This is a genomic window from Kitasatospora misakiensis (genome assembly GCF_042656005.1).
GTDB classification, from domain to species: Bacteria; Actinomycetota; Actinomycetes; order Streptomycetales; family Streptomycetaceae; genus Kitasatospora; species Kitasatospora misakiensis.
The window spans coordinates 1-47,640 of the sequence record NZ_JBHSOF010000058.1 but is presented as its reverse complement, the minus strand read 5'-3'; the positions used below and the strand labels follow the sequence as shown (position 1 = coordinate 47,640).

General features: G+C 73.1%; 46 protein-coding genes and 1 tRNA gene. 28 read left to right on the top strand and 19 right to left on the bottom strand.

What is annotated here, in order from left to right:
- The first annotated feature begins 121 nt into the window (after positions 1-121).
- The 17 genes from ACFP3U_RS31615 (at position 122) to ACFP3U_RS31535 (ending at position 12,787) form a co-directional block, all read left to right on the top strand.
- Positions 122-1,087 (top strand): DUF2637 domain-containing protein, encoded by a 966-nt coding sequence (locus ACFP3U_RS31615; protein ID WP_380229169.1) that lies wholly within the window; start codon positions 122-124, stop codon positions 1,085-1,087.
- A complete protein-coding gene (locus tag ACFP3U_RS31610) occupies positions 1,084-1,419 on the top strand; it encodes a hypothetical protein (protein ID WP_380229168.1) in 336 nt (111 codons plus the stop codon). Before ACFP3U_RS31615 ends, ACFP3U_RS31610 begins: the two co-directional genes overlap by 4 nt.
- Positions 1,416-1,739 carry a hypothetical protein gene (locus ACFP3U_RS31605; RefSeq protein WP_380229167.1) on the top strand — a complete coding sequence of 108 codons (324 nt, stop codon included), beginning with the start codon at positions 1,416-1,418 and terminating at the stop codon, positions 1,737-1,739. Before ACFP3U_RS31610 ends, ACFP3U_RS31605 begins: the two co-directional genes overlap by 4 nt.
- 51 nt (positions 1,740-1,790) lie before the next feature.
- Positions 1,791-2,120, top strand: a complete 330-nt coding sequence (locus ACFP3U_RS31600) for an RRQRL motif-containing zinc-binding protein (protein WP_380229172.1) — start codon at positions 1,791-1,793, stop codon at positions 2,118-2,120.
- A gap of 42 nt (positions 2,121-2,162) precedes the next feature.
- Positions 2,163-2,888 carry an NUDIX domain-containing protein gene (locus tag ACFP3U_RS31595; protein ID WP_380229166.1) on the top strand — a complete coding sequence of 242 codons (726 nt, stop codon included), beginning with the start codon at positions 2,163-2,165 and terminating at the stop codon, positions 2,886-2,888.
- 11 nt (positions 2,889-2,899) lie between these two features.
- A complete protein-coding gene (locus ACFP3U_RS31590) occupies positions 2,900-3,298 on the top strand; it encodes a hypothetical protein (RefSeq protein WP_380229165.1) in 399 nt (132 codons plus the stop codon).
- Positions 3,299-3,472: 174 nt separating this feature from the next.
- The gene (locus ACFP3U_RS31585) at positions 3,473-5,626 is read left to right on the top strand and encodes a cell division protein FtsK (RefSeq protein ID WP_380229171.1); all 2,154 of its coding nucleotides are present in this window, start codon (positions 3,473-3,475) and stop codon (positions 5,624-5,626) included.
- Between the two features lie 138 nt (positions 5,627-5,764).
- On the top strand, positions 5,765-6,019 hold the full coding sequence (locus tag ACFP3U_RS31580; protein ID WP_380229164.1) for a hypothetical protein: 255 nt from the start codon (positions 5,765-5,767) through the stop codon (positions 6,017-6,019).
- Positions 6,020-6,060: 41 nt separating this feature from the next.
- Complete coding sequence (locus tag ACFP3U_RS31575; RefSeq protein WP_380229163.1) at positions 6,061-6,249, top strand: hypothetical protein; 189 nt, start codon at positions 6,061-6,063, stop codon at positions 6,247-6,249.
- A 6-nt stretch (positions 6,250-6,255) separates the two neighbouring features.
- Positions 6,256-6,501, top strand: coding sequence for a hypothetical protein (locus ACFP3U_RS31570; RefSeq protein ID WP_380229162.1), 246 nt, complete (start codon positions 6,256-6,258; stop codon positions 6,499-6,501).
- Positions 6,491-7,486: a DNA cytosine methyltransferase gene (locus ACFP3U_RS31565; protein ID WP_380229161.1), complete on the top strand. Its 996-nt coding sequence runs from the start codon at positions 6,491-6,493 to the stop codon at positions 7,484-7,486. Before ACFP3U_RS31570 ends, ACFP3U_RS31565 begins: the two co-directional genes overlap by 11 nt.
- A 15-nt stretch (positions 7,487-7,501) precedes the next feature.
- Positions 7,502-7,705: a hypothetical protein gene (locus ACFP3U_RS31560; RefSeq protein WP_380229160.1), complete on the top strand. Its 204-nt coding sequence runs from the start codon at positions 7,502-7,504 to the stop codon at positions 7,703-7,705.
- Positions 7,706-7,803: 98 nt separating this feature from the next.
- Complete coding sequence (locus ACFP3U_RS31555) at positions 7,804-8,442, top strand: GGDEF domain-containing protein (protein WP_380229159.1); 639 nt, start codon at positions 7,804-7,806, stop codon at positions 8,440-8,442.
- A 102-nt stretch (positions 8,443-8,544) separates the two neighbouring features.
- Positions 8,545-9,399, top strand: a complete 855-nt coding sequence (locus tag ACFP3U_RS31550; RefSeq protein ID WP_380229158.1) for a bifunctional DNA primase/polymerase — start codon at positions 8,545-8,547, stop codon at positions 9,397-9,399.
- Positions 9,400-9,401: 2 nt separating this feature from the next.
- A complete protein-coding gene (locus ACFP3U_RS31545) occupies positions 9,402-10,877 on the top strand; it encodes an ATP-binding protein (RefSeq protein ID WP_380229170.1) in 1,476 nt (491 codons plus the stop codon).
- Positions 10,878-11,366: 489 nt separating this feature from the next.
- Positions 11,367-11,609 carry an excisionase family DNA-binding protein gene (locus ACFP3U_RS31540; protein ID WP_380229157.1) on the top strand — a complete coding sequence of 81 codons (243 nt, stop codon included), beginning with the start codon at positions 11,367-11,369 and terminating at the stop codon, positions 11,607-11,609.
- Positions 11,609-12,787: a tyrosine-type recombinase/integrase gene (locus tag ACFP3U_RS31535; RefSeq protein ID WP_380229156.1), complete on the top strand. Its 1,179-nt coding sequence runs from the start codon at positions 11,609-11,611 to the stop codon at positions 12,785-12,787. The genes ACFP3U_RS31540 and ACFP3U_RS31535 overlap by 1 nt, the downstream gene beginning before the upstream one ends.
- 64 nt (positions 12,788-12,851) lie before the next feature.
- Here the strand turns inward: ACFP3U_RS31535 and ACFP3U_RS31530 are convergent.
- Positions 12,852-12,924: transfer RNA gene (locus tag ACFP3U_RS31530), tRNA-Arg, on the bottom strand.
- Positions 12,925-13,117: 193 nt separating this feature from the next.
- Here ACFP3U_RS31530 and ACFP3U_RS31525 point away from each other — a divergent pair.
- Positions 13,118-14,680: a glycosyltransferase family 39 protein gene (locus ACFP3U_RS31525; protein WP_380229155.1), complete on the top strand. Its 1,563-nt coding sequence runs from the start codon at positions 13,118-13,120 to the stop codon at positions 14,678-14,680.
- Between the two features lie 161 nt (positions 14,681-14,841).
- Positions 14,842-15,768: a YhjD/YihY/BrkB family envelope integrity protein gene (locus ACFP3U_RS31520; RefSeq protein WP_380229154.1), complete on the top strand. Its 927-nt coding sequence runs from the start codon at positions 14,842-14,844 to the stop codon at positions 15,766-15,768.
- A 112-nt stretch (positions 15,769-15,880) separates the two neighbouring features.
- Here ACFP3U_RS31520 and ACFP3U_RS31515 read toward each other — a convergent pair whose 3' ends face one another.
- The gene (locus tag ACFP3U_RS31515; RefSeq protein ID WP_380229153.1) at positions 15,881-18,298 is read right to left on the bottom strand and encodes a hypothetical protein; all 2,418 of its coding nucleotides are present in this window, start codon (positions 18,296-18,298) and stop codon (positions 15,881-15,883) included.
- Between the two features lie 299 nt (positions 18,299-18,597).
- Here ACFP3U_RS31515 and ACFP3U_RS31510 point away from each other — a divergent pair, with 299 nt between their 5' ends.
- From ACFP3U_RS31510 to ACFP3U_RS31500, 3 genes are all read left to right on the top strand, one after another.
- Positions 18,598-19,359, top strand: a complete 762-nt coding sequence (locus tag ACFP3U_RS31510; protein ID WP_380229152.1) for a GOLPH3/VPS74 family protein — start codon at positions 18,598-18,600, stop codon at positions 19,357-19,359.
- A gap of 641 nt (positions 19,360-20,000) precedes the next feature.
- The gene (locus ACFP3U_RS31505; RefSeq protein WP_380229151.1) at positions 20,001-20,864 is read left to right on the top strand and encodes a helix-turn-helix domain-containing protein; all 864 of its coding nucleotides are present in this window, start codon (positions 20,001-20,003) and stop codon (positions 20,862-20,864) included.
- Positions 20,861-21,070: a DUF397 domain-containing protein gene (locus ACFP3U_RS31500; RefSeq protein ID WP_380229150.1), complete on the top strand. Its 210-nt coding sequence runs from the start codon at positions 20,861-20,863 to the stop codon at positions 21,068-21,070. Before ACFP3U_RS31505 ends, ACFP3U_RS31500 begins: the two co-directional genes overlap by 4 nt.
- A 166-nt stretch (positions 21,071-21,236) precedes the next feature.
- Here ACFP3U_RS31500 and ACFP3U_RS31495 read toward each other — a convergent pair whose 3' ends face one another.
- Together ACFP3U_RS31495 and ACFP3U_RS31490 are read right to left on the bottom strand one after the other, a co-directional pair.
- Positions 21,237-22,352 (bottom strand): ADP-ribosylglycohydrolase family protein, encoded by a 1,116-nt coding sequence (locus ACFP3U_RS31495; RefSeq protein WP_380229149.1) that lies wholly within the window; start codon positions 22,350-22,352, stop codon positions 21,237-21,239.
- A gap of 232 nt (positions 22,353-22,584) precedes the next feature.
- Complete coding sequence (locus tag ACFP3U_RS31490) at positions 22,585-25,173, bottom strand: bifunctional FO biosynthesis protein CofGH (RefSeq protein WP_380229148.1); 2,589 nt, start codon at positions 25,171-25,173, stop codon at positions 22,585-22,587.
- Positions 25,174-25,362: 189 nt separating this feature from the next.
- Between ACFP3U_RS31490 and ACFP3U_RS31485 the strand changes: the two genes are divergently transcribed.
- Genes ACFP3U_RS31485 through ACFP3U_RS31475 form a run of 3 tightly spaced genes read left to right on the top strand, consistent with a single transcriptional unit; the run spans position 25,363 to position 28,545 of the window.
- Positions 25,363-26,634, top strand: a complete 1,272-nt coding sequence (locus ACFP3U_RS31485; RefSeq protein WP_380229147.1) for a LolA family protein — start codon at positions 25,363-25,365, stop codon at positions 26,632-26,634.
- Entirely contained in the window at positions 26,634-27,674 is a 1,041-nt protein-coding gene (locus ACFP3U_RS31480; protein WP_380229146.1) for an ABC transporter ATP-binding protein, read from the top strand. The genes ACFP3U_RS31485 and ACFP3U_RS31480 overlap by 1 nt, the downstream gene beginning before the upstream one ends.
- A complete protein-coding gene (locus ACFP3U_RS31475) occupies positions 27,661-28,545 on the top strand; it encodes an ABC transporter permease (RefSeq protein WP_380229145.1) in 885 nt (294 codons plus the stop codon). The genes ACFP3U_RS31480 and ACFP3U_RS31475 overlap by 14 nt, the downstream gene beginning before the upstream one ends.
- Here the strand turns inward: ACFP3U_RS31475 and rarD are convergent.
- Both rarD and ACFP3U_RS31465 read right to left on the bottom strand, forming a co-directional pair.
- A complete protein-coding gene (gene rarD, locus ACFP3U_RS31470) occupies positions 28,535-29,530 on the bottom strand; it encodes an EamA family transporter RarD (RefSeq protein WP_380229144.1) in 996 nt (331 codons plus the stop codon). The two genes, ACFP3U_RS31475 and rarD, sit on opposite strands and share 11 nt — an antisense overlap.
- Positions 29,531-29,726: 196 nt before the next feature.
- Complete coding sequence (locus tag ACFP3U_RS31465) at positions 29,727-30,575, bottom strand: SDR family oxidoreductase (protein ID WP_380229143.1); 849 nt, start codon at positions 30,573-30,575, stop codon at positions 29,727-29,729.
- A 96-nt stretch (positions 30,576-30,671) separates the two neighbouring features.
- On the opposite strand from ACFP3U_RS31465, the gene ACFP3U_RS31460 reads away from it, so the two are divergent.
- Positions 30,672-31,073, top strand: coding sequence for a winged helix-turn-helix transcriptional regulator (locus tag ACFP3U_RS31460; RefSeq protein ID WP_380229142.1), 402 nt, complete (start codon positions 30,672-30,674; stop codon positions 31,071-31,073).
- On the opposite strand, the gene ACFP3U_RS31455 is transcribed toward ACFP3U_RS31460, so the two are convergent.
- A complete protein-coding gene (locus ACFP3U_RS31455; protein WP_380229141.1) occupies positions 31,060-31,827 on the bottom strand; it encodes a TetR/AcrR family transcriptional regulator in 768 nt (255 codons plus the stop codon). The two genes, ACFP3U_RS31460 and ACFP3U_RS31455, sit on opposite strands and share 14 nt — an antisense overlap.
- Before the next feature lie 88 nt (positions 31,828-31,915).
- On the opposite strand from ACFP3U_RS31455, the gene ACFP3U_RS31450 reads away from it, so the two are divergent.
- Together ACFP3U_RS31450 and ACFP3U_RS31445 are read left to right on the top strand one after the other, a co-directional pair.
- Positions 31,916-32,119: a DUF6011 domain-containing protein gene (locus ACFP3U_RS31450; RefSeq protein WP_380229140.1), complete on the top strand. Its 204-nt coding sequence runs from the start codon at positions 31,916-31,918 to the stop codon at positions 32,117-32,119.
- A gap of 117 nt (positions 32,120-32,236) precedes the next feature.
- Positions 32,237-32,620, top strand: coding sequence for a VOC family protein (locus ACFP3U_RS31445; RefSeq protein ID WP_380229139.1), 384 nt, complete (start codon positions 32,237-32,239; stop codon positions 32,618-32,620).
- A gap of 145 nt (positions 32,621-32,765) precedes the next feature.
- On the opposite strand, the gene ACFP3U_RS31440 is transcribed toward ACFP3U_RS31445, so the two are convergent.
- From ACFP3U_RS31440 to ACFP3U_RS31385, 12 genes are all read right to left on the bottom strand, one after another.
- Entirely contained in the window at positions 32,766-33,818 is a 1,053-nt protein-coding gene (locus ACFP3U_RS31440; protein WP_380229138.1) for a 2-oxoacid:ferredoxin oxidoreductase subunit beta, read from the bottom strand.
- Positions 33,815-35,794, bottom strand: coding sequence for a 2-oxoacid:acceptor oxidoreductase subunit alpha (locus tag ACFP3U_RS31435; protein ID WP_380229137.1), 1,980 nt, complete (start codon positions 35,792-35,794; stop codon positions 33,815-33,817). The genes ACFP3U_RS31440 and ACFP3U_RS31435 overlap by 4 nt, the downstream gene beginning before the upstream one ends.
- Before the next feature lie 234 nt (positions 35,795-36,028).
- Positions 36,029-36,691: a response regulator transcription factor gene (locus ACFP3U_RS31430; RefSeq protein WP_380229136.1), complete on the bottom strand. Its 663-nt coding sequence runs from the start codon at positions 36,689-36,691 to the stop codon at positions 36,029-36,031.
- A gap of 183 nt (positions 36,692-36,874) precedes the next feature.
- Positions 36,875-37,885, bottom strand: a complete 1,011-nt coding sequence (locus ACFP3U_RS31425) for a polyprenyl synthetase family protein (protein ID WP_380229135.1) — start codon at positions 37,883-37,885, stop codon at positions 36,875-36,877.
- A 281-nt stretch (positions 37,886-38,166) separates the two neighbouring features.
- Positions 38,167-39,804 carry an NADH-quinone oxidoreductase subunit NuoN gene (gene nuoN, locus ACFP3U_RS31420; RefSeq protein WP_380229134.1) on the bottom strand — a complete coding sequence of 546 codons (1,638 nt, stop codon included), beginning with the start codon at positions 39,802-39,804 and terminating at the stop codon, positions 38,167-38,169.
- Positions 39,801-41,474, bottom strand: a complete 1,674-nt coding sequence (locus ACFP3U_RS31415; RefSeq protein ID WP_380229133.1) for an NADH-quinone oxidoreductase subunit M — start codon at positions 41,472-41,474, stop codon at positions 39,801-39,803. The genes nuoN and ACFP3U_RS31415 overlap by 4 nt, the downstream gene beginning before the upstream one ends.
- A gap of 37 nt (positions 41,475-41,511) precedes the next feature.
- Positions 41,512-43,407 (bottom strand): NADH-quinone oxidoreductase subunit L, encoded by a 1,896-nt coding sequence (gene nuoL, locus ACFP3U_RS31410; protein ID WP_380229132.1) that lies wholly within the window; start codon positions 43,405-43,407, stop codon positions 41,512-41,514.
- Between the two features lie 13 nt (positions 43,408-43,420).
- Entirely contained in the window at positions 43,421-43,720 is a 300-nt protein-coding gene (gene nuoK / locus ACFP3U_RS31405) for an NADH-quinone oxidoreductase subunit NuoK (RefSeq protein WP_030300898.1), read from the bottom strand.
- A complete protein-coding gene (locus tag ACFP3U_RS31400; RefSeq protein ID WP_380229131.1) occupies positions 43,717-44,646 on the bottom strand; it encodes an NADH-quinone oxidoreductase subunit J in 930 nt (309 codons plus the stop codon). Before ACFP3U_RS31400 ends, nuoK begins: the two co-directional genes overlap by 4 nt.
- The gene (gene nuoI / locus ACFP3U_RS31395) at positions 44,643-45,254 is read right to left on the bottom strand and encodes an NADH-quinone oxidoreductase subunit NuoI (RefSeq protein WP_380229130.1); all 612 of its coding nucleotides are present in this window, start codon (positions 45,252-45,254) and stop codon (positions 44,643-44,645) included. Before nuoI ends, ACFP3U_RS31400 begins: the two co-directional genes overlap by 4 nt.
- 6 nt (positions 45,255-45,260) lie before the next feature.
- Entirely contained in the window at positions 45,261-46,628 is a 1,368-nt protein-coding gene (gene nuoH / locus ACFP3U_RS31390; RefSeq protein WP_380229129.1) for an NADH-quinone oxidoreductase subunit NuoH, read from the bottom strand.
- The coding region (locus ACFP3U_RS31385) for a molybdopterin-dependent oxidoreductase (RefSeq protein WP_380229128.1) at positions 46,625-47,640 on the bottom strand (1,016 nt) is incomplete at its 5' end. The genes ACFP3U_RS31385 and nuoH, both read right to left, overlap by 4 nt.

Here is a 47,640-nt window from a genome sequence, read left to right as displayed (position 1 = left end):
CGCGGGCGGCCGCCGCTGCCGAGGCCGCCCGGATCGCCGCCGCCGCTGCCGCCGACGCGGCCCGCATCACCCGCGAGGCCGCCCGTCCGCTGATCTCCGCTGCCCCGTTGGGTGGAGCGCGGTGAGCCGGGTCGGGAAGTTCTGGCTGATCGCCGGACTGCTCGCGGTGGCCACGCTCGCATTCCGCGTCTCCTGGAACGCGCTGCGCGACGTGGCGTCCGCGATCGGTGCCGACTACACCGCCGCTATCGTCTACCCGCTGGTGGTCGACGGTCTGATGGCGTTGGCGCTGGTCGTCGCGCTGGTACTGACCGACGCGGACCGTCGGTTCGCACTGCGGGTGCTGGCCGGGTACACGGCCGCGTCGCTGGTGCTCAACTACGTGCACGGACTCGTGCCGACCCTGCACGGCGGCGGTCGGGTCCGACTGGCCGAGTGGGCGCCCGCGCACTGGGCGTTGGTCCTGCTCGCGTCGTCGCTGCCGGTCGGGTCGATCTACTTCGGGTCGGACCTGGTGGCGAAGGTGCTGCACGCCAAGCCCAAGGCCGACAAGTCGGGCCAGACCATGACGAATCGGTCGGTGTCTGACCTGCACGAATCCGGCGCGGCCGATCCGGACCCGTCGGTGTACCGGTCGCCCGACCCCGCACCCGCCCCGGTGCCGACCACCGCGCCCGTTGGGCCGACCGCCCCGCCCGCCGCGGCGGAGCCGCCCGCACCGGCGTCCAAGCCGACCGCCCCGGCGGCGGCACGGCCCCGTCGGGCCACCGGCACGGTTCCGCAGTCGGCCCGCACGACCCGACCCAAGCGCACGGCGGACCAGCTGCTCGCCGAGGCACGGTCGGCCACCGCCGACTGGACCGACGCCGAACTGACCGCCGACCGGATCCGGGTGGAGCTGCGGACGTCGGCCACCAATGCGCGGACCCTGCGCGCCACCCTCAAGGCCGACCGCGCCGAGCAGCCCGCCCCGGTGGCCGCCGAGGCGGAACGGCCCGCGCTGCACGCCGTGCCCGACCCCGCGCCCACCGCCACGGGCGATACCCCTGCCGACAGCATCAACTCCCCTGAGGAGCAGGCATCATGAGCGCCATCGCGGCGACGCAGGTGAGCGCCGCCGGCGCCCTGCTGGCGATCCTGTCCGCCCACCGCACCTTGCCCACCCCGGCGGCCGAACTGGTGGAGACCCGCCTGTCCGGCGGCGACCTGGCGTGGGGCGTGCGCCTGTCCCTGCACAACGGTCTCGACCACTTCGAGCAGTGGCGGGCCACGCTCTGCCTGCCGGCGGCCGACGTCGACCACCGGCACAGCAGGAGCAGCACCCTGGCCTGGCTCATCGTCATCGGCACGGTCCACGGCGTCCCCGTCGAACTGGTCGGCTACTACGACCCCGCCCCCGGCGAGGAGGAGCTGTCGTGAGCACCGAGCCCGACCGCAGCGCCGCCGCCTACGCGCTGGTCATGATGCTGACCCGGCACGAGCGGCTGCCGCCGCCCGAGATCGACGTGTACGAGTACATGACCGGTTCGGGTGCCGAGGGCTGGGGCGTGCGGCTGGTCCTGCGCGACTCGATCGGGAAGTTCGAGCACTGGCGCGAAGCCCTCGACCTGGAGCCGGTCGTCGACTTCGAGCGTTGCCACCAGAGCGTGTGGCTCACCGCCTCCGGTGAGTACGAGGGTGTGCGGGTGCACCTCCTCTCGCTGGCCGAGGTCCCGCTGGTCGACGGCGCGGGCGAGTAGGCCGTGGCCGGTCCCCGGTTCTGGGACCCGGCGGGTGAGCGGCACGGCGGCATGCCCACCTACCCGTGGCGCATGGCCCCGCCCGACCTGCTCACCCGCCGCCAGCTCCGCGCCCTCGGCCTGCGGCCCGGCGGTCAGCCCGTCGCCGCACAGATCCTCTGGCGCTCCCGCCTCACCACGGACCCGCGCCCCGCGTACCTCTACCGCCTCGCCCTGGCCAAGCCGGTCCGGCCGATGACGCCGGGCCGCTGGCGGGCCCTGGCCGCCGCCAACCGCGCGCGCCGCACCTGCCCCGCCTGCGACACGGACGCCGGTTACGTCCTGCCCGCGCACCTCGGCATCTGCCTGCCCTGCGCCGACGGCCTTCCGCTCGCGGCCTGACATCCCACAACTCCCTTACACCACAGCGTCTTTGGAGTCACCATGACCGAGTTCACCGAGATCGTCCCCGCCGACCGGCGCGACTGGTCGGCGCCCTGGCCGCAGTACACGCCGCTGGACGTCACGCCGGAGGAGCTGCTGCCGGAGGCGCTCGGGCGGGAGGTCCCGTTCTGGGCCGAGGGAGCGGCCACCCCGGACGCCGTGCCCGACTGGGCCCAGCGCCAGGCCGCCGCCTTGGTCCCGTACCAGCTCGACGCCCGCGGCTGGCCGCTGCACCCCGCCGGCCGCACCGGCCGCACCGGCAGGAACCTCGGCAAGTGGGGCGAGAACGCCGCCGCCGACCCGATCGTGATCGCGGGCACCGGCACGGACCGGCGGATCCTGCTGATCACCCGCAGCGACATCGGCGTGGAGGCGATCCCCGGCGGGATGGTCGACCCCGGCGAGACCGCCCCGGCCGCGCTGGTGCGCGAGCTGCGCGAGGAGACCGGAGTCGACCTGAGCGACCACCGGCCGGTCATCCTCGGCACGGCGCTGGTGGACGACTGGCGCCAGTCGGACCACGCCTGGGTGGCGAGCACCTCCGCCCTGTACGTCCTGCCCGCCACCGTCACCGCGACGGCCGCGGACGACGCCCTCGACGCCACCTGGTACCCGGCGGACTCGATGGCCGCCCTGGAGAGCGCCATCGCCGCCGCCGGCCGCGCCCTGTACGCCGCTCACCGGCCCCTGATCACCCGCGCACTCGCCCACCTCGACCAGCAGTAAGGGGAAAACCCGTGTCCGACCAGTTGTTCATCGCCTACATGGTCGCGTTCCAGCTCTCCGTCAAGCACACCGCCGGCTGCGGGCCGTGCCTGACCATGCAGCCCTGCCCGGCCGGTGACCCGCTCCACGACGACTTCGCCGCCAAGCAGGATGCCTGGACCGCCGAGCAGCGCGTCCGGGCCGCCAACGAGCGCCGCCGGGCCAAGCGCCGGGCCGACAGCCGCGCCCGGATGGCCCGCCACGCCGCGCACGAGCTGGTCGCCCACGGCCAGTGGGTGAACGGGGCCCCGACCGCGACCCCGGCCTCCGTCGCCCGCCGCGCCAGCGCCATGTACAGCGGCCACCTCAAGGGCGAGCTGATCACCACCACGGAGGCCGCCGCCGCCCTCGCCGCCGCCCTCGGCAACTGACCTGTTCAGCACTGTCCCGGGACGGCCGTCCTGCTTGCCGGCGCGTCGACCGTCCCGGGTCCTTTCCCGCACCACATCGCAGTGAGGAAGGAACACCCAGTGAACCAGCACACCCCGGGCCCGGTGCCCGGTGACGACGCCGAGAACGAGATCTTCGAGCGGCTGTCGGCGGAGATGGCCGCCGAGGGGCTCGGCGTCGTCGACCTCGACAAGGCCCGTGCCGAACGCCGCCCCACCACCACCACTCTCGCCGACGACACCGACCCGGACACCGACGACGGCGACGACGAGCCGCCGGTGTTCGTGGACCGGCCGGCCCCGCCGCTGCCGCTGCCGGTGGGCACGCGCCGCCGGATCCTGCCCGCGTGGCTGCTGTCGAAGGCCGAGCTGAAGACCCAACTCACTTACGCCGCCCACCTCGCCGGACACACCACCGCCTACCACGCGGTCCGCACCCCGCTCTACGTCGGGAAGCTCGCCGCCCGCTCCCCCCGCGGCGCCGCCCGGACCATGACCTTCCTCGGCCGGTGGACCTCCGACGCCGAGGGGCAGCCGCTGCGGGCGGCCGCGGCCCGGCGGGAGGACGCCGAGCTGTACCTGAAGCTGTGCCGCCAGCGCGACAACCGCGTCCGCCTCCGCTCCCTGATCAGCCTCCTGGCCTCGGTGTTCGGCCTGGCCGCGGTCGTGGTCCTGTGGGTCATGACCAGCACCGCCACCCTGCTGGTGCTCGCCTCGGCGGTGGTGCTGGCGCTCGGTGTGGCCGGTGCCCCGGTGGACGAGCCGCTGATCACCCGCGCGGTGGTCAAGGCGAAGGCGCCCAAGCTCACCTCGGACATGGTGATCCGGGCGCTGGAGTCGCTGGGGATCGGCGGGATCACCTCCGCCAAGTCCAAGGGATCCGGGATCACGTTCCCGGCGCCGATCATGCGCGACGGCCCGGGCTGGCGCGCGGACGTGGAGCTGCCGCACGGGGTTGAGGTGGCGGACGTGATGGGCCGGCGCGGTCAGCTCGCCTCCGGTCTTCGGCGCCCGCTGGGCACGGTGTGGCCGGAGCAGGCGCCGGGCGAGCACCCCGGCCGGATGGTGCTGTGGGTCGGGGACCAGGACATGGCAACTGCCAAGCAGCCTGCCTGGCCGCTGGCCCGCAAGGGCACGGTCGACCTGTTCGACCCGGTGGGCTTCGCGACCGACCAGCGCGGCAACTGGGTGTCCGTCACCCTGATGTTCATCGCGGGGATCATCGGTGCGGTGCCGCGCATGGGCAAGACGTTCCTGCTCCGCCTGCTGCTGCTGATCGCCGCCCTCGACCCGCGGGCCGAGCTGCACACCTACGACCTGAAGGGCACCGGTGACCTCGACCCGGTCGGCGACAAGGTCAGCCACCGCCACCGGGCCGGGGACGACGAGGAGGACATCGAGTACGCGATCGCCGACCTGCGCGAACTGCGCGAGGAACTGCGCCGGCGCACCAAGGTGATCCGCTCGCTGCCCCGGGACATCTGCCCGGAGTCGAAGGTCACCAGCAAGCTCGCCGACACCAAGTCCCTGCGGCTGCACCCCATCGTCGTCGGGGTCGACGAGTGCCAGGTCTGGTTCGAGCACCCCAAGTACGGGGGCGAGTTCGAGGAGATCTGCACCGACCTCGTCAAGCGCGGCCCCGCCACCGGCATCGTGCTGCTGCTGGCCACCCAGCGCCCCGACGCCAAGTCCCTGCCCACAGGCATCTCCGCGAACGCGATCCTGCGGCTGTGCCTCAAGGTCATGGGGCAGGTCGAGAACGACATGGTCCTCGGCACCTCGGCCTACAAGCGGGGGGTGCGGGCGACGACGTTCACCCGCGCTGACCGGGGCATCGCCTACTACATCGGCGGCGAGGGCGCGGACGCGCAGATCATCCGCAGCGTGTTCGTTGACGCCCCCAACGCGGAGGCGATCGCGCAGCGCGGCCGGGAGGCCCGCGAGCAGGCGGGGTTGCTGTCCGGCCACGCCGCCGGCGGGCAGGACACCGCGCCCGCCTCGGCCGCCCCGGCCTACGACCTGCTCGCCGACATCCTCGCCGTCGTCGGCCCCGGCGAACCGAAGCTGTGGTCCGAGACCGTCGTCGCCCGCCTCGGCGAGCTGCGGCCCGACGCGTACGGCGCGTGGGGCGAGCTGGAGGGACGGGCGAAGGCCGACCAGTTGGTGACCGCGCTCAAGCCCTACGGCATCGCCACCGGGCAGGTGTGGGGCACCACCGAGGACGGCAAGGGCGCGAACCGGCGCGGCATCACGCGCGCCGACATCCTCAAGTCCGTCACCGAGCGCGACAAGAAGCGCGACGCCGGATAGGCCCGAACGGCCGCTAGGTCTAGCGGGACGCCCCGCTAGACCTAGCGGCCCTGCTAGCGGCCCCCATGCGCCCTGGCCAGCGCGCTAGCTCCTAGCGCGCCACCTGCGCGCACCCCGGAAACCGCCCCGGAGGCACCCATGACCCCCCTGATCCTCACCATGCTCGCCGCCGCCCTGCTCGCCGGACTCGGTTACGCAGCGTTGTGCGCCAGCAGTCCGTTCGGCGACTGCCGCAAGTGCGACGGCCTCGGCTTCCAGCTCGCCTACGACCGCCGCGGCAAGCCCAAGCGCGGCAAGCACTGCCGCCGCTGCCAGGGCGTCGGCAAGCGCATCCGCATCGGACGCCACCTCTACAACCTGGCCCACCGCACGTGGCGCGCCGGCACCAACTAGCCCATCCCACAGCCCGCCTTCACCGCCTCGGGAGAACGCTCATGACCGTCACCCTGTCCGTCGCCGTGATCACCGGCGTCATCACCGGCGTGCTCGTGTGGACCAAGCGCGTCGGCGCCGGCACCGCCCTCGTCGTCTGGCTGTCCGGCCTCACCGCCGCTTCCACCGGCCTGGCCGGGCCCGTCAACGGGTTCCTGGCCGCGGTCGTGACCGCCGTCAGCAACCACTGACCGGCCGTGACGACCGCCACCGCCCCGGCCGCGATCCGCCCGCTCGCCGCCGTCCACCTGCGCGAAGCCCTCACCGCCGCCGTCCGCACCGTGCTCGCCGAATCCGCCGCCGAACGGGCCACCCGCACCGCCGGCCCGGACACCGCCCCGCCCGACGGCGGCGAGGGCGCCCCCACCCCGGCCGACGCTCGGCCGGTCCCGCTCGCCATTGTCCTGGCGTTCCCCGAGGGGCGGGTGCGGCGTGCTGCCTGACACCACCACCAGCGCCCCGTGGCGGGGTGTGGACCTGTTCGCCGGTGTCGGCGGCCTCGACCTGCCCGCCCGCGCCCTCGGCGTGCACGTCACCGGGATCGAGAAGTCCCCGGACGCCTGCGTCACCCGCCGCGCCGCCGGCCTCGACACCATCGAGGCGGACGTCCGTGACCACGGCCCCGCCGACTTCCCGGCCGCCCAGCTGCTGTTGGGCGGCCCGCCCTGCCAGCCGTTCAGCGCCGCCGGGAGCGGGGCCGGGCGCCGGGCCCTGTCGGACATCGTGGCCCTCGCCCACCGACTGGCCCAGCGACGACACGTGGCCCGCCACGGCCACACTCCTGAGGCGGACCTGATCAGGTTGGTCCTGGAGCCCCTGCGTTGGGCCCTGGACGCCACGGACACCGGGCGCCCGTTCGAGGCCATCGTGCTGGAGCAGGTGCCGGCGGTGCTGCCCGTCTGGCAGACCTACGCGGACATCCTGCGTGCCGAGGGCTACGACACAGCGACCGGCACCGTGAAGGCCGAGCAGTACGGCGTCCCCCAGACCCGGCGCCGCGCGGTCCTCATCGCCCGCCGCACCGGCCCGGCCACCCTGCCCGCACCCACCCACCGGCCCTACACCAAGGGCACGCCCCGCACCGACGGCGACCCGGGGCTGAGCCCGTGGGTCACCATGGCCGACGTCCTGCCCGCCCGAGGGTCGTTCACGGTGGTCTCGAACTACGGCACCGGCGGCGACCCCGCCCGGCGCGGCCGCCGCACGTCCGCGGAGCCCTCGGCCACGGTCACCGGCAAGGTCTCCCGCGTCCGCGTGCTCGCCGACGACGACACCGAGTCCCGGTTCGACTGGTCGGAGGCCGGCCGTCTGCAGTCCTTCCCCGCCGACCACCCGTGGTCCGGCCGGGACATCGGCCAGCAGATCGGCAACGCCGTCCCGCCCCTGCTCGCCCACCACCTCATCACCGCCGCACTCGACGGCTCCTGACGAGAGGCCACGGACGTGTACGACTACGACTCCGACGACCACGGCTACGACGAGTACGACGGCGACACCGAGGATGCCGAGGACCGGCAGCCCGGGGAGTGCGACCACTGCACCGGCGGCGAGCCCATCGAAACCCCGATCGGGCTCCTGGGCTGTGCCTGCCTGATGGGGCAGGGCGCCGCCCCCATCGACTGCGCCTGCGGCCCCGAGCAGGACTGACCGAGCACCGAACCCCGGGGCGGCCGCATTTGCTGGCCAGCTCACCGGCCGCCCCGGGTCCCTGAAACCGGCACAACCCGATCTCAGGAGACACCAGCATGGACCTCAAGCCGTTCTCCCCGCAGCACTTTCCCGCCCTCGCCGCAGCCCTGCTCCCACTCGCCGGGTGGGGCACGCACGCCGCCGTCCTGCGCCGCCGGCTGGACCGGGCCCGCCGGGACCCGTTGACCGGCCTGCTCACCCGCGAGGGCTTCACCACCGCCGCCGCGCGCCTGCTCCACCGCCCGGACACCGGCGTTCTCGTCGTCGACCTCGACCGGTTCAAGCAGATCAACGACACCCACGGCCACGCCGCCGGGGACGCCGTCCTCGCCGACGCGGCCCGCATCCTCACCGAATGGGCCGGTGACCACGGCATCGCCGCCCGCCTCGGCGGTGACGAGTTCGCCGTCGTCCGCCCCCTCCCCGCCGCCTGGACCGCTGTGCGCATGGGTGGGCTCGTCGGCGAGTTCGCCCGCCCCGTCCACTGGCGCGGCCACGTCCTGCACTACGGCGCCTCGGTCGGTCTGGCCCGTGTCGCCAACCTGCCGGACCGGGCCCTCGACACCGCCCTCGGCGCCGCGGACGTGGCGATGTACCGGGCCAAGCGCGCCGGCGGCGGATGGCAGCAGCACACCCCCGACACCGACCTCGCCACGGCGGAGCGCCGTTGGCGCCGCACCCGCACCGCCGCCTGAACCCAGAGGCAATCGCGTTGCCCGGAGCGGCCGATACATCCCGCCAAGGCTTCCGGCCGCTCCGGTTCCCCCGCTCGAACCGAGATGAGGAGACCACCCAGCATGACCCATCCGACCGTGATCCGGGGAGAGCACCTGCTCGCCGCTCTCTCCCTCGCCGCCGCCGGCGTGCCCGTCCTGCCGCTGCGGGCCGGGAAGGTGCCCTTCGGCAACTGCCCGCGCTGCACCGACGGCGCGTGCGGCGGCCGGCCGAACATGAAGACCCCCGGCCCCTGCGTCTGCCCGGCGCCGTGCCACGGCTGGGCCGCCGCCACCACCGACCCCGACGTCCTCACCGGCCCCGGGTGGGCGCGGGCGTGGCGGGAGGCTGCGGCCGTGGCCTACCACCCCGGCGGCGCGGGCGTGACCGTCGTCGACCTCGACAACGCGGACGCGATCGCGTGGGCGCGCGAGGCTCTGCCCGCCACCCGGACCGTGCCCACCACCCGGGGCGAGCACTGGCTGTACCGGGGCGCGATGCCGTCCGCCAACGCGGTCCGGCCGGGCGTGGACGTGAAGTCGTCCATGTCCTACGCCCGTTGGCTCGGCCCCGGCACCGGCACCATGGCGGCCCTGCCGGACGTCGTGCGCGACCTGATCGTGCGGGAGGCCGCCCCGGTCCGGCCGGCGCCCGTCGTCGCGTCCGCGCCGGGCGGGGGTGGGAAGTGCCCGCACCGCACCCGCACGTTCCTGGAGCGGGGCATCGCCATGGCCGAGCAGCGCATCGCCGAAGCCACCGCCGCCGTGCACGCCACCGTCTTCGGGACGTTCCTGGCGGTGCTGTCCACGCACGGCCGGTGCGGCTGCCTCACCCAGGTCCACGCGGAGCGCCTGTTCGCCGTGGCGCAGGCCAAGGGCGAGTCGCCCCGGCACTGCGCCGACGCGTGGGCGAACGCCTTGATCCGGTTGGGGCTGTGACCGTGGCCGAGGACGAGAAGAACCCCGCGCGGGAGATCATCACCGCCTACGCGCAGGCCCACTTCCGGTACTTCCGCACCGCCGACGGCACCGTCTACGCCCAGCGCAACGACCACCCCGTGGCCCGGCCGATCCGCTCCCAGGGCACCACCGGCAGCCACCGCCAGGAGTTGATGGTCGGCCTGTACCGGGACGGAATCGGCGCCTTCAACGGCAGCGCCCTCAAGGAGGCACTGGACTTGATCGAAGCACTCGCCCTGTCCGAGGACGTGCAGCCCGTCCACATCCGCGTCGCCCCCGGATTCGACGGGGCCACCTGGCTCGACCTCGGACGCTCCGACGGCCTGTCCGTACGCATCCACCCCACCGGCTGGGACATCACCGTCCCCGACCCGCGCGAAGTCTGCTGGCGCCGCACCCAGCTCACCGGCGAGCTGCCGCTGCCGGTGAAGGACACCGACGGCAAGGGCATCGACCTGCTACTGCGGCTGTGCAACTTCGCGAACGCCCAGACCGAGTGCCTGGCGATCGCATGGCTGATCGGCTGCCTGGGACCGTCCGTGCCGGTGCCGGCGCCGTTCCTCACCGGGCCCCAGGGCGCCGGCAAGTCCACCGGCGGGCGGATGCTGGTGCGGATCATCGAAGGCATGAGCGGTGACCTGCGCCGGGCCCCGAAGGACGAGGAGAACCTCATCGCCGCCGTCGCGGCCGGGTGGGTCACCGCCCTGGACAACCTCTCCCACATGGGCCCTGACCTGTCCGACGCGATGTGCTGCATCGTGACCGGCGCCGAGAGCGTCAAGCGCGCCCTGTTCACCGACGGGGACGTCCACCGCTCCGCCTACCGCCGGCCCCTGCTCCTGACCGGCATCGACGTCGGCGTCATCCGCCCCGACCTCGCCGAACGCCTTCTGCCCCTGCGGCTGGAGCGGCCCCGCGTCCGGGTCACCGAGGCGGCCTTGTGGGCGGACTACGAAGAGGCTCTGCCCGTCGTCCTCGGGTCGCTGCTCGACCTCACGGTCAAGGTCCGCGCAGCCGAGGCGGAGACCCCGACCGATCTGCGGATGGCGGACTTCGCCCACCTGTGCGCCCAGCTCGACGCAGCGACCGGATTCGGGGCGCTGGCCGCATACCGGGCCAGCCTGGACGACCTGAACGACGACGTGATCGAAGGCGATCTGCTGGCGCAGACCGTCCTGCGGCACGCCGAGACCATCGAGCCCGGTACCGCGCAGCGCTGGACGTCCACCGAGTGGCTGCTTCGCCTCAGCCGTCTCTGCAGCGGCGACGACGTCCGGGCCCTGCCCAAGGGCTGGCCGACCACCGGCAAGGTGCTGTCCGACCGGCTCAAGCGCCTTCAGCCCACCCTCGCCGCCCGGGGCGTGCTCATCGACGCCGGCCGCACGAAGGAGGGCCGCTACCTCGAAATGGCCCGCCCCGCGCCCGCGCCGACGCACGAGCAGCCCGCGCTGCACTGACCCTGCCGCACGGACAAGCAAGAAGAGCACCGGGCCCCGGGTGCTCTTCTTGCTGTTCGGCGCAGCCGCCCAAGGGTCGTGCCGCGCAGCGGCTCCTCACTTCGCCCTGAGGGGACGCCCAAGTACTACAGGCAGCCCCACCTTTTTCCTAAATAGGAAGACGCTGCGTCACCTGCGTCACGCGGGCCGGAAAACGGCTCCTGACCTGCGCCGGGACGGGTGACGCAGACGGCGGGCCCTGCGTCATCCTGCGTCACCTACGTCACCCGATGACGCAGCCGATGACGCAGCGGTGACGCACACCCCGACCCTTGCGTCACCCAAAACCGCAGGTCAGAAGCCCGAATGACGCTGATGACGCGGTGACGCAGAAATCCCCACCTCGGACAACGCACGCGGCCGGGTGACGCACCCCGCCGTGCCCCGAGCCACACCCCGCAGTGCCCAGCGACAAGCCCCCGGCCCCGCCACCGCCCAGGGAGGGCAGCAATGACCACAACGCAGCTCACGGCCCGGCTTCTCACCGTCCGGGAAGTCGCGGAGATCCTCGGCACCTGGGAGAGCAGCGGCGAGCGCTTCCCTCGCCGGCTGATCGAGGAACGCCGGATCACCTTCGTCAAGGTCGGCCGTCACGTCCGCATCCCGGAGGCCGCCGTCGCCGAGTTCATCGCCGAGAACACCGTCCAGCCCATCCGCGCCCGCCGCTCCACCAGGAACAGGACCGCCGCCTGATGACCGCCAAGAAGAACAGTCGCCGCCGCTTCGGCTCCGTCCGCCAGCTCCCGTCCGGCCGCTGGCAGGTCCGCTACCGCGACCCGCTGACCGGAGAGCTTCGGCCGGACGAGAAGACCTACGCGACCAAGACCGACGCCGAGGTCCGGCTGAGCCAGCTCGAAGCCGACATCACCCGGGAGAAGTGGGTCGACCCGGACGCCGGGAAGGTGAATTTCGGGGAGTACGCGACCAAGTGGCTCAAGGAACGCAAGCTGGAGGAGACGACCCGGGAGCGGTACGAGACTGCGCTTCGGCTGCACATCATGCCGACCCTCGGCCCGAGGTTCCTCGTGGACATCACCCCGGCCCGGGTCCGCACGTGGCGGACCCACCTGCTGGAGTCCGGCGTCGGCGAGCCCACCGTGGTCAAGGCGTACCAGATGCTTCGGGCCATGCTGAACACCGCCGTGGACGACGATGAGCTGATCCGACGCAATCCGTGCCGGATCAAGGGCGCCGACACCTACGACGTGCCCGAGCGCCCGGTCCTGTCCGTCGCCGAGGTCTTCGCCGCGGCTGATGCCATCGCGCCCCGGTGGCGGGCGCTGGTCCTGGTGACCGCGTTCACCACGCTCCGGTTCGGCGAGCTGGCCGCGCTCCGTCGGCGGGACGTCGACCTGGGCGCCCGGCTTCTGCGGGTCCGCAGGAATCAGGCCGAGCTGTACAGCGGGAAGCTGTACGACAAGGCGCCGAAGAGCCGCGCGGGGTTCCGCCCGGTCGCGTTCCCGGACTCCATCGTGGATGCCCTTCAGCACCACATGGAGCACTTCGCGGGGGCAGAGTCGGACGGCCACATGTTCATCGGACCGCGAGGCGGCCGGCTGCGCCGGAGCAACTTCCGGGACGACTGGACCGCTGCGAAGGAACGTGCGGGCATCCCGATGGAGGTCCACTTCCATGACCTCCGCCACACCGGGAACACCATGGCGTCCCAGAGCGGCGCGAGCACCCGGGAGCTCATGATCCGCATGGGGCACAGCACCGCGCGGGCCGCGTTGATCTACCAGCACATGTCCAGCGACCGTGACCGGGCCGTCGCCGACCGGATGGACGAGATGGTGCAGCGGGAGCTGTCGAAGGGGGCTCCGCCGGAGCGTTCTGGCACGGACGTGGCACGGGGTGACCAGCAGGACTGAACAGCAAAGGCCCAGGTCGGAGGGATTCACCCTCTGGCCTGGGCCTTTTCTGCGTTTCGTGCTGTGCCCCAGGCAGGATTCGAACCTGCGACACCGGCTTTAGGAGAGCCGTGCTCTATCCCCTGAGCTACTGAGGCGGGGACGACCGCTGACAGCCTAGCGGATCGGTGGGGAGGGTTGGACGGGACGACCGGGGGCGGTCGGACCGACGGGGGGTCAGGTGGGCCGGGGCGGCGGGGTCACCGGTGCCGGGCCTCGTTAGCCTGGGTGGACGGACCTCGGGGGCGGCCCCGCAGCCGTCCGGCCGGAGAAGCAGGGCAGGGGTGGCAGATGGCGTCGGACGACCGGTGGTACCAGGGACCCGTCCGCCGGGCGTGGCAGGTGGCCGGGCCGGTGACCTGGATCGCCCCGGCGCTGGTCATGCTGGCGGTGGGCGGGTACCGGCTGGGGACGCCCACCCTGTGGCGGGACGAGGTGGCGAGTTGGACGGCGGCCACCCGGCCGCTCGGTGAACTGCTGCGGCTGCTGGGGCACATCGACGCCAGCAACGGCGTCTACTACGTCCTGCTGCACCTGTGGACGGCTCTGTTCGGCGACTCGGCGACCGCGCTGCGGCTGCCCTCGGTGCTGGCGATGGCGGCCGCGGCCGCGTTCACCGCGCTGACCGCCACCCGGCTGTTCGGCGGCCGGGTCGCGGGCGTCTGCGCCGGGCTGCTCTTCGCGACGGTGCCGCTGGTCTCCCGGTACGCGCAGGAGGCCCGCTCGTACGCGCTGGTGACCTGTGCCGTCGCGGCGGCGACCTGGTTCCTGCTGCGCGCGCTGGACGAGCCGACGCTGCGGCGGTGGGTGCCGTACGGCCTGGCGATGGCGGTGGCCGGTTCGGCGCACCTGGTCTCCCTGAGCAGCCTGGTCGGCCAGGCGGCGCTGGTCGCCCCGCACCTGTGGCGGACGGCCGGTCCGGAGCGGCGGCGGCTGCTCGGGCGCCTCGCGACGGTGGCCGCCGCCCTGGTGGCGGCGGTGCTGCCGGTCGCGTTCCTCGGCCACCGGCAGTCGGGGCGACAGCTGGGCTGGCTCGGCCGGCCGACCGTGGACCAGCTGTGGCACTTCGGCGAGCCGCTGTTCGGCTCCGCCCGGGTGTTCCACGTCTTCCTGGTCCTGGCGCTGCTGGCCCTGGCGCTGCCCGGGCGGCGCGGCCCGGCGCTGCGGCTGCTACTGCTCGCGGTGCTGCCGGTGCTGGCGGTCTGGCTGATCTCGCTCGGCCCCACCTCGTACTTCCTGGACCGGTACCTGCTCTTCACGGTGCCCGCCTGGGCGGCGCTGGCCGGTTGCGGGGTCGGTGCGGTGTACGCGGCGGTGACGGCGGCGGCCCGGCCGGGCCGGACCAGGCCGGAGGTGCGGGCGGCGGGGCTGCTGCTCGCCGTCGGGGTGGTGGCGGTGACCGGGGTGGCGGCGCTGCCCCGGCAGTCGCTGGTCCGCTACCCGGGGTCGCACGCGCAGTCCAAGGAGCCGTACCGGGAGGTGGCCCGGCTGATCGAGGCCGGCTACCGGCCCGGGGACGGGCTGGCCGTGCCGATCGGCGACCAGGCCTGGTCGATGGTGGGCCCGGGCGTCTCCTACTACCTGCCGGACCGGGTGCGGCCGTACCCGCTGTTCGTGGCGAGCGGGGCCGTCCGGGCCGGGGACCTCTTCCCGGTGCCGTGCCAGGACCCCGCCAGCTGCACCGGAGCGGGGGCCCGGACCTGGCTGGTCGTCCTGGGTGACACCGCCGATCCGCTGGCCGAGGTACCCGCCGACGAGGCGGCCGCCCTGCGGGCCCGGTTCGGCCCGCCGGAGCAGGTGACGCAGCTGGGCGGGATGACCCTCGCGCTGCTGAACGGCCGCGCCGGGCGCTGAACCCGCGGCCCGCCGTCTCCTGGTGCGGGCGACCCCGGCCCGTACGACCTGGACGCCCCGCGGTCCGGACGCCCCGCGGCCCGGACGTCCCGCGGCCCGGATGCGGCGGAGCGGGGCCCGGGCGACCATGGAGCACGGCGACCAGGTCGGGAGGACGGTCCGTGAGCGAGCAGCCGAGCGAGCAGCCGCCCGACCGGCGGGCCCGGCGGGCGGCCCGGCGGGCGGCCCGGTGGAAACAGCGGTCGGCGGCCCTGGCCGGGTCCGCGCGCGGGCTGCCCGAACAGGTCCCGCTGGTCGGCCGGGCGCTGCGCCAGTTGCTCCGGGTGAACCTGCTCGACTGCGCGACCCGACTGGCCGCGCAGGCCTTCCTGAGCGCCCTGCCCGCGCTGTTCGTGGTGGCGGTGGTCACCCCGGCGGCCGTCCGGGACGGTCTGGTGCACTCGCTGCGCAAGGAGCTGGGGCTGCAGGGCGAGGCGGCCCAGTCCGTCCAGCAGCTGCTCGGGACGGGGCACACGGACGACGCCGGTTTCGGGGCGATCGGCGCGCTGATGACCCTGCTGTCGGCGACGGCGCTGAGCCGGGCGATGCAGCGGGTCTGCGAGCGCTGCTGGGAGCTGCCCAAGTCGGGGACCAGGGTGGCGGCCTGGCGCTGGCTGGTCTGGCTGATGGTCTGGCTGGTCTGCCTGGTCTGCCAGACCCCGGTGCGGGACGGCTTCGGGCTGGGCGCCTGGCTCGGCGTCCCACTCACCTTCCTGATGGCGACGGCGCTCTGGTGGTGGACCCAGCACCTGTTGCTGGGCGGCCGGGTGCGCTGGCTGCCGCTGCTGCCGGGCGCGCTGCTCTGCGGGGTGGCGGTGGTCGGGATCGGGGTGGCCTCGCGGGTCTACCTGCCGAGCGCGATGAGCCGCAGCATCGGCCAGTTCGGGCCGTACGGCGTGGTGTTCACCGCGCTGTCCTGGCTGATCGTGGTGTTCAGCGGGGTGACGCTGGCGATCGCGCTGGGCCGGGTGGTGGCCGAGGAGGAGGCGGTCGCCGGGCTGCTGGGCTCGCGTACCGAGCCGGGCCGGTGGGGCGGCGCGCGCTTCTGAGCCCGGCCCCACGCGACGGGCACGGCCCCGCGCGACGGGGAGCGGACGGCGTGGAGCGGGGCACCGGACGGACCGGTGCCCCGCTCCACGGGCGGCGTGCGGGCGGCGGGCCTCAGAGGGCCCGGGTCAGCCGCGCGAGGATCGACGGCGGGGCGAGCTCGGACTTCAGCACGACCGGCACCTCGACCTTGGTGCTGCCCTCGCCCGACCGCAGCACGCCGATCCTGGTCCCGGCCGTCACCCGGTGGCCGACCTTCACCGGGTCCAGCACCAGGGTGCCCGTGACGCCGGGGAACCCGGCCACTGTGAGGTCCCCGGCGGCGACGACCGGGACGGAGCCGCCGAGACCGTCCTCGACCCGGCCCACCACGTCGCCCTGCTTGGCCAGGGTCTGCCCGGTGAGTCCGTTCTGGGCTGCCTGGATCTGCTTGGCGCTGACGCTCTGCACCACCTTGAGGATGCTGGGCTCGGCGGCGGTCGCCGGCTGGCCCAGGGTGACGCCGAGGATCAGCCGCCGCACACCGGCGATGTCCTTGTAGGCGGCCCACATCAGGCAGCCGCCGGCCGGGGTGCTGGAGCCGGTCTTGACGCCGATGACGCCGGTCTTGGGGTTGATCAGCGTGTTGGTGTTGGAGATCTTCTGGTTGTTGAAGGTGGTGTCCGGGGTCGACACGATCTGCCGGAAGATGTCGTCCTGCATCACCTGCCCGGCCAGCTTCAGCTGGTCCTTGGCGGTGCTCCTGGTCTCCTGGTTGTAGCCGGCCGGGTCGGTGTAGGTGGTGTTGGCCATGCCGAACCTGGCCGCGGTGTCGTTCATCTTCCTGACGAACGCCTCCTCCGACCCGGCGTCCCAGCGGGCCAGCAGCCGGGCGACGTTGTTGGCGGAGGGCAGCATCAGCAGCTCCAGCGCCTGGTACTGGCTGAGCTGCTGGCCCTCGGTGAGGGTGACCCGGGACTCGTCGACGTTGCCGGACTCCTGGGCGGCCTGCTTGTCGACGGTGATCTTCGGACCGCCCTCGCCCTTCTTGAGCGGATGCGCCTGCAGGATGAGGTAGGCGTTCATGACCTTGGTGACACTGGCGATCGAGGCCGGCGTCTCCGGGCCCGAGCTGCCCAGGCTGCCGATCCCGACCACCTCGGCGGCCGACTGGCCCTTGGCGGGCCAGGCCAGGTCGAGCGGGTCGCCGGCGAAGCCGAAGCCGTTCGCCGCGGTCATCCGCACCCTGGTGTCCGGCAGCGGGCGGAGCAGCTGGGCGGTGACCACCACGCCGAGCACCACGGCGAGGAAGAGCGTCCAGACGGTGATCCGCTTGAGCGCGCGGCGCAGCGGCGAGACCGGTCGGGAGTTGAGCGCGGCCAGGACGTCCATCGCCTCGGAGGTGGACTCCGGGAACGGCTCCGGTTCGGGCGCCGGCAGCGGCGGCGCGGGCGGGACCGGCCGCGGGTCGGCGGCGGGCAGTGGCTCGGCGGCCGGGGCGGGGTGCGGCTTCTGCTTCGACTTCGGCTTCGGTGCGGGCTTCGGTGCGGGCGCGGGCTTCGGCTCCGGGTCGGGGCCCGGCTGCGGGACGGGCACCGATTCGGGCAGCGGGCGCGGGGTGGGCGGCTTCGGGGCGGTGTCCGCCTCGGGCACCGCCCCGGCCGGAGCGGCGGGGACGCGCAGGACGCGGGTCCGCTCGACGTTCTCCCGCTTCTCGAACTTCTCGGCCCGCGCGGCCGGTTCGGCCGCCACCGCGGACGACTTGGACGCGGACGCGGACGCGGACGCCGGCTGCCCGTCGGCATCCTCGGCGGCGTCGGCGGGCTCCGCCGGTGCGGTCGGCGCAGGCTTCGGCGTCCGCATGGCGAGACGCGGATCGGTGCCGGCCGGACGGTCCGAGGGCCCGGACTCGACCGCCCCGGCCGCCTCGGCCTTCCCCGCCCCGCCCTTCCCCGCCTCAGACTTCCGGGCCTTCCCGGCCGAGCCGATCGCCGTGGCACCGGAGGGCTTGCGCAGCTCGTCGGGCAGGCGAAGGGCGGTGGTCGCGTCGTCGGACGGCAGCCGCAGAGCCGTCGTCGCATCGTCGGACGGCAGGCGCAGAGCGGTCGTCGCGTCCTCGGCGGGCAACCGCAGGGCGGTGGTCTTCTGGTCCACAGGCATCCGCAGTGCGGTCGTCCGGGTGTCCGCATCCCGGACACGCAGCTGCACCGTGGCGGGCCGGGCCGGGGGCCGCGCCCCGCCGTCGGCGGCGGAGTCCGCGGCATCACCAACCGAGTCGTCCGAGTCGCCGGACGGCGCGTCACCGGACGGGGTGTCGCCGGACGGGGCGGCCGCATCGGCGGGGGCATGGGCGGCGGCATCGGTGTCCGCCTCGGTGTCCGCCTCGGCGGCGGCACCCGACTCGGGCGTCGCCTCCGGCTCCACCACCGGCTCCACCGACGGCGCGGCCACCTCCTCGGCCACCTCCTCGGCCGCGGCGGACCCGGCCGGTTCGCCGTCCCGATCCCGCGCCCGCTCGCCGTCCCGCAGCACCCTGTCGGGGGACTCGCCCACGTAACCCAGCCTCCTCAACGCCCGGCGGGGCGTCGGCGAACCCGATTTCGGGAAGCCGGCACCCCGCCCCGTGTACCTGTACAGTCTCCGCCACCGGCGACCGATTACGGTCGCCCACACCCCGCCCGACCGGCGGTTATTGCCGCGGCACGGCCGCACCGCGGCCTGTTCAACGGTCAGACGCCGGGCCCGCCACGGGTGGTTCCCCCGGTCGATCGCAAGGTCACGATTCGGAGGCGTACTCGACAAGCCCGTGTGAGAGGCGTCACGCTGTTTCCCATCCACGCGGGGAGGCTTGGATGGGCAAGAGCCGCAGAACTGTTCCCGAGGAGCTCTTGCTGCTCGCTTTGGACCCGGCCACGGGCACCACGGCGCAGCCGCAGACCCTCGACCTAGGACTTGCCGGGGCACAGCTCGTCGAGCTGTCCCTGGCCGGACGGATCGTTCCGGAGGGCGATCGGATCGCCGTGGTGCTGCCACGGCCGACCGGGGACCCGACACTCGACCACGCGCTGGAACTGCTGCGACGACGTGGCAGTCCGGTGCGCGCCGCGCACTGGATCGGCGGGCCCCGACTGGGGCTGCGGCAGACCTACCTGGCACACCTTGAGCGGTGCGGCATGGTGACCGCCGTGCCCGGTCAGGTGTGCGGGGTACTGCCGACGACCCGCTATCAGGCGTCGGACGACTGCACCAACGCCGCGATCAAGCAACGGCTGGACACGGCGATCCGCACCGGCGTGCCGCCGGACCCGCGGACGGCCGCGCTCGCCGCGCTGGCGCACTCGGTGGGTCTGGGCAAGCACCTCTACCCGGGCAACGAGGGCCGGTCCTCACGGTCGCGACTGCGCGACCTGATCCGGTACGACCCGCTGGGCGGGATGGTCGCGCACGCCGTGATGGACGTGCAGAACGGCCTACCGAGCCAGCAGAACCGTTCCGCCCAGGCCGGTACGGCGCCGTCGGGCTCGGGAGGCCGAGCCGGGCAGCGCTCGGCGGCCGGGCGCGGTGGCGGCGGAGGAGGAGGCCGGGTCGCGGCGACCCGCGTCGGCGTCCGCTGAGGCTCCGGTCAAGGCTCCCGCCGAGGCTCTCGCCGAGACGGGACCGCCACCGCACCCACGCCCGCAGGCCGGCACCCCGGACCGATCCGGTCCGGGAACCGGCCCCGGCCCCGCCCTCAGGGCCGGCGTCGGGCACCCGCACCACCCGCACCACCCCCGCGCACCGCGCCCGCACCAGCGCGCACGGAGGCGCACGCCGAACCGCTCACGCCCCCCGGGGGCGCCGAGCAACCGGCACCACCCGGCAGTGAGAAGGGGCGGGCGCCCGCGACGGAAGTCGCCGGGCGACCGCCCCTCCGCCGTCCCCCGAGTCGGTCCGGCCCCCACCCGGACCCCCCGGCCGCATACCGCCCCCGCACGTGCCACCAGCACCTGCGCGGCCCCGTGCCGCACCCGACACCACGTCCGTCACGCCGCCGTACCACCACCGGACCGGGGCGGGCCCCTCTACCACTGAGGGGTGCCCGCTGTCTCGCCGAAGCGCTTTTCCGATGATCTGTTCTACTGCGCTCCTGCGATTTCCCGGCGCCGACCTGATCCGGGGTGACATGCTGCTCAACGTCAGGGGGTTGATCCAGATTTCCACCGTGTTCCGAGGACTTCCGTTCCAACGATCACCAGAGGTCCGACCGGAGGTCGACGTGTCCGCGAACATCAATCCCACGGTGCGCCGTCGCCGCCTCGGCTCGGAGCTGCGCAAGCTCCGGGACGGGGCCGGGATGACCGCGGAGGAGGTGGCCGGCCGGCTGATGGTCTCCCAGTCCAAGATCAGCCGACTGGAGAACGGCCGCCGCAGCATCAGCCAGCGGGACGTCCGCGACCTCTGCGACGTCTACAACGTCACCGACGAGGCGATGCGGGCCAGCCTGATGGAGATGGCCAGGGAGTCCCGGCAGCGCGGCTGGTGGCACGACTTCAACGACATGCCCACGCCCTACAGCGTGTACATCGGGCTGGAGGCCGAGGCCTCGTCGATCCGCGCGTACGAGTCCTCCTTCGTACCCGGGCTGCTGCAGACCGAGCAGTACGCCCAGGCCGTGGTCGAGGGCACCCAGCCGGACACCGACGCGCTCGCCGTCCAGCGCCGGGTCCAGGTCCGGATGAAGCGCCAGGACCGCGTCAACGGCGAGAACCCGCTGGGCAGCCTGTGGACCGTCATAGACGAGGCGGTGCTGCGCCGGGAGGTCGGCAGCAAGGAGGTGATGGCCCACCAGCTGAAGCACATGCTGGAGCTGAGCCAGCGCCCCAACATCACCATCCAGGTCATCCCGTTCTCGCACGGCGCCCACCCCGGTATGACCGGGACATTCTCCCTGTTGGAGTTCCCGGAGTCAGCCGATTCCACGGTTGTCTACTTCGAAGGGGTGACGAGTGATCTCTACCTCGAGAAGGAGGCCGACGTGCGCCGCTATACCAGTCTCTACGACCACCTGCGGGCAGCCGCGCTCGGGGTGGCGGAGACCCGCGCACTGATAGCCGACATTGAAGAGGGATACCACCGATGAGCACCGCCTTCGAGAACAGGACGAGCTGGCGCAAGAGCAGTCACAGCGGCGGCAACGGCGCGTGTGTGGAGATCCGGGTGCCGACCGCCGAACTGGTGGCGGTCCGGGACTCCAAGGACCCGGAGGGTCCGCAGCTGCACTTCTCCCCCGAGGCCTGGCACGCGTTCGCCGCCGCCGCGGGTGCCGGAGCGTTCGGCGACCTCTGATCCGCCTCGTGCCGGTTCCCGGCCCAGGTGCCCGTAGCGGTGCCCGTCGCCCTCCCCCGGGGCGGCGGGCACCGCTACGGGCATCCGCGCACCCGGCGGCATGCTCCCGACAAGGGCCCCCGACAAGAGCTCCCGACGAGGGCTCCCGGCCCCCGCCGCGGGAGCGTCAGCCCAGGACCGGGTAGCGGGCCGCCCAGGCCGCGCCCTCGGCGGTCTCCCGGCTGTGCAGCTCGGGCCCGTGCATCAGCTCCAGCACGAAGTCGTCGGCCAGCTCCAGCAGCGCCCCGCGCCCCTCCAGACCCGCCACCAGCCCGGACGGCAGCGCGGTGTCGCCGTGCAGCACACCGAGCAGGTTGCCGCAGATCGCGCCGGTGGAGTCGCTGTCCCCCGAGTGGTTCACCGCCAGCAGCAGCCCGGACCGGATGTCGTGCGCCACCAGCGCGCAGTACACCCCGATCGCCAGCGCCTCCTCGGCCACCCAGCCCTCCCCCAGGGCCTCGACCCGCTCGGCGGACGGCTCGCCCGCCCGCACCGCGTCCAGCGCCGCCCGCAGCGCCGCCGTGGTCTCCTCGTGCGCCGGCCGCTCGGAGAGCAGCGCCAGCGCCAGGTGCACCCCCTCCTCCAGCGTGCCGCCGCGGGCCGCGGTCTGGACGATCACCGCCAGCGCGCCGGCCGAGAGGTAGCCGGTGGGGTGGCCGTGGGTCAGCACCGAGCACTCCACCGCCAGCTGGAACACCAGGCTCGGCTCCCAGGTGGTCAGCAGCCCGAACGGCGCCGCCCGCATCACCGTGCCGCAGCCCTTGGAGTGCGGGTTCTTCGGCGCCTCCAGGGTGCCCAGCCGCTCGGCGTCCGGCCCGGAGAGGCCGGAGAGACAGGCCTGGCCCGGCGCCCGCTGCGCGTACAGCCACTCCTCCCGGCCGAGCCAGCCGAGGTCCGCCCGGCGCTCGTCCGGGCCCCAGTCCCGCTGGGTGGCGGCCCAGCGCAGGTAGGCGCGGTGGACGTCGGTGGGCGGGTGCCAGCTGCCGGTGTCCCGGCGGATGTGCGCGCGTATCAGCCCGTCGAGGGTGAACAGCACCATCTGGGTGTCGTCGGTGACCGCGCCGAGCCGCCCGTACGCGGGGACGTACCCGGTGACGCCCTGCGGGCCGTGCACGGCGCGGATCTTCTCCAGCGACTCGAACTCCACGCCCGCGCCGAGTGCGTCCCCGATCGCCCCGCCGAGCAGGCATCCCCGCACCCGGCTGCGGAAGTCCTGCTGCTGGGCGCGGGACCACAGTGGCATCACGGCAAGCGCCTTTCTGTCCGGGAGCGGGCGGCCGCGCGACGCACGGCCGGTCGCGCGCCCTCGCACTGTATTCGAATGCCCGAACGGCACGGCAGTGTTCCGGCTCCACGGGATCGCCACACGGGATCGCCGCCGGACGTTCCGCCACCGGATGTTCCGCCACCCGCCGACCGGAGGGGGCGGCGGGTGGCGGGCGGTACCGGTGACCGGGGCGGCGGCGATCGGCGGATCAGTCCACCACGGGCAGCAGCTCCGGCAGATGGCCGTCCGAGGCCAGCGCGGCGGCCAGCCGCTCGGCCGGAACCTCCCCGTAGGTGGTGGTGCGCTGCCGGTGCGGCCGCCCGGCCGCCTCGGCGATCGCCCGGAGGTCCCGGACCGACTTGTAACTGCCGTACGCCGAGCCGGCCATCCGCGAGATGGTCTCCTCCATCAGCGTGCCGCCCAGGTCGTTGGCGCCCGAGCGGAGCATCTCCGCCGCGCCCTCGGCGCCCAGCTTGACCCAGCTGGTCTGGATGTTGGGGATGTGCGGGTGGAGCAGCAGCCGGGCCATCGCGACCACCGCCCGGTTGTCCCGCGCGGTCGGACCGGGCCGGGCGATCCCGGCCAGATAGACCGGCGCGTTGGTGTGGATGAACGGCAGCGTCACGAACTCGGTGAAGCCGCCGGTGCGCTGCTGGATCTCCGCGAGCAGCCGCAGGTGGCCCACCCAGTGCCGCGGGGTGTCCACGTGCCCGTACATCATCGTGGACGAGGAGCGGATGCCCAGCTCGTGCGCGGTGCTGACGACCTCCACCCAGGTCGCGGCCGGCAGCTTGCCCTTGGTGAGCACCCAGCGGACCTCGTCGTCCAGGATCTCGGCGGCCGTGCCCGGGATGGTGTCCAGCCCGGACTCCTTGGCCCGCTGCAGCCAGTCGCGGATCGACAGACCGGTGCGGGTGGCGCCGTTGACCACCTCCATCGGCGAGAAGGCGTGCACATGGATCCCGGGGACCCGCTCCTTCACCGCGCGGGCGATGTCGAAGTAGGCGGTGCCGGGCAGGTCCGGGTGGATGCCGCCCTGCATGCAGACCTCGGTGGCGCCGACCTCCCAGGCCTGGGCGGCCCGGTCGGCGACCTGGTCCAGCGAGAGGCTGTAGGCGTCCGCGTCGGTGCGGCGCTGGGCGAAGGCGCAGAACCGGCAGCCGGTGTAGCAGACGTTGGTGAAGTTGATGTTCCGGGTGACGCAGTAGGTGACCTCGTCGCCGACCGTGTCCCGGCGCACCGCGTCGGCGATCCGGCAGAGCGCGTCCAGCGCCGGGCCGTCCGCCTGGAACAGCGCGAGCGCCTGCTCGTCGGTCAGCCGGGTCGGGTCGTCGGCGGCCACCGCGAGGGCGGCCCGGACCTCGGCGTCCGGCCGCTCCGGTGCCCCGGACCCGACGGGGGCGGCCGAGGCCGCCTGCTCGCGGAGCACCTCCCAGTCGCCGTAGACGTCCTCGAAGTCGGCCCGCCGGTCGCCGGTGCGGCCCTCGGTGTCGATGGTGCTGTGCAGATCGGTGCGCCCGTACGACTCCGGCAGGTCCTCCGGCTCCTGCCAGGGGTGCCCGGTGACCACGGCGTCCGGGCGGGCCAGGCCGGTCTCCGGGTCGGCCAGCGCCCGGACGTGCGGCAGCACCCGGGGGTCCAGCCAGGGCTCGCCGTGCCGGACGTACTCGGGGTAGACGGCGAGCCGCTCGCGCAGTTCGAAGCCGGCCGCCGCCGAGCGCTCGGCCAGCCGCTCGATCTGCGGCCAGGGGCGCTCCGGGTTGACGTGGTCGGGCGTCAGCGGGGAGACGCCGCCCCAGTCGTCGATGCCGGCCTCGATCAGCCGCTCGTACTCGCCGTCCACCAGGTTCGGCGGGGCCTGCAGGCAGGCGGACGGGCCCATGATGTGCCGGGCCACCGCGACGGTGGCGACCAGCTCGTCCAGCTCCGCGTCCGGCATGCCGCGCATCGCGGTGTCCGGCTTGGCGCGGAAGTTCTGCAGGATCAGCTCCTGGATGCCGTGGTAGGCCCGGGAGACCCGGCGCAGCGCGAACAGCGACTCGGCGCGCTCCTCGACGGTCTCGCCGATGCCGATCAGCAGCCCGCTGGTGAACGGCACCGAGCTGCGGCCGGCGTCCTCCAGCACCCGCAGCCGGACCGCCGGCTCCTTGTCGGGCGAGCCGTGGTGCGGGCCGCCGGGCTCGCTCCACAGCCGGGTGGCGGTGGTCTCCAGCATCATGCCCATCGAGGCGGAGACGGGCTTGAGCCGCTGGAAGTCGGTCCAGCTGAGCACCCCGGGGTTGAGGTGCGGGAGCAGCCCGGTCTCCTCCAGGATCCGGATCGACATGGCGCGGACGTACGCGACGGTGTCGTCGTAGCCGTGCGCGTCCAGCCACTCGCGGGCCTCCGGCCAGCGGTCCTCGGGCTTGTCCCCGAGCGTGATGAGCGCTTCCTTGCAGCCGAGCGCGGCGCCCCGGCGGGCCACCTCCAGCACCTCGTCCGGGGACATGTACATCCCGTGGCCGGCCCGGCGGAGCTTGCCGGGGACGGTCACGAAGGTGCAGTAGTGGCACTTGTCCCGGCAGAGCCGGGTGAGCGGGATGAACACGCTCTTGGAGTAGGTGATCACGCCCGGGCGGCCGGCCGCCTCCAGGCCCGCGTCGCGGACCCGCGCGGCGCTCGCGCAGAGGTCGCGCAGGTCGTCGCCTCTCGCCCGGAGCAGCACCGCCGCCTCGGTCGCGTCCAGTGCGACACCGTCCCGGGCCCGGCGCAGGGCACGCCGCATCGCGTTGGCGGTCGGAGTGTTGGATGCGTCCATGACGCGACCCTACGCCAGTCCACGTACGTTCCTCGTACGTTCGGAGGAGACGACCCTGAGGGGACATCAGGGTCGGCTGCGACGCGAGGTCGAGCCGGATCCAACCCTGCAGGGCGATGACGCGGGCGGCGCCGGACCGTCTAATGGATACCGAGGGACAGTCGGGCACTGACGGAGGGGTTGGACGGGATGACGGACAACAGGGCGACCGCGGGCGGCGACCGGGCGGACGAGTGGCAGGGCGGGGCTCCCTACCGCTCACGCCGGCGCACCCTGGTGCGGGTGGCCGTGCCGCTGGCGGTCACGGCCGCGATCGCCGCCGGGGTGGGGCTGGTGCCGGCGCTGGCGGACTCCTCGCCGCCGGACCTGCCCGCGCTGACGGCGGAGCAGGTGGTGGCGAAGGCGCTCGGCTCGCAGGCCGAGACGCTGACCGGCACGGTGTCGGTCTCGGCGGACCTCGGTGTGCCGAGCCAGCTGCTGGGTGCCGCGACCGGCGGCTTCGCGGCCGGCGGCCAGGACCGCGGGGCCGGGAACAAGCCGTCGGGCGCCGCCCCGGAGGCGAAGCTCACCGGCCTGCTCGGGGGCGAGCACCGGCTGCGGGTCGCGGTGGACGGGCCCGACCGGCAGCGGGTCGGCCTGCTGGAGCAGCTGTCCGGATACGAGCTGATCCGCAACGGCGACCAGGCCTGGGCCTGGGACAGCAGCAGCAACGAGGCCGTGCACCTGACCGGGGTCCGGCCGGACGCCACGGCGGACGGCCACCGGGGCAAGGCGCCGCTGACCGGGGTGCCGACCACTCCGCAGGAGGCGGCCCGGCAGTTCCTGACCGCGAGCGCGGGCACCACCACGGTCGCCGTGGACGGCACCGTGAGCGTGGCCGGGCAGAAGGCCTACCGGCTGAGCGTGAAGCCCATCGGGTCCGGTTCGACGATCGGCGAGGTCCGGATCGCGGTGGCCGCCGACAACGGTGTGCCGCTGTCGGTCGTGGTCAAGGGCACCGGCGGCGACACGGTGCTGGACGTCCACTTCACCGACGTCTCGTTCGCCAAGCCGGCCGCGAAGACCTTCGAGTTCACCGTGCCCAAGGGCGCCAAGGTGACGGAGCGCAAGGCCGAGGAGGCGCCGCGCGCCGAGGTGACCCCGGAGCAGGCCGAGGCCGCCGCCAAGGGCCTGAACGTGATCGGCGAGGGCTGGACGACGGTGCTCTCCGCCAAGCTGCCCGCCGACGACGTGTTCGTCCCGGCCGAGGGCAAGGGCCCGCGCGGCAAGGGCGGCCACGGTCCGGGCGGCGCGGGCAAGCTGCAGAACCCGCTCGCGCTGGTGAAGTCGCTGGGCAAGCCGGTCGCCGGCGGCTCGCTGATCAGCACCAAGGTGCTGAACGTGCTGGTCACCGACGACGGCCGGGTCTTCGCCGGCGCGGTGACCCTGCCGGTGCTGCAGAGTGCGGCCGGGGTGAAGTAGTGGCCCAGGCTTCCGTAACGGGGGACGTTACGGAGCCGGCCGGGGGGCCGGGCGCGGTGGCGCGCCCGGCCCCCGGTGCCGCCTCGCCGTCCCCCCGCACCGACGACGTGATCAGCACCAGGGGCCTGACCAAGCGGTTCCGCGGCGGCCAGCTCGCCGTGGACGGGCTGGACCTGAGCGTCCCCCGGGGCTCCGTCTTCGGCTTCCTCGGGCCCAACGGCTCCGGCAAGACCACCACGATCCGGATGCTGATGGGGCTGATCGCCCCGACCTCCGGGGTGTCGACGGTGCTCGGCGAACCGATGCCGCAGTCGGTCTCCTCGGTGCTGCCCCGGGTGGGCGCGCTGATCGAGGGGCCGGCGCTGTACGGCTTCCTCTCCGGCCGGGACAACCTGGCCCGGTTCGACGCCGCCGACCCGACCGCCGACCCGCGGACCAGGCAGCGGCGGGTCGCCGAGGCCCTGGACCGGGTCGGGCTGACCGCCGCGGCCGGCAAGAAGGCCCGCGCCTACTCGCTGGGCATGAAGCAGCGGCTCGGCCTGGCCTCGGCGCTGCTCCAGCCGCGCGAGCTGCTCGTCCTGGACGAGCCCACCAACGGCCTGGACCCGCAGGGCATGCGGGAGATCCGGGCGCTGGTCCGGGAGGTCGCGGCCGAGGGCACCACGGTCTTCCTCTCCTCGCACCTGCTGGACGAGATCGAGCAGGTCTGTACGCACGCCGCGGTGATGTCGCGCGGCCGGCTGGTGGTGCAGGGCACCGTCACCGAGCTGGCCGCCCGGGCCCGGGGCCGGCTGGTGGTGCGGACCCCGGACACCCACCGGGCCGGTGAGGTGCTGCTGGCGCACAAGGTCACCGAGATCCGGATCACCGAGAACCGGGTGGACGGCGAGCTGGGCGCGCTGGCCGAGGACGCGCTGCCGGGGCTCTGCGCGGCGCTGGTCGCGGCGGAGATCCGGGTACACGGCTTCGGCGTGGAGCGGGGCACATTGGAGGACGCCTTCGTGGCGCTGACCGGGGAGGGCTTCGATGTCGCGGGCTGAGGCGGTGCCGGTGGTCACGGCTGCGGCGCACGGGCGGCGCCCGCAGACGGCGGCCGGGTTCCTGGCGCTGTTCCGCAACGAGCTGCTGCTGACCTTCCGCCGGCTGCGGACCCTCGTACTGCTGGGGATCCTGGCCCTGCTGCCGGTCCTGATCGGCGTGGTGGTCCGGATCGAGACGGACGGGCCGCGCGGCGGCGAGGGCCCGGCCTTCATCGCGCAGGTCACCCAGAACGGCCTGTTCCTGGTGTTCACGGCGCTCGCGGTGGCGCTGCCGGTCTTCCTGCCGATGACGGTCGGCGTGGTCGCCGGGGACTCGGTGGCCGGCGAGGCCGCCACCGGCACCCTGCGCTACCTGCTGGTGGCACCGGCCGGCCGGACCAGGCTGCTGGCCGCCAAGTTCACCGCCGGGCTGGTGTTCTGTCTGGCGGCGACCGTGACCGTGGCGCTGGCGGCGGTCGCCATCGGGGCGGCGCTGTTCCCGGTCGGCGACGTCACGCTGATCTCCGGCGAGACCATCGGCCTGGGGCCGGCCCTGCTGCGGGCGGCCCTGGTGGCGGCGGTGGTGGCCGCCTCGCTGGCCGGGCTGGTCGCGATCGGCCTGTTCATCTCGACGCTCACCGGCAGCGGCATCGCGGCGATGGCCGCGACGGTCGGCCTGGTGATCACCGTGCAGATCCTGGACAGCTTCCCGCAGCTGCACGCGATCCAGCCGTTCCTCTTCACCCATCACTGGCTCACCTTCGGCGACCTGCTGCGGGCGCCGATGGAGTGGGACGGGGTGCTGAAGAACCTCGGGCTGCAGGCCGCCTACGTGGCGGTGTTCGGCTCGGCGGCCTGGTCCCGGTTCACCGCGCGGGACATCACCTCCTGACCGGCACGGCGTCGGCCGCCCCGGTGGCGGACCCGGCCGTGGTGGCGGTGACGGCGGAGGCGGCGGAGGTCCGGGCCCGGTCGGCCCGGACCCGCCGCAGCGCGTCCCAGGTGAGCACCGCGAGCGCGGCCCACACCAGGGCGAAGCCGGCCCAGCGGGCGGGCGGCATCGACTCGTGGAAGACCGCGATGCCGATCAGGAACTGGAACACCGGCGCCAGGTACTGGAGCAGCCCCAGCACGCTCAGCGGCACCCGGACGGCCGCGGCGCCGAAGAACAGCAGCGGGACCGCGGTGATCAGCCCACTGAGCACCAGCAGCCCGGTGTGCCCCCAGCCGTACTCGCCGGCCACGGTGTGGCCGAAGGTGCCGCGGCCGGTGACCTCCAGGTGGACCAGGTAGCCGAGGGCGAAGGGGAACATGAAGAGGCTCTCGGCGGCCAGGCTCTCCAGCCCGCTCAGCCCGACCGTCTTCTTCAGCAGGCCGTAGGTGGCGAAGGAGAGCGCCAGGGTCAGCGCGATCCACGGCAGCCGCCCGTAGCCGACGGTCAGCACCGCCACCGCGAGCGCGCCGATCCCGACCGCCACCCACTGGGCCCGGCGCAGCCGCTCCTTGAGCACCAGCACGCCGAAGGCGATGGTGACCAGCGGGTTGATGAAGTAGCCGAGGCTGGTCTCCACCACGTGCCCGGCGTTGACGCCCCAGATGTAGACGCCCCAGTTGACCGAGATCACCGTGGCGGCGGCGCCCAGCATGGCGAGCCGGCGGGGCTGGCGCAGCAGCGGGCGGATCCAGCCCCAGTGCCGCTGGACGATCAACAGCAGGACCACCGCGACCAGGGACCAGACCATCCGGTTGGCCAGGATGTCGTCGGCGGCGCCGGGCTCCAGCAGTGGCCAGAAGAGGGGGAAGAGCCCCCAGATGCCGTAGGCGGCGAAGCCGTACCAGAGGCCGCGCCCGGCCTCCTGCTGGGTTGTCTCTGGCATGGACCGTCTGCCCTCCGCGCGCGGGTGTCCAGGCGACGGTAGCGGGCGCGGGGACGACTGTCATCTCCGTATGCGGTTTTTGGTCATGACAGTGCTCACGATGCGGACCCCGGCCCCATCCGCGGCGGGCTGTCGCGAATGGGACCGGGGTCCGAGGGCCGGTCCTTGGAGGCCGGGATCCGGGGGCGGGTGCGGCTCAGGCGCCCAGGGTGGCCCGGACGGTGTCGGCCAGCGGCACGGTCGGACGGCCGATCAGCCGGGCGAGGTCGCCCGGGGTGGCGGCCAGCTCGCCGCGCGCGATGCCGGCGTCCACGTCCACGAGCACCTCGGCGAAGCCCTCCGGCAGGCCGGCGCCGACCAGCACCGCCCGGTGCTCGGCCGAGGTCACGTCCCGGTGCTCGACCGGGCGGCCCGAGGCCTGCGCCAGCTCGGCGGCCAGCTCGGACAGGCCCCAGGCGACGTCGCCGCTGAGCTCGTAGACCTGGTTCTCGTGGCCCTCGCCGGTCAGCACGGCGACCGCGGCGGCGGCGAAGTCCGCGCGGGGCGCGGTGGCCACCCGGCCGTCACCGGCGCTGCCGATCACCACGCCGCGCTCCACCGTGCCGGCGGCGTCGCCGAGGTAGTTCTCGGTGTACCAGCCGTTGCGCAGCAGGGCGTACGGCACGCCGGAGCCGAGCAGCAGCTCCTCGGTCGCCTTGTGCTCGTCGCCCAGCCCGAAGGTGGCCGTCCCCAGGATGCTGGTGTACGCCAGCAGCGCGACTCCGGCGGCCTTCGCCGCGTCGATCACCGCGCCGTGCTGGGCCACCCGGCTGCCGAACTCGTTGCCGGAGATGAGCAGCACCCGGTCGCCGGCCGCGAAGGCCCCGGCGAGCGTCTCGGGGCGGTTGTAGTCCCCCTCGTGGACGCGCACGCCCTGCTTCGCCCACTCCTCGACCTTGTCGGCGGAGCGGACCACCACGGCGATCTCGCTCGCCGGGACGGCTGCCAGCAGCCCCTCGACGACCAGGCGGCCGAGCTGTCCGGTGGCTCCGGTGACGACGTACATGTCCGTGCTCCTCATGGGTGTCGCGATGACTTCGATACTCACCCTAGGGATGGCACTAACTTATGGATAGTACGCACTTTGAAGTAGGGTACTGACATGGAGGTAATGACAGAGGGCCCGTCCTTGCTCGACCGGGTGCCCGACATCTACGACCGCATGTGCCCGTCGCGGGGCGTGCTGGAGCACGTCACCAGCCGCTGGGGGGTGCTGGTGCTGGTGGCCCTGCGGGAGCGCGGGTACCGCTTCAGCGAGCTGCGTCGCCGGGTCGCGGGCGTCAGCGAGAAGATGCTCGCGCAGACCCTGCAGACCCTGGAGCGGGACGGCTTCGTGCTCCGCGAGGCGCATCCGGTGATCCCACCCCGGGTCGACTACAGCCTCACTCCGCTCGGACTGGAGGCGGCCGAGCACGTGTCGGCGCTCGCGCACTGGGTGGAGGCCCGGATGTGCGCGGTCGGCGAGGCGCGCGAGGAGTACGACGGGCGCGCTACGCGGGCGTGATCAGCGCCGCCAGGCCGTCCAGTACCCGGGCCAGGCCGAAGGCGTAGGCGTGGTCGGGGTCGTACGCGGCGCCGTGCGCCTCGCCGGCGGCGGCGCCGACCCGGGCCGCGACGGGGTAGCGCTCGGGGTCGAAGACCCGGGCGAGCAGCTCGGCGTTGGCGGCCCACCACTGGGCGTCGGTCATCGCGCTGTCCTGCTGCGCGGCGCGCTCGTCGGCGGCCATCCGCGCGCAGGTCCCGACGAAGCCGAGGACGTGGGTGAGCGCGGCGTCGAGGTCGACGTCGGACAGGCCGGTGCCCTCGAAGGCGCGCAGCTCGTACTCGTACTTGGCCATCACGCCCGGGCCGAGCGGCGGCCGGCTGGTGGCGACGGCGGCGATCCACGGGTGGGCCCGGTGGAGCGCCCGGTTGTCCTCGGCGACGGCGGTGACCCGGGCCCGCCAGCCCTCGTCGACGGGGGCGGTGCGGGGCACGGCGGCGTAGACGGTGTCCAGCATCAGGTCGAGCAGTTCGGCCTTGCCGGGCACATAGGTGTAGAGCGCCATCGGGGAGACGCCGAGCTCCTGGGCGACCCGCCGCATGGTCACGGCGTCCACCCCCTCGGCGTCCGCGATCACGATCGCGGCGGCGGCGATCTCCGCCGGGGACTTCGCCTGCCGGGGCCCGCGCCGGCCGGGCTTCTCCTCCGCCGACACGCCCCAGAGCAGCGCGAGCGTGCGCGCCGGATCCCCGGCACTGCTGCGGTCACTGGCCATGGGCCGATCCTTTCACGCCGCGCCTGCCGCACCTTTCACACCCGTCGCGCCTGCCGCGTCCGCCTCGTCCGCCGGTACCGTCGGACGCATGACCGCCGCCGACCCCGACCCGCTGCCGGGCACCGACACCCGCGAGGTCGTCCGCCCCCGGGTCACCTGCCGCCGCTGCCACCGCCCGCTGCACGATCCGGAGTCGCGCATCCTGCGCCTCGGCCCCGAGTGCCGCGACCCGGCCGAGCGGGTCGCCCGCCATGACGTCGACCAGGACACCCTCCCCGGGCTGGACGGGTAGCCGGGCCGCCGCCAAACACCCCCGCCCCCCTGTGACCGGGATCACTGTACCCAGATTCTCCGTACTATGTATAGTGTACGGCGTACGAGATAAACGCCGAGGAGAGGGCCACCCACCATGCAGATCACTTCCTCCGCCGTGTCGCTCACCGTCGAGGACGTCGAGGCGTCCGCGTCGTTCCTGCGGGAGCACTTCGGGTTCGCCGAGCAGATGGCGGCGGACGGGTTCGCCTCACTCGGGCACGACAGCGCCGGGGTGAACGTGGTCTTCCTCAAGCGGGGGATCGACGTCCTGCCCGAGGGGTTCCGCGACCAGGTCGCCGCCGGGCTGATCCTCGCCTTCGTGGTCGGCGACATCGCCGCCGAGGAGGCCAGGCTGCGGGCCGCCGGGGTGGAGATCACCATGCCGCTGCGCGAGGAGCCGTGGGGCGAGAAGCTCTTCCAGGTCACCGACCCGAACGGGGTCGTCGTCCAGCTCGTGGAGTGGGCCGCACAGCAGTGACGTGACAGCGCGCCGAACGGCGGCGCCCCCGGTCGGGAGGGACCGGGGGCCCCGCCGTTCGGGCGTGCGGGGCACTGGGACTTCGGGACGGTGGGACTTCGGGACGGTGGGACTTCGGGACGGTGGGACTTCGGGACGGTGGGGCTCAGTCGACCGTCCAGGTGTCCGCGCCCGCGAGCAGGGTGGCCAGGTCGCCCGGGCCGCGCTCGGCGGTGGCGGTGTCCAGCTGCTCCGCCATCAACTCGTCGTAGACCGGCCGGCGGACCTCGCGCAGCACACCGATCGGGGTGTGGTGCAGGGTGTCCGCGTCGGCGATCCGGGAGAGCGCGAACGCCGTCGCCGGGCCGGCCGCGTGGGCGTCGTGGACCAGCACCGCCGACTCGTTCTCCGCCGTGACGGCCCCGACGGTCAGCTCGCCGTCGGCGCCGCGGAAGACGCCCCTGGCCCGGTCCGCCCCGAACCGGATCGGCTGCCCGTGCTCCAGCCTGATCAGCGCCTCGTCCCGGGTGCCGGGCTCCTTCAGCACCTCGAAGGCGCCGTCGTTGAAGATGTTGCAGTTCTGGTAGATCTCGACCAGCGCCGTGCCCTCGTGCTCGGCGGCCGCCCGCAGCACCGACTGGAGGTGCTGGCGGTCGGAGTCGATGGTCCGGGCGACGAAGGTGGCCTCCGCGCCGATGGCCAGCGAGAGCGGGTTGAACGGGGCGTCCAGCGAACCCATCGGGGTGGACTTGGTGATCTTGCCGACCTCGCTGGTCGGTGAGTACTGCCCCTTGGTCAGGCCGTAGATACGGTTGTTGAACAGCAGGATCTTCAGATTCACATTCCGGCGCAGCGCGTGGATGAGATGGTTGCCGCCGATCGACAGCGCGTCGCCGTCGCCGGTCACCACCCAGACGCTGAGGTCCCGCCGGGCGGAGGCCAGCCCGGTGGCGATCGCCGGAGCCCGGCCGTGGATCGAGTGCACCCCATAGGTGTTCATGTAGTACGGGAAACGGGACGAGCAGCCGATACCGGAGACGAAGACGGTGTTCTCCCGTCTGATCCCCAGCTCCGGCATGAAGGCCTGTACCGCGGCCAGGATCGCGTAGTCACCGCAGCCCGGGCACCAGCGGACCTCCTGGTCGGTCTTGAAGTCCTTGGCGCTCTGCGGCGCCTCGACCTTCGGGACCAGCTTCAAGGAGGGGAACTTCTCGCTCATCGGTTGTCCTCCTCGTCCAGGTTGCCGATCGCCGCCCACAGCACGTCCGCCAACTGCGCCGCCTTGAAGGGAAGTCCGCGCACCTGGTTGTAGGACTGCGCGTCCACCAGGTACTTGGCGCGCAGCAGCAGCGCCAGCTGGCCGAGGTTCATCTCGGGGACGATGACCTTGTCGTAACTCCGCAGCACCGTACCGAGGTTGGCCGGGAAGGGGTTGAGGTTGCGCAGGTGCACCTGGGCGATCTCACCGCCGTCCGCGCGCACCCGACGGACCGCCGCGGTGATCGGCCCGTACGTCGAGCCCCAGCCGAGCACCAGGACCCGGGCCTCACCGGAAGGGTCGTCCACCACGACGTCCGGCACCTCGATGCCGTCCACCTTGGCCTGCCGGGTGCGGACCATGAAGTCGTGGTTGGCCGGGTCGTAGGAGATGTTGCCGGTGCCGTCCTGCTTCTCGATGCCGCCGATCCGGTGCTCCAGGCCGGGTGTGCCGGGCACCGCCCAGGGGCGGGCGAGGGTCTGCGGATCGCGCAGGTACGGCCAGAAGGCGCCGTCCTCGCGGTTCGGCCCGGTGGCGAAGTCCGGCTCGATGGCGGGCAGTTCGTCGACGGCCGGGATGCGCCAGGGCTCCGAGCCGTTGGCCAGGTAGCCGTCCGAGAGCAGGAAGACCGGGGTGCGGTAGGTGACCGCGATCCGGGCCGCCTCCAGCGCCGCGTCGAAGCACTCGGCCGGGGTCGCCGGGGCCACGATCGGCACCGGGGCCTCGCCGTTGCGGCCGAACATCGCCTGCAGCAGGTCGGCCTGCTCGGTCTTGGTCGGCAGGCCGGTGGACGGGCCGCCGCGCTGGATGTCCACCACCAGCAGCGGGAGTTCGAGCGAGACGGCGAGGCCGATGGTCTCGCTCTTCAGCGCCACGCCCGGGCCGGAGGTGGTGGTCACGCCGAGCGCGCCGCCGAAGGCCGCGCCCAGGGCGGCGCCGATGCCGGCGATCTCGTCCTCGGCCTGGAAGGTGCGCACGCCGAAGTTCTTGTGCCGGCTCAGCTCGTGCAGGATGTCCGAGGCCGGGGTGATCGGGTACGAGCCCAGGTAGAGCGGCAGCCCGGAGCGCCGGGCGGCGGCGATCAGGCCGTAGGAGAGCGCCAGGTTGCCGGAGATGTTGCGGTAGCGGCCCGGCGGCAGCTTGGCCGGCGGCACCTCGTAGGAGACCGCGAAGGACTCGGTGGTCTCGCCGAAGTTCCAACCGGCCCGGAAGGCGCTGACGTTGGCCTCGGCGATCAGCGGCTTCTTGGCGAACTTGGTGCGCAGGAAGGACTCGGTGCCGTGGGTCGGGCGGTGGTACATCCAGGAGAGCAGGCCCAGCGCGAACATGTTCTTCGCCCGCTCCGCGTCCTTGCGGGCGAGGCCGCTCTCCTTGAGCGCCTCCAGGGTCAGCGTGGTGAGCGGCACCTTGTGCAGGTGGTAGGCCTCCAGCGAGCCGTCCTCCAGCGGGTCGGCGCCGTAGCCGACCTTGGCCAGCGCGCGCTTGGTGAACTCGTCGGTGTTGACGATGATCTCCGCGCCGCGCGGCAGGTCGGGGAGGTTGGCCTTGAGGGCCGCCGGGTTCATCGCCACCAGGACGTTGGGCGCGTCCCCCGGGGTCAGGATGTCGTGGTCGGCGAAGTGGAGTTGGAAGGACGAGACGCCCGGCAGGGTTCCGGCGGGAGCGCGGATCTCGGCCGGGAAGTTGGGCAGGGTGGAGAGGTCGTTGCCGAAGGACGCCGTCTCCGAGGTGAAGCGGTCACCGGTGAGCTGCATGCCGTCACCGGAGTCTCCGGCGAATCTGATGATCACCCGGTCCAGCCTGCGGATCGGCTTGGCGCCCCTGTGCTGCGGACCGACCGGCACGGCTGGGCCGGAGCGGCCCTCGCCGGGCCCGGACCGGCCCTCGTCGCCGTCCGAGCCGTCCACTGCTTCTGACTGATCGACCTGACTGGTCACTGCCGCGGACCTCCTCGTGGGCACCAGCCGCGGGCGTGAGCCGTGTGCCCCGTCCGCCTGGTGCACCTCTCGCATCCTATGCGGGTAAGGATTGCCTTGGACGGAACTCCCCGATGCGGCGGAAAATCACCGCCGCACCCATAAACAACACCGTGGGCGACCGGATCGGTACCCGGCCCCACCGGGACGGTTCGTCTGCGAATGGCGGCTGCGGGAGGCCCGGCGGCGAGCCGGTCAGGAATTCAGATAAGTGAGCACGGCGAGCACCCGGCGGTGGTCCCCGGGGCTCTGCGCCAGCCCCAGCTTGAGGAAGATGTTGCTGACGTGCTTCTCCACCGCTCCCTCCGAGACCACCAGCTGCTTGGCCACCGCGGTGTTGGTCCGGCCCTCCGCCATCAGCCCCAGCACCTCGCGCTCGCGCGGGGTCAGCCCGGCCAGCACGTCACCCTTGCGGCTGCGGCTCAGCAGCTGCTGGACGACCTCCGGATCCAGCGCGGTGCCGCCCTCGGCGACCCGGACCACCGCGTCCACGAACTCGCGGACCTCGGCGACCCGGTCCTTCAGCAGGTAGCCGACGCCCCGGGTGGATCCGGCCAGCAGTTCGGAGGCGTACCGCTCCTCGACGAACTGCGAAAGCACCAGGACACCGAGCTCCGGATAGCGGCCGCGGAGCGTGACACAGGCCCGCAGACCCTCGTCGGTGTGGGTGGGGGGCATCCGGACGTCCGATACCACCACGTCGGGCAGCGCCTCGGCGGCGGCCAGCTCGTGGATGGTGCTGATCAGCGCGTCACCGTCCGCGACGCCGGCCACGACCTCCAGACCCCGGTCGGTGAGCAGCCGGGTCAGGCCCTCCCGCAGCAGTACGGAGTCCTCGGCGATGACGACGCGAAGCATGGCGGCCTTCCGGGTGGGCGGAGCTGCGGACACGGTGCTGACGGCTGTCAGTCTCCCCCATCCCCGCGCGCCCCGGGGCGCCGGACGGCGATTCCCGCCGGGCGCTCGCGGCCCGCTCCGGACTCACACGGTCCGAACTCACACGGTCCGAACTCACATGGACCGGACTCACATGGACCGGACTCACATGGTGCGGATGGCCACCGAGTCGCAGAGCGCCTGGAGCGCGTCCTTGGCCGGGCCGTCCGGGAGCGGGTCCAGCATCGCGCGGGCCTCCTCGGCGTGCCGCAGGGTCTCCCGGCGGGCGTGCTCCAGGGCCGGGTGGCGGCGCAGCAGCCGCAGGGCCTCGGCGTGCGGCTCGTCGTCGTCGAGGTCCTGGCGGAGCAGCTCGCGCAGTCGGGTGTCGGCCGGGTCGGCCGGGTCGGCGGCCATCTGCCGCAGCAGCAGGGTCGGCAGCGTCTCGATGCCCTCGCGCAGGTCGGTGCCGGGGGTCTTGCCGGACTCGTGGCCGTCGCTGGCGATGTCGAGCACGTCGTCGGCCAGTTGGAAGGTGACGCCGATCCGCTCGCCGAAGGCGCTGAGGATGTCGATCACCCACGGCTCGGCGCCGGCGGCCAGCGCTCCTATCCGGCAGGAGACGGCGATCAGCGACCCGGTCTTGCCGGCCAGCACGTTCAGGTAGTGGTCGAGCGGGTCGTCGTCCGGGCCGGGGCCGGCGGTCTCCAGGATCTGGCCGGTGACCAGCCGCTCGAACGCGTCGGCCTGCAGCCGGACGGCCTCCGGGCCGAGGTCGGCGAGCACCTGGGAGGCGCGGGAGAAGAGGAAGTCGCCGGTCAGGATGGCGACCGAGTTGTCCCAGCGCGAGTTGGCGCTGGGGGCGCCGCGTCTGACCGGGGCCTCGTCCATCACGTCGTCGTGGTAGAGCGTGGCGAGGTGGGTGAGCTCGACGACGACGGCGGCCGGGATCACGCCGGCCGCACCGGCGTCACCGAACTGGGCGGACAGCAGGACCAGCAGCGGGCGGAAGCGCTTGCCGCCGGCGGCCATCAGATGGCTGGCGGTGACGGTGATGAAGGGGACGTCGCTCTTGACGGCCTCGGCGAGCGCGATCTCCACCGCGTCCATCCCGGCCTGGACGTCACGGGTCAGATCGCGGTCCTGCACGCTGAGCCCAAAGGGTCCCACGACGGTCACGAAGACCACTCCTCTGTCCCTGGTCGATCTAGCGGCCCGGTCCCTGAGTGCCGCCGCTGGCCATACAGGCAGGGTATCCGGTCGCGAGTGGATCACTGCACGGGCGTGCGGCTCTGTCATGCGCCGGGCGTCCCCGCTGGCCAGCGCGGATGCCCGAACGACACGTCCGGGCCGCGCGCGGGGCGCGACCCGGACGGTCGTCGGGGCGGTCGGACGGGGCCTTCGGCGGGCCCGTCCCCGGGCCCTCCGCCGGGCCCTTCGGCCGGTCCGTCGGCGGACGGTCAGCCGACGAAGAACACGGCTTTCGAGGCGAGGTCGAGGAAGTACTGCGGCAGCAGTCCGAGCCCGACCGTGACCAGCACGCCGACGCCGATCGCGGTCGCCGTGAAGGCGCTCGGGATGGCGACGGTCGGACCGCCCGGCTGCGGGTCGGAGAAGAACATCAGCACGATGACCCGGATGTAGAAGAACGCCGCCACCGCCGAGCTGAGCACACCCACGATCACCAGCGGGGTGGCCCCGCCGGCCGCCGCGGCCTGGAAGACCGCGAACTTGCCGGTGAACCCGGAGGTCAGCGGGATGCCCGCGAAGGCCAGCAGGAAGAGCGCGAACACCGCCGCGACCAGCGGGGAGCGCCGACCGAGGCCGGCCCAGCTGGACAGGTGGGTGGCCTCGCCCTTGGAGTCGCGCACCAGGGTGACCACGGCGAAGGCGCCGAGCGTCACGAAGGAGTACGCCAGCAGGTAGAACAGCACCGAGCCGACGCCCTGCCGGTTGCTGGCGATCACACCGGTGAGGATGAAGCCGGCGTGCGCGATCGAGGAGTAGGCGAGCAGCCGCTTCACGTCCTGCTGGGTCACGGCCAGGATCGCGCCGACCACCATGGTGAGGATCGCCACGCCCCAGAGCACCGGCCGCCAGTCCAGCCGCAGCGCCGGGAAGGCCACGTAGAACAGCCGCAGCACGGCGCCGAACGCGGCCACCTTGGTCGCCGCCGCCATGAAGCCGGTGACCGGGGTGGGCGCGCCCTGGTAGACGTCCGGGGTCCAGGAGTGGAACGGCACCGCGCCGACCTTGAAGAGCAGGCCGACCGTCAGCATCGCCAGGCCCACCAGCAGCAGCGCGTCGTTCTGGGTCGAGGAGACCAGCGCCGGGGTGAGCAGCGCGTTGCCGGAGATGACGTCCGCGATCTCGCCGAGCCGCACGCTGCCCGCGTAGCCGTACAGCAGCGCGGTGCCGAACAGGAAGAACGCCGAGGCGAAGGCACCGAGCAGGAAGTACTTGACCGCCGCCTCCTGGGAGAGCAGCCGGCGGCGCCGGGCCAGCGCGCAGAGCAGGTAGAGCGGGAGGGAGAAGACCTCCAGCGCGACGAACATGGTCAGCAGGTCGTTGGCGGCGGGGAACAGCAGCATGCCGCCGACCGCGAACATGGTGAGCGGGAAGACCTCACTGGTGGTGAAGCCGGCCCGGATCGCGCCGCGCTCCTGCTCGCCGCCGGGGGTGGCGGACGCCTGGGCGGTGAAGGCGTCGGCCGGCTCCCCGCCGGCCTTGGGCTCCAGCCGGCGCTCGGCGTAGGTCAGCACCGCGACCGCCGCGACCAGCAGGATCACGCCCTGCAGGAAGAGCGTCGGACCGTCCAGGGCGACCGAGCCCATCGCGACCGCGTCCACCTTGGTGGTGCCGTAGCCCTGCGCGGCGAGTACCAGGACGGCGACGAAGGCGCCGGCCAGGCCGACCAGCGCGGTCACCACCTGGGCCCAGTGCCGCAGCCGCCGGGGCAGGAAGGCCTCCAGCAGGATGCCGACCACGGCGGCGCCGAACACCACCAGCATCGGCGAGAGCTGGCCGTACTCGATGTGCGGCGCGGGGATGCTCTGGGTGCCGCCGCCGGCGGCGGCGAGCCATCCGGTGCTGCTCACTTGTGCTCACCTCCTGAGCGGGCGGTCCCGTCCTGGGCGGTCCCGTGGTCGGCGGACACCGGGTGGGCCGGTGCCGGGTCGGTCTGGTGCACCTGCGAGAGGGTGGCGTTCACCGACGGGTTGACCAGGTCGGTGAGCGGCTTCGGGTAGACCCCGAGCAGCACGGTCAGCGCCACCAGCGGGGCGACCACGGCGAGTTCGCGGACCTTGAGGTCCGACATGCCGCGCACCCCCTCCTTGACCGGGCCGGTCATGGTGCGCTGGTAGAGCAGCAGGGCGTACAGCGCGGCGAGCACGATGCCGAAGGTGGCGACGATGCCGACCGCGGGGTACCGGGTGAAGGTGCCGACCAGGACGAGGAACTCGCTGACGAAGGGGGCGAGTCCGGGCAGCGAGAGGGTGGCCAGACCGCCGATCAGGAAGGTCCCGGCGAGCACCGGGGCCACCTTCTGCACGCCGCCGTAGTCGGCGATCAGCCGGGAGCCGCGGCGGGAGATCAGGAAGCCGGCCACCAGCATCCACGCGGCGGTGGAGATGCCGTGGTTGACCATGTAGAGGGTGGCTCCGCTCTGGCCCTGGCTGGTCATCGCGAAGATGCCCATGATGATGAAGCCGAAGTGCGAGATCGAGGCGTAGGCGACCAGCCGCTTGATGTCCTTCTGGCCGATGGCCAGCAGCGCGCCGTAGACGATCCCGACGAGGGAGAGGACCAGGATCGCCGGGGCGAAGGTCTTCGAGGCGTCCGGGAACAGTCCGAGGCAGAAGCGGAGCATCGCGAAGGTGCCGACCTTGTCGACCACGGCGGTGATCAGTACGGCGGTGCCGGCGGTGGCCTCGCCCATCGCGTTCGGCAGCCAGGTGTGCAGCGGCCAGAGCGGGGCCTTGACCGCGAAGGCGAAGAAGAAGCCGAGGAACAGCGCCTTCTCCGCGGTGCCGCTGAACCGCAGCCGGCCGTCGGCGACCGCGCCGGTGAGCGTCTGCAGGTCGAAGGTGCCGACGCCCTGCTGCTGCGCGATCACGTAGAGGCCGATCACGGCGGCCAGCATGACCAGGCCGCCGAGCAGGTTGTAGAGCAGGAACTTGACCGCCGCGTAGGAGCGCTGACGGTCCGACTCGGGGCCGCCCGCCCGGTCGCCGAAGCCGCCGATGAGGAAGTACATCGGGATCAGCATGGCTTCGAAGAAGACGTAGAAGACGAAGACGTCGGTGGCGTAGAAGGAGACGATCACCATCGCCTCCACCGCCAGGACCAGGGCGAAGAAGGCCTGGGTGCGGCGGCGCCCCTCGAAGGTGTCGGGGTCGGACGGCGCCCCGGGTGTCACAGGTGCCGCGGGGGCCGGGTCGGCGTCGTGCCAGGAGGCGAGCAGCACGACCGGCACCAGGACGGCGGTGAGCAGGGCGAGGACGGCGCCGATGCCGTCCACGCCGAGCGAGAAGGTGATGCCGAAGGACCGGATCCAGCTGTAGGACTCCGTCAGCTGGTAGCGCGCGCCGTCCGGGTCGAAGCCCGCGGCCACCGCGCCGGCCAGGGCCAGGGTGGCGGCGGAGAAGAGCGTCGCCACGGTCTTGGTGGTCCGCCGCCGGCCGTCGCTGGATCCGGCGGGCAGGGCGGCGGTGACCACCGCTCCGACCGCCGGAACGACGCAGGTGGCGCTGAGGAGGACGCTCATTCCTCGACCTCCTGACGATGTGTGTAATCCGGGTGCATCAGACGGACCTCATCAGGAGAGTCGTGGCGACCAGCACCAGCGTGCCGCCGAACATGGAGAGCGCGTACGTGCGGACGTAGCCGTTCTGGATCCGCCGCAGCCGGCTGGAGAGCCCGCCGATGGTGGCGGCCAGGCCGTTGACGAAGCCGTCCAGACCGCGGCTGTCGAAGTAGACCAGCGCGGCCGTCAGCGCCGAGCCGGGGCGGACCAGGACGGCGTGGTTGAAGTCGTCCTGGAGGAGGTCCCGACGGGCGGCCCGGGTGAGCGGGGAGCCGTACGGCGGCACCACCGGGACGGCGGAGCGGCCGTACACGAGGTACGAGAGCGCGACGCCGACCAGCATGCAGGCGCTGGTGAGCAGGGTGACCACCAGCGGGGTGAGCGGGGAGTTCCCCTCCTCGTGCCCGGTGATCGGCTCCAGCCAGGTGAGGAAGGAGTCGTTGAAGGCGAGCAGCCCGCCGGCGAAGACCGAGCCGAAGGCCAGCACGATCATCGGGACGGTCATGGTCTTCGGCGACTCGTGCGGGTGCGGGTCGTGGCCCTCGGCGTCCGGCTGCCAGCGCTTCTCGCCGAAGAAGGTCAGGATCATCACCCGGGTCATGTAGAACGCGGTGACGGCCGCGCCGGTCAGGGCGCAGAGGCCGAGGATCCAGCCCTCGGTGCCGCCCTTGGCGAAGGCCGCCTCGATGATCTTGTCCTTGGAGAAGAAGCCGGACAGCCCGGGGAAGCCGATGATGGCCAGGTAGCCGAGGCCGAAGGTGACGAAGGTGACCGGCATGTACTTCCGCAGGCCGCCGTAGTGGCGCATGTTCACCTCGTCGTTCATGCCGTGCATGACCGACCCGGCGCCGAGGAAGAGCCCGGCCTTGAAGAAGCCGTGGGTCACCAGGTGCATGATCGCGAAGGCGTAGCCGATCGGGCCGAGGCCGGCCGCGAGGATCATGTAGCCGATCTGCGACATGGTCGAGCCGGCCAGCGCCTTCTTGATGTCGTCCTTGGCGCAACCGACGATCGCACCGAAGAGCAGGGTGACCGTGCCGACCACCACGACGGCGGTCTGGGCGTCCGGCGCCAGGTTGAAGATCGCCCCGGAGCGGGTGATCAGGTAGACGCCGGCGGTGACCATGGTGGCCGCGTGGATCAGCGCGGAGACCGGGGTCGGGCCCTCCATGGCGTCCCCGAGCCAGGACTGCAGCGGCACCTGCGCGGACTTGCCGCAGGCGGCGAGCAGCAGCATCAGGCCGATCGCGGTCAGCTTGCCCTCGCTCGCGCCGTCGGCGGTGGCGAAGACCGGCTCGAAGGCGAAGGAGCCGAACTCGACGAACATCAGCATGATCGCGATGGACAGGCCCATGTCGCCGACGCGGTTGACGATGAACGCCTTCTTGGCGGCCGTGGCGGCGCTCGGCTTGTGCTGCCAGAAGCCGATCAGCAGGTACGAGGCGAGGCCCACGCCCTCCCAACCGAAGTACAGCAGCAGGTAGTTGTCGGCCACCACCAGCAGCAGCATGGCCGCCAGGAAGAGGTTCAGGTAGGCGAAGAAGCGGCGCCGGCGCTCGTCGTGCGCCATGTAGCCCACCGAGTACAGGTGGATCAGGGTGCCGACGCCGGTGATCAGCAGGACGAAGGTCATCGACAGCTGGTCGAGCCGGAAGGAGATGTCGGCCTGGAAGCCGTTCACCGGGATCCAGCTGAACAGGTGCTGGGTGAGGGCGCGGTCCTCGGCGTCCCGGCCCAGCATGTCCGAGAACAGCGCGAGGCCGAAGCCGAAGGACAGCGCGGCGAGCGCGGTGGCCAGCCAGTGGCCGAGGCGGTCGAAGGCCCGGCCGCCGAGCAGCAGCAGGGCCGCGCCGGCCAACGGGGCCGCGACCAGCAGCGGAATGAGAGAGTTCACCGAGGCCCTCCGCCTACAGCTTCATGAGGTTGCTGTCGTCGACCGAAGCGGAGTGCCTGGTCCGGAAGATCGAGACGATGATCGCGAGGCCGACCACGACCTCGGCCGCCGCCACCACCATGGTGAAGAACGCGATGATCTGGCCGTCCAGGTTGCCGTGCATCCGGGAGAAGGTGACCAGCGCCAGGTTGGAGGCGTTGAGCATCAGCTCGACGCACATGAACAGGACGATCGCGTTCCGCCGGATCAGCACGCCGGAGGCGCCGATGGTGAACAACAGGGCGGAGAGATAGAGGTAGTTGACCGGATTCACTCCGCCCCCTCCTCGTCGTGGTCGGACGCCGGGCGGTTCGCCGGCGCCGGGTGGTTGGCGGCCACCGGCTCCAGCGCCTTGCGCGGGCCGGTCACCGGCGGGCGCGCGGACGACGGGCGGCCCAGCCAGTCGGCGGTGGTGGACTCCAGCTCGGCCATCCGGGCCAGCATCTCCTGGCTGACGTCCCGGATCTGGCCGCGCTCGCGCAGCGTCCCCATCACCGAGTCCTCGGCGATCGAGCCGTCCGGCAGCAGCGCCGGGATGTCCACCGCGTTGTGCCGGGCGTAGACGCCGGGCGCGGGCAGCGGCGGGAGCTGGAGGTTGTCCGCGACCCGCTGGGCGGCCAGCTCGCGCTGGGTCTTCGGGGCCTTCACGTGCTCGCGGTGGGTCAGCACCATCGCGCCGATCGCGGCCGTGATCAGCAGCGCGCCGGTGACCTCGAAGGCCCACACGTACTTGGTGAAGATCAGCCGGGCCAGGCCCTGGACGTTGCCCTCGGCGTTGGCCTCGCCGAGACCGGCGAAGGTGTCCAGCCTGGCGTTGGCGAAGCCGGCGACCAGCAGCGTCCCGAAGCCGAGGCCGCAGAGCACGGCGGCGAACCGCTGGCCCTTGAGCTGCTCCTTCAGCGAGTCCGCGCTGGTCACGCCGACCAGCATCACCACGAACAGGAAGAGCATCATGATCGCGCCGGTGTAGACGACGATCTGCACCACGCCCAGGAAGACCGCGCCCTGGGCCATGTAACAGACCGCCAGGGCGAGCATGGTGGCGGCCAGGCAGAGCGCGCTGTGCACCGCCTTGCGCATCAGCAGCGTGCCGAGCGCGCCGCCGACGGCGATCACCGCGAGCACCCAGAACTGGACGGCCTCACCGGTGGAGGTCGCGCCCGTCACGGCGGCGAGGTTCAGGGAGGCTGCGGCGCTCACGACTGCTCCTCCTTCTCCCGGTCGGTCGGCTCCTGACGGACCGTGCCCGGCGCCGCCGCGGTGATCTCGCCCCGGTAGTACGCGCCCTCGTCGGCGCCCGGGAAGATCGAGTGCGGGCTGTCGACCATGCCCTCGGAGAGGCCGACCAGCAGCTGCTCCTTGGTGAAGATGAGGTCCTGACGGGAGGAGTCCGCGAGCTCGTACTCGTTGGTCATGGTGAGCGCGCGGGTCGGGCAGGCCTCGATGCAGAGCCCGCACAGGATGCAGCGGGCGTAGTTGATCTGGTAGACCGCGCCGTAGCGCTCACCGGGCGAGTAGCGCTCGTCCTCCCGGTTGTCCGCGCCCTCGACGTAGATCGCGTCGGCCGGGCAGGCCCAGGCGCACAACTCGCAGCCGACGCACTTCTCCAGGCCGTCGGGGTGCCGGTTCAGCTGGTGGCGGCCGTGGAAGCGCGGGGCGGTGGGCTTCTTCTGCTCCGGGTACTGCTCGGTGAGCCGCTTCTTGAACATGGCCTTGAAGGTCACGCCGAAGCCGGCGGCCGGCCCGAGGATGGACGGCTTGTCGGCCCGCTCGGGCCGGTCGCTCCGGGCGTTCTGGTCGGACGACATCTCGGTTCAGCTCCCTTCGGAATGGTCGGCCCCGTTGAGGGCGTCCTGGAGTTGCTTCGGGGCGCGGCTGGGCCGGCGCGGGACCGGCGGGAGCTGCTGGCCGGGCAGCGGGGGCACCGGGTAGCCGCCGGCCATCGGGTCGAACTCCCCGTCCGGCGCCTCGGCCCCGGGCTCCGGCCTGCGCTTCAGGACGTCCCGCAGCAGGCCGAGCAGCAGCAGCGCGCCGACCGGGGCGCCGACGTACAGCACCACCTCGCCGAAGCCGTAGCCCTCGTTGCGCAGGGCCCGGACGCTGGCCACCATCACCAGCCAGACCAGCGAGACCGGGATCAGCACCTTCCAGCCGATCTTCATGAACTGGTCGTAGCGGAACCGGGGCAGGGTGGCGCGCAGCCAGATGAAGAAGAACAGCAGCACCCAGATCTTGGCGGTGATCCAGAGCAGCGGCCACCAGCCGTGGTTGGCGCCCTCCCAGAAGGTGGAGACCGGCCAGGGGGCCCGCCAGCCGCCCAGGAACAGGGTGGAGGCGACGGCCGAGACGGTGACCATGTTGACGTACTCGGCCAGCATGAACATCGCGAACTTCAGCGAGGAGTACTCGGTGTTGAAGCCGCCGACCAGCTCGCCCTCGGCCTCCGGGAGGTCGAACGGCGCGCGGTTGGTCTCACCGACCATCGCCACGATGTAGACGATGAACGACACCGGGAGCAGCACCGCGAACCAGGTCGGCTGCTGCGAGGAGACGATCTCCGAGGTCGACATCGAGCCGGAGTAGATGAACACCGCCGCGAAGGACAGGCCCATCGCGATCTCGTAGCTGATCATCTGGGCGGAGGAGCGGATCCCGCCGAGCAGCGGGTAGGTCGAGCCGGAGGACCAGCCCGCCAGCACGATGCCGTAGATGCCGACCGAGGCGGTGGCCAGGATGTAGAGCAGCGCCACCGGGAAGTCGGTCAGCTGCATCGGCGTCCGGGTGCCGAACACCGAGATCTCGTTGCCGGCCGGGCCGAACGGGATCACCGCGAAGGCCATGAAGGCCGGGATGGCGCAGACGATCGGGGCCAGGATGTAGACCGCCTTGTCGGCGCCCTTGACCACCAGGTCTTCCTTGAGCGCCAGCTTCACGCCGTCGGCGAGCGACTGCAGCATGCCCCACGGGCCGTGCCGGTTGGGCCCGATGCGCAGCTGCATCCAGGCCACCACCTTGCGCTCCCAGACGATCGCCACGAGCACCGTGCCGACCAGGAAGGCGAAGCAGAACACCGCCTTGAGCAGGACCAGCCACCACGGGTCGCGGCCGAAGAAGCCGAGCGTCTCGTACGCGGCCAGCTCGGCCAGGCCGTGCCCGGCGAGCGGGTGCGGGGTCGGGGTCACTTCTCCTCCTCCTCGGGCCCGGCCGTTCCGGCGGGCGCGGCGGTCCCGGCCAGCACGGCGGTCCCGGCCAGCGCGCCGGCCTCGGCGAGCGCGCCGGCCTCGGCGGCGGCGATGGTGACCAGGTGGCCGATGGTGGTGCCGAGCGTCCGGTAGGCGCCGCCCGGGGTGGAGTTGAGCGGGATCCAGACCGTCCGGTCCGGCATCTCCTTGCTGATCTCCAGCGGCAGGGTGAGCGAGCCGGCCGGGCCGGTCAGCCGCAGCGCCGGCGCGTCCGAGGCGCCGATCTCCGCCGCGGTGGTCGGCGAGACCCGGGCGACCGCGGGGTGCCGGGTGCCGGCCAGGTGCGGGTCGCCCTGCTGGAGCGAACCGCGGTCGAGCAGCAGGCGCCAGCCGGCCAGCACCGCCTGGCCGGTGGCCGGGCGGGGCAGCAGGCCGGGGTGGGCGGCCGGCACGGCCGGGCGGTCGCCCGCCCAGGGCGTGAACCGGTCCAGCTCCAGCCGGGCGGCCCGGACGTCGGGCAGGCCGAGCCGGTGGCCCAGCGCGTCCGCGAGCATGTTCAGCACCCGCAGGTCCGGGTGCAGGTGCCGGCCCATCTGCTGGTCGGGCTTGAGCGCGGCCTCGAACATCCGCACCCGGCCCTCCCAGTCCAGGAAGGTGCCGGCCTTCTCGGCGACCGCGGCCACCGGCAGCACCACGTCGGCGCGCGCGGTGACGGCGGACGGACGCAGCTCCAGCGAGACCACGAACGGCACGGTGGCCAGCGCCTCCTCGGCCAGCGCCGGATCGGGCAGGTCCTCCGGGTCGACGCCGCCGACCAGCAGCGCGTCCAGGTCGCCGCTGGCGGCGGCGGCGAGGATCTGCTCGGTGTCCCGGCCCAGCCGGGCGGGGAGCTCGGCCACGCCCCAGGCGGCGGCGGCCTCGGCGCGGGCGGCCGGCGCGGTGCGGAAGCAGGCGGAGCCGCCGACCCCGGCGAGGGCCCCGACCCGAGCCAGTGGACCGTGCCGCCGCGCCC

Coding starts and splice junctions, on each gene's coding strand:
- ACFP3U_RS31475 (WP_380229145.1), top strand. CDS start 27,661: ATGTCGCGGGCTGAGGCGGTGCCGGTGGTCACGGCTGCGGCGCACGGG.
- ACFP3U_RS31500 (WP_380229150.1), top strand. CDS start 20,861: ATGAGCACCGCCTTCGAGAACAGGACGAGCTGGCGCAAGAGCAGTCAC.
- ACFP3U_RS31460 (WP_380229142.1), top strand. CDS start 30,672: ATGGAGGTAATGACAGAGGGCCCGTCCTTGCTCGACCGGGTGCCCGAC.
- ACFP3U_RS31600 (WP_380229172.1), top strand. CDS start 1,791: ATGCCCACCTACCCGTGGCGCATGGCCCCGCCCGACCTGCTCACCCGC.
- ACFP3U_RS31580 (WP_380229164.1), top strand. CDS start 5,765: ATGACCCCCCTGATCCTCACCATGCTCGCCGCCGCCCTGCTCGCCGGA.
- ACFP3U_RS31525 (WP_380229155.1), top strand. CDS start 13,118: ATGGCGTCGGACGACCGGTGGTACCAGGGACCCGTCCGCCGGGCGTGG.
- ACFP3U_RS31440 (WP_380229138.1), bottom strand. CDS start 33,818: ATGAGCGAGAAGTTCCCCTCCTTGAAGCTGGTCCCGAAGGTCGAGGCG.
- ACFP3U_RS31535 (WP_380229156.1), top strand. CDS start 11,609: ATGACCGCCAAGAAGAACAGTCGCCGCCGCTTCGGCTCCGTCCGCCAG.
- nuoI (WP_380229130.1), bottom strand. CDS start 45,254: ATGTCGTCCGACCAGAACGCCCGGAGCGACCGGCCCGAGCGGGCCGAC.
- ACFP3U_RS31595 (WP_380229166.1), top strand. CDS start 2,163: ATGACCGAGTTCACCGAGATCGTCCCCGCCGACCGGCGCGACTGGTCG.
- ACFP3U_RS31610 (WP_380229168.1), top strand. CDS start 1,084: ATGAGCGCCATCGCGGCGACGCAGGTGAGCGCCGCCGGCGCCCTGCTG.
- ACFP3U_RS31455 (WP_380229141.1), bottom strand. CDS start 31,827: ATGGCCAGTGACCGCAGCAGTGCCGGGGATCCGGCGCGCACGCTCGCG.
- ACFP3U_RS31575 (WP_380229163.1), top strand. CDS start 6,061: ATGACCGTCACCCTGTCCGTCGCCGTGATCACCGGCGTCATCACCGGC.
- ACFP3U_RS31430 (WP_380229136.1), bottom strand. CDS start 36,691: ATGCTTCGCGTCGTCATCGCCGAGGACTCCGTACTGCTGCGGGAGGGC.
- ACFP3U_RS31490 (WP_380229148.1), bottom strand. CDS start 25,173: ATGGACGCATCCAACACTCCGACCGCCAACGCGATGCGGCGTGCCCTG.
- ACFP3U_RS31445 (WP_380229139.1), top strand. CDS start 32,237: ATGCAGATCACTTCCTCCGCCGTGTCGCTCACCGTCGAGGACGTCGAG.
- rarD (WP_380229144.1), bottom strand. CDS start 29,530: ATGCCAGAGACAACCCAGCAGGAGGCCGGGCGCGGCCTCTGGTACGGC.
- ACFP3U_RS31485 (WP_380229147.1), top strand. CDS start 25,363: ATGACGGACAACAGGGCGACCGCGGGCGGCGACCGGGCGGACGAGTGG.
- ACFP3U_RS31555 (WP_380229159.1), top strand. CDS start 7,804: ATGGACCTCAAGCCGTTCTCCCCGCAGCACTTTCCCGCCCTCGCCGCA.
- ACFP3U_RS31585 (WP_380229171.1), top strand. CDS start 3,473: ATGGCCGCCGAGGGGCTCGGCGTCGTCGACCTCGACAAGGCCCGTGCC.
- ACFP3U_RS31550 (WP_380229158.1), top strand. CDS start 8,545: ATGACCCATCCGACCGTGATCCGGGGAGAGCACCTGCTCGCCGCTCTC.
- ACFP3U_RS31465 (WP_380229143.1), bottom strand. CDS start 30,575: ATGTACGTCGTCACCGGAGCCACCGGACAGCTCGGCCGCCTGGTCGTC.
- ACFP3U_RS31510 (WP_380229152.1), top strand. CDS start 18,598: ATGGGCAAGAGCCGCAGAACTGTTCCCGAGGAGCTCTTGCTGCTCGCT.
- ACFP3U_RS31415 (WP_380229133.1), bottom strand. CDS start 41,474: ATGAGCGTCCTCCTCAGCGCCACCTGCGTCGTTCCGGCGGTCGGAGCG.
- ACFP3U_RS31495 (WP_380229149.1), bottom strand. CDS start 22,352: ATGCCACTGTGGTCCCGCGCCCAGCAGCAGGACTTCCGCAGCCGGGTG.
- ACFP3U_RS31540 (WP_380229157.1), top strand. CDS start 11,367: ATGACCACAACGCAGCTCACGGCCCGGCTTCTCACCGTCCGGGAAGTC.
- ACFP3U_RS31450 (WP_380229140.1), top strand. CDS start 31,916: ATGACCGCCGCCGACCCCGACCCGCTGCCGGGCACCGACACCCGCGAG.